The sequence below is a fragment of the Deltaproteobacteria bacterium genome (assembly GCA_029210625.1).
Lineage (GTDB): Bacteria > Myxococcota > Myxococcia > SLRQ01 > SLRQ01 > JARGFU01.
The window spans coordinates 15,548-68,000 of sequence record JARGFU010000020.1; the positions used below are offsets into that span (position 1 = coordinate 15,548).

69 protein-coding genes (1 of these 69 only partly in view) are annotated in these 52,453 nt (G+C 70.3%); 12 read left to right on the forward strand and 57 right to left on the reverse strand.

Going from position 1 to position 52,453, the window contains the following annotated elements:
• Together P1V51_18030 and P1V51_18035 are read right to left on the reverse strand one after the other, a co-directional pair.
• On the reverse strand, positions 1 to 654 hold a 654-nt coding region (locus P1V51_18030), incomplete at its 3' end, for a MaoC/PaaZ C-terminal domain-containing protein (protein ID MDF1564947.1).
• A gap of 64 nt (positions 655 to 718) precedes the next feature.
• On the reverse strand, positions 719 to 1,153 hold the full coding sequence (locus P1V51_18035) for a MaoC family dehydratase N-terminal domain-containing protein (GenBank protein MDF1564948.1): 435 nt from the start codon (positions 1,151 to 1,153) through the stop codon (positions 719 to 721).
• A 251-nt stretch (positions 1,154 to 1,404) separates the two neighbouring features.
• On the opposite strand from P1V51_18035, the gene P1V51_18040 reads away from it, so the two are divergent.
• Both P1V51_18040 and P1V51_18045 read left to right on the forward strand, forming a co-directional pair.
• Positions 1,405 to 1,839: a hypothetical protein gene (locus P1V51_18040; GenBank protein MDF1564949.1), complete on the forward strand. Its 435-nt coding sequence runs from the start codon at positions 1,405 to 1,407 to the stop codon at positions 1,837 to 1,839.
• A 15-nt stretch (positions 1,840 to 1,854) separates the two neighbouring features.
• Complete coding sequence (locus P1V51_18045) at positions 1,855 to 2,973, forward strand: hypothetical protein (GenBank protein MDF1564950.1); 1,119 nt, start codon at positions 1,855 to 1,857, stop codon at positions 2,971 to 2,973.
• Here the strand turns inward: P1V51_18045 and P1V51_18050 are convergent, their stop codons facing one another.
• Complete coding sequence (locus tag P1V51_18050) at positions 2,974 to 3,807, reverse strand: redoxin domain-containing protein (protein MDF1564951.1); 834 nt, start codon at positions 3,805 to 3,807, stop codon at positions 2,974 to 2,976. It lies immediately after the preceding gene.
• Between the two features lie 72 nt (positions 3,808 to 3,879).
• Here P1V51_18050 and P1V51_18055 point away from each other — a divergent pair, with 72 nt between their 5' ends.
• Complete coding sequence (locus P1V51_18055) at positions 3,880 to 5,043, forward strand: DUF4388 domain-containing protein (GenBank protein ID MDF1564952.1); 1,164 nt, start codon at positions 3,880 to 3,882, stop codon at positions 5,041 to 5,043.
• Here P1V51_18055 and aroF read toward each other — a convergent pair.
• From aroF to P1V51_18075, 4 genes are read right to left on the reverse strand one after another with little or no spacing between them, the layout of a single operon-like run.
• Positions 5,040 to 6,053, reverse strand: coding sequence for a 3-deoxy-7-phosphoheptulonate synthase (aroF, locus tag P1V51_18060; protein MDF1564953.1), 1,014 nt, complete (start codon positions 6,051 to 6,053; stop codon positions 5,040 to 5,042). The genes P1V51_18055 and aroF overlap by 4 nt on opposite strands.
• A 43-nt stretch (positions 6,054 to 6,096) precedes the next feature.
• Entirely contained in the window at positions 6,097 to 6,447 is a 351-nt protein-coding gene (locus P1V51_18065) for a hypothetical protein (protein MDF1564954.1), read from the reverse strand.
• On the reverse strand, positions 6,444 to 7,754 hold the full coding sequence (locus P1V51_18070; protein MDF1564955.1) for an EscN/YscN/HrcN family type III secretion system ATPase: 1,311 nt from the start codon (positions 7,752 to 7,754) through the stop codon (positions 6,444 to 6,446). Before P1V51_18070 ends, P1V51_18065 begins: the two co-directional genes overlap by 4 nt.
• Positions 7,751 to 8,341: a FliH/SctL family protein gene (locus P1V51_18075; protein ID MDF1564956.1), complete on the reverse strand. Its 591-nt coding sequence runs from the start codon at positions 8,339 to 8,341 to the stop codon at positions 7,751 to 7,753. Before P1V51_18075 ends, P1V51_18070 begins: the two co-directional genes overlap by 4 nt.
• Positions 8,342 to 8,521: 180 nt before the next feature.
• On the opposite strand from P1V51_18075, the gene P1V51_18080 reads away from it, so the two are divergent.
• From P1V51_18080 to P1V51_18105, 6 genes are all read left to right on the forward strand, one after another.
• The gene (locus P1V51_18080; protein MDF1564957.1) at positions 8,522 to 9,418 is read left to right on the forward strand and encodes an ABC transporter permease; all 897 of its coding nucleotides are present in this window, start codon (positions 8,522 to 8,524) and stop codon (positions 9,416 to 9,418) included.
• A complete protein-coding gene (locus tag P1V51_18085; GenBank protein ID MDF1564958.1) occupies positions 9,418 to 10,341 on the forward strand; it encodes an ABC transporter ATP-binding protein in 924 nt (307 codons plus the stop codon). The genes P1V51_18080 and P1V51_18085 overlap by 1 nt, the downstream gene beginning before the upstream one ends.
• Positions 10,342 to 10,355: 14 nt before the next feature.
• Complete coding sequence (locus P1V51_18090) at positions 10,356 to 11,225, forward strand: 3-keto-5-aminohexanoate cleavage protein (protein ID MDF1564959.1); 870 nt, start codon at positions 10,356 to 10,358, stop codon at positions 11,223 to 11,225.
• Between the two features lie 130 nt (positions 11,226 to 11,355).
• Positions 11,356 to 11,838: a low molecular weight phosphotyrosine protein phosphatase gene (locus tag P1V51_18095; GenBank protein MDF1564960.1), complete on the forward strand. Its 483-nt coding sequence runs from the start codon at positions 11,356 to 11,358 to the stop codon at positions 11,836 to 11,838.
• Positions 11,839 to 11,861: 23 nt separating this feature from the next.
• On the forward strand, positions 11,862 to 12,677 hold the full coding sequence (locus P1V51_18100; GenBank protein MDF1564961.1) for a fructosamine kinase family protein: 816 nt from the start codon (positions 11,862 to 11,864) through the stop codon (positions 12,675 to 12,677).
• Positions 12,674 to 13,396: a protein phosphatase 2C domain-containing protein gene (locus tag P1V51_18105; protein MDF1564962.1), complete on the forward strand. Its 723-nt coding sequence runs from the start codon at positions 12,674 to 12,676 to the stop codon at positions 13,394 to 13,396. Before P1V51_18100 ends, P1V51_18105 begins: the two co-directional genes overlap by 4 nt.
• A 58-nt stretch (positions 13,397 to 13,454) precedes the next feature.
• Here the strand turns inward: P1V51_18105 and P1V51_18110 are convergent, their stop codons facing one another.
• The 15 genes from P1V51_18110 to P1V51_18180 form a co-directional block, all read right to left on the reverse strand.
• Complete coding sequence (locus P1V51_18110; GenBank protein MDF1564963.1) at positions 13,455 to 13,676, reverse strand: hypothetical protein; 222 nt, start codon at positions 13,674 to 13,676, stop codon at positions 13,455 to 13,457.
• A 128-nt stretch (positions 13,677 to 13,804) separates the two neighbouring features.
• On the reverse strand, positions 13,805 to 14,947 hold the full coding sequence (locus tag P1V51_18115; protein MDF1564964.1) for an HRDC domain-containing protein: 1,143 nt from the start codon (positions 14,945 to 14,947) through the stop codon (positions 13,805 to 13,807).
• Positions 14,944 to 15,903 (reverse strand): pseudouridine-5'-phosphate glycosidase, encoded by a 960-nt coding sequence (locus tag P1V51_18120; protein MDF1564965.1) that lies wholly within the window; start codon positions 15,901 to 15,903, stop codon positions 14,944 to 14,946. Before P1V51_18120 ends, P1V51_18115 begins: the two co-directional genes overlap by 4 nt.
• A gap of 50 nt (positions 15,904 to 15,953) precedes the next feature.
• Complete coding sequence (locus tag P1V51_18125) at positions 15,954 to 17,744, reverse strand: FHA domain-containing protein (GenBank protein ID MDF1564966.1); 1,791 nt, start codon at positions 17,742 to 17,744, stop codon at positions 15,954 to 15,956.
• Positions 17,744 to 19,087, reverse strand: coding sequence for an outer membrane protein transport protein (locus P1V51_18130; protein ID MDF1564967.1), 1,344 nt, complete (start codon positions 19,085 to 19,087; stop codon positions 17,744 to 17,746). Before P1V51_18130 ends, P1V51_18125 begins: the two co-directional genes overlap by 1 nt.
• Positions 19,084 to 20,448: a hypothetical protein gene (locus tag P1V51_18135; GenBank protein ID MDF1564968.1), complete on the reverse strand. Its 1,365-nt coding sequence runs from the start codon at positions 20,446 to 20,448 to the stop codon at positions 19,084 to 19,086. Before P1V51_18135 ends, P1V51_18130 begins: the two co-directional genes overlap by 4 nt.
• Positions 20,449 to 20,494: 46 nt before the next feature.
• Positions 20,495 to 21,349 (reverse strand): SDR family oxidoreductase, encoded by an 855-nt coding sequence (locus tag P1V51_18140; GenBank protein ID MDF1564969.1) that lies wholly within the window; start codon positions 21,347 to 21,349, stop codon positions 20,495 to 20,497.
• Positions 21,342 to 22,385 (reverse strand): hypothetical protein, encoded by a 1,044-nt coding sequence (locus tag P1V51_18145; protein ID MDF1564970.1) that lies wholly within the window; start codon positions 22,383 to 22,385, stop codon positions 21,342 to 21,344. The genes P1V51_18140 and P1V51_18145 overlap by 8 nt, the downstream gene beginning before the upstream one ends.
• 4 nt (positions 22,386 to 22,389) lie before the next feature.
• Complete coding sequence (locus tag P1V51_18150; protein ID MDF1564971.1) at positions 22,390 to 23,019, reverse strand: 3-oxoacid CoA-transferase subunit B; 630 nt, start codon at positions 23,017 to 23,019, stop codon at positions 22,390 to 22,392.
• 2 nt (positions 23,020 to 23,021) lie between these two features.
• Positions 23,022 to 23,756 carry a CoA transferase subunit A gene (locus P1V51_18155; GenBank protein MDF1564972.1) on the reverse strand — a complete coding sequence of 245 codons (735 nt, stop codon included), beginning with the start codon at positions 23,754 to 23,756 and terminating at the stop codon, positions 23,022 to 23,024.
• 28 nt (positions 23,757 to 23,784) lie between these two features.
• Positions 23,785 to 24,579 (reverse strand): hydroxymethylpyrimidine/phosphomethylpyrimidine kinase, encoded by a 795-nt coding sequence (locus P1V51_18160; protein MDF1564973.1) that lies wholly within the window; start codon positions 24,577 to 24,579, stop codon positions 23,785 to 23,787.
• A gap of 8 nt (positions 24,580 to 24,587) precedes the next feature.
• Complete coding sequence (locus P1V51_18165; GenBank protein MDF1564974.1) at positions 24,588 to 25,325, reverse strand: NAD(P)H-binding protein; 738 nt, start codon at positions 25,323 to 25,325, stop codon at positions 24,588 to 24,590.
• Positions 25,322 to 26,134 carry a uracil-DNA glycosylase gene (locus tag P1V51_18170; protein ID MDF1564975.1) on the reverse strand — a complete coding sequence of 271 codons (813 nt, stop codon included), beginning with the start codon at positions 26,132 to 26,134 and terminating at the stop codon, positions 25,322 to 25,324. Before P1V51_18170 ends, P1V51_18165 begins: the two co-directional genes overlap by 4 nt.
• Positions 26,131 to 27,285, reverse strand: coding sequence for a phosphopantothenoylcysteine decarboxylase (locus P1V51_18175; protein MDF1564976.1), 1,155 nt, complete (start codon positions 27,283 to 27,285; stop codon positions 26,131 to 26,133). Before P1V51_18175 ends, P1V51_18170 begins: the two co-directional genes overlap by 4 nt.
• Before the next feature lie 2 nt (positions 27,286 to 27,287).
• The gene (locus P1V51_18180) at positions 27,288 to 27,902 is read right to left on the reverse strand and encodes a deoxynucleoside kinase (protein ID MDF1564977.1); all 615 of its coding nucleotides are present in this window, start codon (positions 27,900 to 27,902) and stop codon (positions 27,288 to 27,290) included.
• Between the two features lie 115 nt (positions 27,903 to 28,017).
• On the opposite strand from P1V51_18180, the gene P1V51_18185 reads away from it, so the two are divergent.
• Genes P1V51_18185 through P1V51_18195 form a run of 3 tightly spaced genes read left to right on the forward strand, consistent with a single transcriptional unit; the run spans position 28,018 to position 30,742 of the window.
• A complete protein-coding gene (locus tag P1V51_18185; protein MDF1564978.1) occupies positions 28,018 to 29,385 on the forward strand; it encodes a tetratricopeptide repeat protein in 1,368 nt (455 codons plus the stop codon).
• An 8-nt stretch (positions 29,386 to 29,393) separates the two neighbouring features.
• Positions 29,394 to 30,242: an XdhC/CoxI family protein gene (locus P1V51_18190; GenBank protein ID MDF1564979.1), complete on the forward strand. Its 849-nt coding sequence runs from the start codon at positions 29,394 to 29,396 to the stop codon at positions 30,240 to 30,242.
• 38 nt (positions 30,243 to 30,280) lie between these two features.
• On the forward strand, positions 30,281 to 30,742 hold the full coding sequence (locus P1V51_18195) for a hypothetical protein (protein ID MDF1564980.1): 462 nt from the start codon (positions 30,281 to 30,283) through the stop codon (positions 30,740 to 30,742).
• Between the two features lie 9 nt (positions 30,743 to 30,751).
• On the opposite strand, the gene P1V51_18200 is transcribed toward P1V51_18195, so the two are convergent.
• The 35 genes from P1V51_18200 to rpsG all read right to left on the reverse strand — a co-directional run.
• A complete protein-coding gene (locus P1V51_18200; protein ID MDF1564981.1) occupies positions 30,752 to 31,201 on the reverse strand; it encodes a response regulator in 450 nt (149 codons plus the stop codon).
• 8 nt (positions 31,202 to 31,209) lie between these two features.
• On the reverse strand, positions 31,210 to 31,971 hold the full coding sequence (locus tag P1V51_18205) for an ATP-binding protein (GenBank protein ID MDF1564982.1): 762 nt from the start codon (positions 31,969 to 31,971) through the stop codon (positions 31,210 to 31,212).
• Positions 31,972 to 31,994: 23 nt separating this feature from the next.
• Entirely contained in the window at positions 31,995 to 32,927 is a 933-nt protein-coding gene (locus P1V51_18210) for a FecR domain-containing protein (GenBank protein ID MDF1564983.1), read from the reverse strand.
• A gap of 32 nt (positions 32,928 to 32,959) precedes the next feature.
• Positions 32,960 to 34,789 carry a sensor histidine kinase gene (locus P1V51_18215; protein MDF1564984.1) on the reverse strand — a complete coding sequence of 610 codons (1,830 nt, stop codon included), beginning with the start codon at positions 34,787 to 34,789 and terminating at the stop codon, positions 32,960 to 32,962.
• Positions 34,790 to 34,849: 60 nt separating this feature from the next.
• Positions 34,850 to 35,200 carry a 50S ribosomal protein L17 gene (gene rplQ, locus P1V51_18220; protein MDF1564985.1) on the reverse strand — a complete coding sequence of 117 codons (351 nt, stop codon included), beginning with the start codon at positions 35,198 to 35,200 and terminating at the stop codon, positions 34,850 to 34,852.
• Positions 35,201 to 35,238: 38 nt separating this feature from the next.
• Complete coding sequence (locus tag P1V51_18225) at positions 35,239 to 36,252, reverse strand: DNA-directed RNA polymerase subunit alpha (protein ID MDF1564986.1); 1,014 nt, start codon at positions 36,250 to 36,252, stop codon at positions 35,239 to 35,241.
• Between the two features lie 94 nt (positions 36,253 to 36,346).
• Positions 36,347 to 36,973, reverse strand: a complete 627-nt coding sequence (rpsD, locus tag P1V51_18230) for a 30S ribosomal protein S4 (protein MDF1564987.1) — start codon at positions 36,971 to 36,973, stop codon at positions 36,347 to 36,349.
• 9 nt (positions 36,974 to 36,982) lie between these two features.
• The gene (rpsK, locus tag P1V51_18235) at positions 36,983 to 37,366 is read right to left on the reverse strand and encodes a 30S ribosomal protein S11 (protein ID MDF1564988.1); all 384 of its coding nucleotides are present in this window, start codon (positions 37,364 to 37,366) and stop codon (positions 36,983 to 36,985) included.
• Positions 37,367 to 37,378: 12 nt separating this feature from the next.
• Positions 37,379 to 37,747 carry a 30S ribosomal protein S13 gene (gene rpsM / locus P1V51_18240; GenBank protein MDF1564989.1) on the reverse strand — a complete coding sequence of 123 codons (369 nt, stop codon included), beginning with the start codon at positions 37,745 to 37,747 and terminating at the stop codon, positions 37,379 to 37,381.
• Positions 37,748 to 37,774: 27 nt separating this feature from the next.
• A complete protein-coding gene (rpmJ, locus tag P1V51_18245) occupies positions 37,775 to 37,891 on the reverse strand; it encodes a 50S ribosomal protein L36 (protein ID MDF1564990.1) in 117 nt (38 codons plus the stop codon).
• 66 nt (positions 37,892 to 37,957) lie between these two features.
• The gene (locus tag P1V51_18250) at positions 37,958 to 38,605 is read right to left on the reverse strand and encodes an adenylate kinase (protein ID MDF1564991.1); all 648 of its coding nucleotides are present in this window, start codon (positions 38,603 to 38,605) and stop codon (positions 37,958 to 37,960) included.
• 12 nt (positions 38,606 to 38,617) lie between these two features.
• On the reverse strand, positions 38,618 to 39,937 hold the full coding sequence (secY, locus tag P1V51_18255; GenBank protein MDF1564992.1) for a preprotein translocase subunit SecY: 1,320 nt from the start codon (positions 39,935 to 39,937) through the stop codon (positions 38,618 to 38,620).
• A 38-nt stretch (positions 39,938 to 39,975) separates the two neighbouring features.
• Positions 39,976 to 40,455 carry a 50S ribosomal protein L15 gene (gene rplO / locus P1V51_18260; protein MDF1564993.1) on the reverse strand — a complete coding sequence of 160 codons (480 nt, stop codon included), beginning with the start codon at positions 40,453 to 40,455 and terminating at the stop codon, positions 39,976 to 39,978.
• Positions 40,452 to 40,634, reverse strand: a complete 183-nt coding sequence (rpmD, locus tag P1V51_18265; GenBank protein ID MDF1564994.1) for a 50S ribosomal protein L30 — start codon at positions 40,632 to 40,634, stop codon at positions 40,452 to 40,454. The genes rplO and rpmD overlap by 4 nt, the downstream gene beginning before the upstream one ends.
• A 5-nt stretch (positions 40,635 to 40,639) precedes the next feature.
• A complete protein-coding gene (gene rpsE / locus P1V51_18270) occupies positions 40,640 to 41,227 on the reverse strand; it encodes a 30S ribosomal protein S5 (GenBank protein MDF1564995.1) in 588 nt (195 codons plus the stop codon).
• A complete protein-coding gene (rplR, locus tag P1V51_18275) occupies positions 41,228 to 41,578 on the reverse strand; it encodes a 50S ribosomal protein L18 (GenBank protein MDF1564996.1) in 351 nt (116 codons plus the stop codon).
• Positions 41,579 to 41,610: 32 nt separating this feature from the next.
• Positions 41,611 to 42,147 carry a 50S ribosomal protein L6 gene (gene rplF / locus P1V51_18280; GenBank protein ID MDF1564997.1) on the reverse strand — a complete coding sequence of 179 codons (537 nt, stop codon included), beginning with the start codon at positions 42,145 to 42,147 and terminating at the stop codon, positions 41,611 to 41,613.
• Positions 42,148 to 42,178: 31 nt separating this feature from the next.
• Positions 42,179 to 42,571, reverse strand: coding sequence for a 30S ribosomal protein S8 (gene rpsH / locus P1V51_18285; GenBank protein MDF1564998.1), 393 nt, complete (start codon positions 42,569 to 42,571; stop codon positions 42,179 to 42,181).
• Between the two features lie 66 nt (positions 42,572 to 42,637).
• Positions 42,638 to 42,823 (reverse strand): type Z 30S ribosomal protein S14, encoded by a 186-nt coding sequence (locus P1V51_18290; GenBank protein MDF1564999.1) that lies wholly within the window; start codon positions 42,821 to 42,823, stop codon positions 42,638 to 42,640.
• Positions 42,824 to 42,835: 12 nt separating this feature from the next.
• Positions 42,836 to 43,375, reverse strand: a complete 540-nt coding sequence (gene rplE, locus P1V51_18295; GenBank protein ID MDF1565000.1) for a 50S ribosomal protein L5 — start codon at positions 43,373 to 43,375, stop codon at positions 42,836 to 42,838.
• A 23-nt stretch (positions 43,376 to 43,398) separates the two neighbouring features.
• Positions 43,399 to 43,725 (reverse strand): 50S ribosomal protein L24, encoded by a 327-nt coding sequence (gene rplX / locus P1V51_18300; protein ID MDF1565001.1) that lies wholly within the window; start codon positions 43,723 to 43,725, stop codon positions 43,399 to 43,401.
• On the reverse strand, positions 43,725 to 44,093 hold the full coding sequence (gene rplN / locus P1V51_18305; protein MDF1565002.1) for a 50S ribosomal protein L14: 369 nt from the start codon (positions 44,091 to 44,093) through the stop codon (positions 43,725 to 43,727). The genes rplX and rplN overlap by 1 nt, the downstream gene beginning before the upstream one ends.
• A 36-nt stretch (positions 44,094 to 44,129) precedes the next feature.
• Complete coding sequence (gene rpsQ / locus P1V51_18310; protein ID MDF1565003.1) at positions 44,130 to 44,393, reverse strand: 30S ribosomal protein S17; 264 nt, start codon at positions 44,391 to 44,393, stop codon at positions 44,130 to 44,132.
• On the reverse strand, positions 44,390 to 44,584 hold the full coding sequence (gene rpmC / locus P1V51_18315) for a 50S ribosomal protein L29 (protein ID MDF1565004.1): 195 nt from the start codon (positions 44,582 to 44,584) through the stop codon (positions 44,390 to 44,392). The genes rpsQ and rpmC overlap by 4 nt, the downstream gene beginning before the upstream one ends.
• Positions 44,585 to 45,004: a 50S ribosomal protein L16 gene (gene rplP / locus P1V51_18320; GenBank protein MDF1565005.1), complete on the reverse strand. Its 420-nt coding sequence runs from the start codon at positions 45,002 to 45,004 to the stop codon at positions 44,585 to 44,587.
• Between the two features lie 35 nt (positions 45,005 to 45,039).
• Complete coding sequence (rpsC, locus tag P1V51_18325; protein ID MDF1565006.1) at positions 45,040 to 45,708, reverse strand: 30S ribosomal protein S3; 669 nt, start codon at positions 45,706 to 45,708, stop codon at positions 45,040 to 45,042.
• A gap of 19 nt (positions 45,709 to 45,727) precedes the next feature.
• The gene (rplV, locus tag P1V51_18330; protein ID MDF1565007.1) at positions 45,728 to 46,069 is read right to left on the reverse strand and encodes a 50S ribosomal protein L22; all 342 of its coding nucleotides are present in this window, start codon (positions 46,067 to 46,069) and stop codon (positions 45,728 to 45,730) included.
• An 11-nt stretch (positions 46,070 to 46,080) separates the two neighbouring features.
• Positions 46,081 to 46,356: a 30S ribosomal protein S19 gene (gene rpsS / locus P1V51_18335; GenBank protein MDF1565008.1), complete on the reverse strand. Its 276-nt coding sequence runs from the start codon at positions 46,354 to 46,356 to the stop codon at positions 46,081 to 46,083.
• Positions 46,357 to 46,374: 18 nt separating this feature from the next.
• Positions 46,375 to 47,205 (reverse strand): 50S ribosomal protein L2, encoded by an 831-nt coding sequence (rplB, locus tag P1V51_18340; GenBank protein ID MDF1565009.1) that lies wholly within the window; start codon positions 47,203 to 47,205, stop codon positions 46,375 to 46,377.
• Positions 47,206 to 47,229: 24 nt separating this feature from the next.
• On the reverse strand, positions 47,230 to 47,532 hold the full coding sequence (locus P1V51_18345; protein ID MDF1565010.1) for a 50S ribosomal protein L23: 303 nt from the start codon (positions 47,530 to 47,532) through the stop codon (positions 47,230 to 47,232).
• A complete protein-coding gene (gene rplD / locus P1V51_18350; protein ID MDF1565011.1) occupies positions 47,529 to 48,149 on the reverse strand; it encodes a 50S ribosomal protein L4 in 621 nt (206 codons plus the stop codon). Before rplD ends, P1V51_18345 begins: the two co-directional genes overlap by 4 nt.
• Before the next feature lie 18 nt (positions 48,150 to 48,167).
• A complete protein-coding gene (gene rpsJ / locus P1V51_18355) occupies positions 48,168 to 48,473 on the reverse strand; it encodes a 30S ribosomal protein S10 (GenBank protein MDF1565012.1) in 306 nt (101 codons plus the stop codon).
• 46 nt (positions 48,474 to 48,519) lie between these two features.
• Positions 48,520 to 49,710 (reverse strand): elongation factor Tu, encoded by a 1,191-nt coding sequence (tuf, locus tag P1V51_18360; protein MDF1565013.1) that lies wholly within the window; start codon positions 49,708 to 49,710, stop codon positions 48,520 to 48,522.
• A 40-nt stretch (positions 49,711 to 49,750) separates the two neighbouring features.
• The gene (fusA, locus tag P1V51_18365) at positions 49,751 to 51,832 is read right to left on the reverse strand and encodes an elongation factor G (protein ID MDF1565014.1); all 2,082 of its coding nucleotides are present in this window, start codon (positions 51,830 to 51,832) and stop codon (positions 49,751 to 49,753) included.
• Positions 51,833 to 51,991: 159 nt separating this feature from the next.
• Positions 51,992 to 52,453 carry the 3' portion of a 30S ribosomal protein S7 gene (rpsG, locus tag P1V51_18370; GenBank protein ID MDF1565015.1) on the reverse strand. 9 nt of this gene lie beyond the right edge of the window, so only the last 462 of its 471 coding nucleotides appear in the window; the start codon falls outside the window, past its right edge; it ends in the stop codon at positions 51,992 to 51,994.

Below are 52,453 nucleotides of genomic sequence, written 5' to 3' on the forward strand. Positions count from 1 at the left end.
CTTCGCGGCGGCCTTCTTCGCCGGCTTCTTGGCGGCCTTCGCGGCGGCCTTCTTCGCCGGCTTCTTGGCGGCCTTCGCGGCGGCCTTCTTCACCGGCTTCTTGGCGGCCTTCGCGGCTGCTCCCCCGGCGCCCGCCCGGGGCTGCCGCTTCCGGGACCGGGCCATCGGAGCCCCGATCCGATCCTGGAGGGACTCGCTGCTGGCCCGGCCGAGGACCACCGGCCCCTCGCCCCGGGCCTGCCTCGCCTCGTCCTCGACGCTGTGGAAGAGCCGCACCCGCGCGCTGCCCTTGAAGACCAGCTCACCCTTGCGGTTCTCGCCCCAGAGCTCGAGGCCGGCGCAGTAGCAGCCTTCCTCGTGGGTGAGCTCCGCCACCCGTCCGTGGCACACGATCTGGTCTCCGGGCCAGACGATCTTGATGAAGCGGGCCGAGAGGTGCTCCAGGTGGCTGCCCGCCCCCTGCCAGCGGGTGACCATCCGGCCGGCGTAGCCCATCGCCATCATGCTGTGGGCGTGCACGCTGGGCATCCCCGCCTCCCGGGCGGCGATCTCGTCGATGTGCATGGGGTCGAAGTCCCCGGAGGCCGCCGCGTAGCGGACGATCTGCACTCGATCGATGGGCCTCGAGGTCAGCGTCTCGAGCGTGTCTCCCACGCTCAGCTCCGACCAGTACCTGCGGTGATTGTCCTGCATGTCCGCTCCGACCCTTCCCTTCCTTCTAGACCCTGGCCACCAGCTGGTGGCGGCCCCGGTAGACGACCTCGCCCGAGGTCAGGCGGCCGGTCTCGGAGATCACCACGAGCTCCATGGCGCCGCTGATCCCGTCCCGGCTGGAGATCTCGTCGATCCGGTGGGTGACGAGGATCGTCTCCCCCACCACGATCGGCCGCTCGTACTCGAAGACCTGCTCCGCCAGGAGCACCTCTCCGTTCGCCACCCCGAGCAGCTCGCGCAGATCGGAGCCCGCCTCGAAGGTGACCGGGAAGGTGGGCGGCGCGACGATGCCGGGATAGCCCATCGCCCGGGCCGCGCGCTCGCTGCGGTGGATGGGGTTGTCCTCTCCGAGCGCATCGGCGAAGCGCCTCACCGCGCCCCGCTCCACCAGGTTCCTCCCCGGTGTCGTCGTCCGACCCACCAGCCTGCGATCGAGCATCTGACCCTCCTGGCCACCCAATGGCCGGCCTCGCCCCGGTTGGCGCGGGTGACTCCTGCACTTCCCGCGTTCCCCCGCAGCCCGGGCAGAGGCCCGATCCCGGCGCTGCGCGCCACAGACTACCGGTCTACGCGGGCCGATCAAGCGTCCATGTTGGGGGCCGGGGACCCCCGGGGGCCCCGGAAATGCCAAATTCTGCCCCTATGGGCCCAATTGACGGCCAGCGGACCCCGTGCGACGCTCGACCCACCATGTCCAAGAAGAGCCAGCAGACCGCCCTCAACAATCATTTCGCCATCGAGCAGGCTGATCTGCAGACGAGGGTGCTGCTGCTCGAGGACCTGGTGGCGACCCTGGAGCAGACCCTCTCCGGCCTGCTGGCTCACCTCCAGGCCAGCGGAGACCTCGCCCCCGACGCGAGCTTCGCCCGGAAGTGGGACGAGGCCCTCGCGATCCTGCGAGAGGCGGGCTGGAAGGAGCGCCCGCTGCCAGGCGAGGCGCCCAAGGCGGGCGTCACCTGCCCGGGCTGCAGCTCGGTGCTCCGCAACGTCACCGGCGCGCCCGGTGAGCGCTGCGACTGGTGCGGTCACGTCTTCGTGCTCGTCTGCCCCGGCTGCCAGCGGGAGCTGGAGAACCTCTTCGGTGAACCGGGGGACGTCTGCCTCCACTGTCAGCACCGCTTCTAGGCTACAATACCGCCGATGCAATGCCCGGAGTGTGGAAGCGAGCAGCCCGACGGCACCGCGATCTGCGACGCCTGTGATGCGATCATCGATCCCTCCTTCCTGGGGGAGGATGCGCCGGAATTCGACGACGAGGGCACCGACCCGGGCCTCGCGGCGGCGCCGCGGGGCGAGCCCGGCACCCAGATCTTCGACGCGGGAGACTCCCTGGGGCGGGACGAGGGGACCGAGAACTTCGACTCCGGCGAGGCGGGCACCTACGTCGGCGGCGCGCCGGCCGGGCCCCCGGGCCGCGGCGACGAGGTGGACGAGCCTCCCACCGCCGCCCGGGCCACCGTGCCCGAGGTCCCCGAGGACGACGGGGAGTACGAATACGAGGACGAGTACGAGGAGGAAGAGGAGCCGTGGGTTCCTCCCGCCGCGAAGCCGGCGCGCGAGGAGTTCGACTACCGCAAGTACGTGAGCGAGGAGCCGGCGCCCGCCCCCGAGCCCGCCGCGGCCGCCCCGCAGGCCGGGCGCTCCCGCGGCGGCGCCATCGGACGCGCCCGCGGAGGGTCACCCTCCCCCGCCGTCTCCCCGGGCACCGATCCCGGAGGCTCCGGGGGCGTTCGCGGCGCCCTGGAGTTCGACACCTCCTCCCAGATGATGGACGACTACGAGGCCATGGCCCGCAAGCTCTGGGAGAGCTTCATGGGCCTACCGGCCACCGAGAAGGTCTCCATCATCGGCGCCTCCCTGGCCGCCCTCACCGTCCTCTTTCCCTGGCGGATCGACGTCTCCCCGGCCGGCGTGGCCGACGAGACCATCGGCCTGGTCGGCATGGGCTGGGTGGGCCTCCTCCTGGCCGTCGCCGCCCTGGGCATCAACTGGTACCGGCTCACCCAGCCGGGCGCGGCCGACAAGGCCCGCACCCTGGCCCTGGCCGTGGTCGGGACCTGCGGGGCGGGGCTCCTCTGGAGCGTCATCAGCCTGGGCGCCGCGGCCAGCGGCGGCGAGGTGATGGTGGGAAATCCCCACGGGGTCACGCCGGGGCCGGGCTACGGCCTCTTCATGCACCTCGTCGCCTGGACGGTGGCGGGGATCGGCGCGGTGGTCTCCCTGAAGGACCTCCCCACCAGCCGGCGCCGGCGCCACTGATCAGCCGCCGACGAGGGTGCGGAAGTAGTCCACCGAGGCGGGGGAGGCCCAGTCCCGCGGCCCGATGAACTTCGCGACCACCCGGCCGTCGGGGTCCACGACGTAGGTCTCGGGGAACTTCACCGTGCCCCAGGCCCGCGTCACCTTCTGCCCCTCGTCCATGAGCACCGGGAAGGGCGGCAGGTTGCCCGAGAAGAACTTCCGCACGTCGCCCACCGAGTCGTCCTCGCTGATCGCCAGCACCACGAAGCCGCTCTGCTCGAGGGCCTGATGCAGCCGCAGGATGGAGGGCAGCTCCTCGACGCAGGGCGGGCACCAGGTGGCCCAGAAGTTCACGAAGACGGTCTTGCCCCGGTAGTCCGTCAGGCTCACCGGGGTGCCGGTGAGATCCTTGAGGGTGAACTCGGAGGCGAGCTGATCCATGTGCAGCCCGTTGAGCTCCACCGGGATCGGCTGCACCGGTCCGAGGAGCCAGCGGGCCATGCTCTCGCCCACCGGCGCCAGGGCGAGGACCAGGCCCACCAGGAGGATGACCAGGCGATCCCGGGGGGTGATCAGCGGCTGTAGCTTCACGGTGTCCATCGTTCGCGCTCCCCCAGCGCGCTTCAGACGTGCTCGCAGCGCCGGGGCGTCGAGACGATACTTGAAGGCTCGATGGCCGTCCACGTGGAGGACCGGGATCTCGAGCCGGTAGCGCTCGAAGAGCTCGGGATCGGCGGTGATGTCGTGCTCCACCAGCCGGAGCGGGATCTCGCGGCCCACCTCCTCGATCACGGCCTTCATCTCCTCGCAGAGGCCACAGTCGTCCTTGGTGTAGAGATCGAGGCGGATCATCGGGCGGCAACCTACCACGGGGGTAGCGGGCCTCGCTTGCCGCTGACGGGCCCCCCGGTGGATGATGCGGCGATGGTGGGGCTCCAGGGCGATCTGCGAACGATGTCACTGGCGGAGCTGCTGCGCTTCGTCGTGGGCAAGGGGCTGAAGGGGACCATCCGCTGCGCCCAGGGCCCGAACGAGAAGAGCTTCGTGGTGATCGACGGCCAGGCGGTGCTGGCCTCCTCCAACGACGCCCGGGAGTACCTCGGGCAGTTCCTGATCAACTTCGGTCACGTCACCGAGCAGCAGCTCGACGAGGCCTTCGAGACCCAGCGCCAGACCACGGTCTACCTCGGCAAGATCCTCACGATGATCGATCTGGTCAGCGAGCCCGAGCTCGAGGCCGTCCTGCAGCTGAAGATCCGCGAGACGGTCCTCTCCCTCACCGAGTGGACCTACGGCACCTTCTTCTTCCAGCAGGACGTCGTGCCCGACCTCGGCCCGGGGGTGCAGGTGGCGGTGACGCTGGCCAACATCGAGGAGGAGGCCGACTTCCGCCGGACCGCCTGGGAGTCGATCCGCCAGGTCTTCCCCCGCGGCACCGACCTCCTCCGGGTCGATCGCGCCGCCCTCGCCGCGGACCACAACAACCCGCTGGATCTGCGCATCCTGGAGTACGCCGAGCAGGGCGAGTCCATCGACGGCATCGCGCTGCACCTCCACGCCACGCCCTTCGCCTTCTACCAGCGCCTCTTCTCGCTCTACCGCCTCGGGGTGGTGGCGCCCGTCGAGGCCCCGGAGCTCGACGAGGTGGAGGTGGAGGTGGTGGACCTCGACGCCATCCCGGACGTGATGGGGGCGGCCGCCGACCTCGGCTCCCTCCTCGCCCAGGTGAAGACCTTCCTCGAGGCCGGGCGCTTCGACGAGGCGGAGACGGTCGCCCGCCGGGCCACCGCCCTGGAGCCGACCGACGCCACGGCGCAGACCGCCCTGCGGGAGGCCGAGCTCCTCCTCCTCACCCGGCTGCGGGACGAGCTCCTCGTGCAGCCCCGCTGCCCGCGGCTGGTGAGGGACCCCCGGCAGCTCGATCCCCAGAGCCTCGGCCCGGCCGAGCGCTACCTGATGAAGCGCTTCGACGGGACCCGGACCTTGAGCCAGGTGATCCGGGTCAGCCCGATCCGCGAGCTCGACGCCCTGAAGCTGGTCAAGCGCTTCCTGGCCACCGGCGTGGTGGTGCTCGAGGAGCCGGCCTAGGAGGCCTCGGCGAGCGCGGCGCGCAGCGCCTTCAGCTGCGCGGCCAGGGTCCGGAAGTCGGCCGGGGTGAGGGCCTGGGGGCCGTCCGAGAGGGCGTCGGCCGGGGCCCCGTGGACCTCGACCATCACGCCGTCGGCGCCGGCGGCGAGCGCGGCCCGGGCCATGGGCGCGACGAGCTCCCGCACCCCGGTGGCGTGGCTCGGATCCACGATCACCGGCAGGTGGGACTCGCGCTGCAGCACGCAGACCGCGGAGAGGTCGAGGGTGTTGCGGGTCGCCGTCTCGAAGGTCCGGATCCCGCGCTCGCAGAGGATGATCTGGGTGTTGCCGCGGCTGGCGACGTACTCGGCCGCCATCAGCAGCTCCTGGATCGTCGCCGACATCCCCCGCTTGAGCATCACCGGCAGGCCGGCGTCCCCCACCGCCTCGAGGAGGGAGAAGTTCTGCATGTTCCGGGCGCCGATCTGCAGGATGTCGGCGGTGGCGGCCACCACCTCGAGGGTCTCGGTGTCCTTCACCTCGGTGATGATCGGGAGGCCCGTCTCCTCCCGGGCCTCGGCGAGGATCGCGAGCCCCTCCTCCTTCAGGCCCTGGAAGGCATAGGGGCTGGTCCGCGGCTTGAAGGCGCCGCCCCGCAGCACGTGGGCGCCGGCGGCGGCCACCTCCCGGGCGACCCCGAGGGTCTGCTCGCGGGACTCGACCGAGCAGGGGCCGGCCATGATCGTGAACTCGCCCCCGCCGATGATCGTCCCCCGGCACTCGATCCGCGTGCCCTCGGGCCGCATGTCCCGGCCCACGAGCTTGTAGGGGCGGGAGACGGGGATGCAGTCGGTCACGCCGGGCAGATCCGCGAAGGGGGTCGGATCGATGGCGCCCTTGTTGCCGGTGAGCCCGATGGCGGTGCGCCGCTCGCCGGGGATGGGGTGGGCCTGCAGGCCGAGCTTCTCGGCTCTCCGGCTGACGGCGTCGATCTGTTCGGGGGTGGCCCCGGGGGCCATGACGATGAGCATGCTGTCCTCGCTGTTCGCGCTTCGGTCCGGCCTTCGAGGCGCGCTACCCTACCTCTCCGGCCAGACGGCCGTACACCCGCCGAAGCCGCAACCACCGGCGGCGCGCCCCGGCTGCCTCCCGTTCATGCACCCCGAGCGCCGCCCTCGCAAGCCGCACCTCGCTGCCGGCCGCCTCGAGCTCCTGCCGCAGGACCGAGGCGCGGGCCCGGCTCGAGGCCACCACGCCCCGCCAGCCCGCCGCCGCGATCCGCGCGAGCGCCGCCCGGGCCGCCGCCTCCTCCCGGAGGGAGCGCTCGAGCCCTGCCCGGGCCGAGGCCTGCGCCCCCGCGGCCCGGGCCATCGCCTCGGCGGCCTCGTCCACCCGCCTCCGGGCGAGGGTCCGGCGCGCGCTCACGCCGCCACCCGCAGGAGCGCCTCCCGCAGCGCCCCGGGACCGGCGGGCTCCCCCTCCTGCTGCAGCAGCGCCTCGATCCCGGGCCAGCGCGCCAGAGCCTCGTCGCCCTCCGGATCCCGGCCCGGCTCCCAGGCGCCGAGCACCATCAGCTCCCGGCGCTCCTCCTGGAGGCGGGCCCAGCGCCGCAGCCGGCGCGCGGCCCGGAGGTGCTCCTCGTCGGCCACCTGCTGGGCCAGGCGGCTCAGGGAGGCGACGGGATCGAGGGCCGGGTAGTGGCCGCGCTCGGCGAGCTCCCGCGAGAGGACGAGGTGCCCGTCGAGGAGCCCGCGGAGCTCCTCCTCGAGGCCGGAGCCCTCCTCGAGGACGGTGTAGATCGCGCTCATCCTTCCGTGGGCGTCGTTCCCGGCGCGCTCGAGCAGGCGGGGCAGGCGGGCGAGGGCCGAGGCCGGGTAGCCGGCGGGCCCGAGGGGCTCCCCGGCCGAGAGGGCGATCTCCCGCTCCGCCCGCAGGTGACGGGTGAGGGAGTCGACCAGGAGGACGACCTCCCGGCCCTCCCGGCGGAAGTGCTCGGCCAGCGCCGTGGCCAGGGGGAGCGCCCGCGCCCGCTGGTGCGCCGGGGCCGCGCCGGTGGCGGCGACGATGAGGGTGCGCGCCCGCGCCTCGGCCGGCAGCCCGCGGCGGAGCTCCTCGAGCTCCCGGCCCCGCTCTCCCACCAGCGCGAGCACGACCACCTCGGCCTCCAGCCCGGCGGCGAGCCGCGCGACCAGCCGCGTCTTGCCGGTCCCGGCGGGCGCGAAGAGCCCCACCCGCCCGCCGCGCCCCAGGGTGCACAGGGCGTCGATCGACCGCACCCCCGTCCAGAGGGGCTCGTCCACCGGCCGCCGCGCGTGGGCCACCGGCGGGGGCGCGTCCAATCGCACCGGGGTGAGGCCGCGACGATCGAGGGCCGGCCCACCGTCGAGGGGCCGGCAGAGGGGGTCGATGACCCGGCCCAGGAGCGCCGGCCCCGCCGCCGGGACCGGGGTACCCCGCAGGCGGACCGGCGCCCCGATCTCGAGGCCGGCGGCGGGCCCGCGGAGCAGGAGGGTCGCCTCGTCTCCGCGCAGCGCGACCACCTCCCCCTCCACCTCGCTCCCGGCGCCGGCGGCGGCGCTCGCCCCGAGCTGCGCCCCGGGCAGGTGCACCCGGGCGTGCTGCCCCCGGAGCGCCAGCAGGCTCCCCTCCGGCCGCAGCCGGGGCAGGCCCTCGAGCGCGCCGGCGGCGCCGCGCAGGCGCCCGAGGGTCTCGCGCAGCGGGTCGCGGCTCACGCGGGCTCCTCCCGGATCAAGCCCAGCGCGCCGGCGAGCGCGTCGAGGGCCAGGCCCGCCCGGGTCTCGACCCGGGCGTCGAGGCCCCCGCCGGGGAGGCGGGCCACCAGATCGCCGGGCGCGAGGGAGGCGTCCACGCGCACCTCGCCCTCGCCCTCCAGGGCGGCCCGGTCCGCGGGGTGCACCCGCAGCTGGATCTCGGCCCCCGGCGGCGCCCGCCGGTGGACCTCCCGCGCGAGCGCCCGCAGCAGTGGCCCGCGCTCGGCCGGGATCTCCCGCCACACCTGCTCGGCGACGGCGAGGCAGGCCTCGGCGGCGGCCTGGCAGAGGCGGATCCGCCGGAGATGATCGGCCCGGGCCAGCCGCTCCCGGCGGCGCGCGAGCCAGCGCCCGGCGTCGCGGCGCAGCCGTCGCCGCTCCTCCGCCCGGAGCGCCTCGAGCTCGTCCCGCGCCGTGGCGCGGATCCGGTCGGCCTCTTGCTGCGCCTCCTCGAGCAGCTCGGCCGCCCGGTCCCGGGCCGCCAGCAGGTGCGCGGGGACGATCGGCCCCTCGAGGCGCAGCAGGCAGGAGAAGTCAGGTTCACCCATGGTGCTCCCCTCTTCCAGGATGCGTGCCAGCCCCCTCCAGGCCCCCTCCTGGCCCCCTCCCGGGGCGCCGGAACCCGGACGCGAGACCGCACGCCGGACCTGGGGTCCGCCTGCCGGACCGCACCCGGGCGGCCCGGAGGCCTTGACGTGCCCCCGCACCACCGCCGACAACCCTGGGCCGTGGAGGCCCTTCGCGAGACCCTGATCGTCGCCGAGCAGGACCTACGTCACTCCGTGAGGACGACGAAGGCCCTGGCCTTCCTCCTGATCTACGCGCTGCTCACCCTCGGCGGCGGCGCCCTGATGGTGGAGGCCGCGGCCCGCACCGAGCAGATGGCCATGGAGGCGGCCGAGAAGTTCGGCATGAGCCCCGAGCAGGCCGAGGCCGAGAAGACCGAGGCGAAGCGCAAGGCGACGGTGGGCGCGCTCGAGTGGGTGATGAGCGACGAGAGCGAGGCGGAGGCCCAGGCCGACTACCTCCTGGGCTGCCCCCTGATCGTCCTGATCTTCTTCGTGGTGAACATCCTCCTCTTGCCCTTCCTGATCGTCCTGATGACCTACGATCAGATCTCGGCCGAGCTGCAGTACCGCTCCGCGCGCTACACCCTCCTGCGCGCCAGCCGGACCTCGCTCCTCCTCGGGAAGATCCTCGCCAACGGCGTGCTGATCACCGCCATCACGGTGGTCACCAACCTCCTGCTGGTGACCTACGCCCAGGTGCGGCTGGTGGAGTTCGAGCTCTCCTCGGCGCTGGTCTACGTCCTGCGCTTCTGGGCCCTGACCCTCCCTCTGGCGCTGGCCTGGGTCTCGATCATCGCCTTCCTCTCCTCGCTCTTCCGCTTCTCCTACCAGGCCCTCATGGCCAGCCTGGCCACCTTCTTCGCGACCCTGGTGCTGCTGGCGATGACCCTCTGGGAGAGCTTCGACTTCCTGAAGTACGTGCTGCCCTGGCACTACAACGGCCTGCTCCTCTCCCACCGCCTGGGCGATCAGCTCCTCGGGACCGGGGTCTTCCTCTTCATCGCGCTGCTCTTCGGCGGCGCGGCCTGGCTGGTGCTGAAGCGGAGGGACGTCTGATGTCCGCGCTCGCGCTCCGCCTCGAGGAGGTCGTCAAGCGCTTCGGCAGCCTGCGGGCGGTCGACGGCGTCAGCCTCGAGATCCCCGTCGGCTCGGTGTACGGCCTCATCGGCCCCAACGGCGCGGGTAAGACCACGACCTTCTCCCTGGTGAGCGGGTGGCTGCGGCCCAACAGCGGGCGGGTCGAGGTGCTGGGCACGGACCCGAGGCAGATCCACCGCCTCAAGGGCCGCTTCGCCGCCCTCCCCCAGGATGCGTCGCTGCCGCCGAACACCTCCCTGATCCAGAGCCTGAGCTACTTCGCCCGGCTCCAGGGCCTCTCCCGGCCCGCTTCGAAGGTGGCGGCCGAGGAGGCCCTCGCCCTGGTCGGGCTCAAGGAGTGGAGCAAGGTCCGGGCGCTGACTCTCTCCCACGGCATGGCGAAGCGGGTCGGCCTGGCGCAGGCCTTCCTCGGCAAGCCCGAGCTGGTGCTCCTCGACGAGCCGACCGCGGGCCTCGATCCGAAGAACGCCCACCACCTGCGCAACCTGATCCGCGAGATGCGCGGCGAGTCGACGATCCTCATCTCCTCTCACAACCTCTACGAGCTCGAGGACCTCTGCGATCACGCCGCGATCCTCGATCGCGGGAAGGTGTTGACCTCCGGGAGCATGGCGACCCTCTCCGCCGCCGACCGCGAGGTGGTGATCGTGCTGGCCGACGTGGATGGCGAGCGCTTCGCCGCCGCCGTCGAGAAGCTCCCGCAGGTGAAGAGCGCGAGCTTCGAGGTGAAGGTGCGGGAGCTGACGGTGACCTTCGGCGACGAGCCGGGCGAGACGCACCTCACCACCACCGTGCTCGAGGCGCTGATCGGCGCCGGCGCGCGGATCGAGGCCGTCCGCAAGGGCCGGGGCCTCGAGCGCCGGGTCCTCGAGATCACCTGAAAGAGGAGGCCCTCATGCGCGACGCCGCCGTGATCACCTGTGCTCTCACCGGTGTGCTCACCGACCCCGCCCGGCACTCGGTCCCGGTGACCCCCGTGGAGATGGCCGCCGAGGCGCGCCGGGCCCGGGACGCCGGCGCCTCCATCGTCCACTGCCACTTCCGGATGCAGGAGCCCGGCATGGGCCGCCTGCCCTCCTGGGATCCCGAGGTCGCCGCGGCGGTCTGCGACGCCATCCTCGCCGAGGTCCCGGACCTCATCATCAACATGAGCACCGGGGTGATGGGGCCGGACATCGCCGCTCCCCTGGCCTGCCTCGAGCGGGTGAAGCCGGAGATGGCCGCCCTCAACGCCGGCTCGCTGAACTACCTGAAGCTGCGCGCCAACGACGAGTGGGCCTGGCCGCCCCTGCTCTTCGACAACCCCGTCGACAAGATCGAGGGCTTCGCCGCGGTGATGAAGGAGCACGGGATCGTCCCCGAGTGCGAGTGCTTCGACACCGGCATCCTGCGCAGCGTCGCCCTCTACGCCCGCCGGGGCCTGGTGCCGAGCCCGCCCCACGTCTCCCTGGTGATGGGCGTGGCCTCGGGGATGCCGGCCAAGGCCTCGTGGCTGCCACTGCTCCAGGAGGAGATGGTGGAGGGCACCCACTGGCAGGTCATCGCCATCGGCCGCCAGGAGGTCTGGGACCTCCACCGCCACACCGCGGAGGCCGGCGGCGACCTGCGCACGGGCCTCGAGGACACCTTCTACCTCCCCGACGGCAGCCGCGCCGACTCCAACGGCCCCCTCGTCGAGGTCCTCGCCCGCGTCGCCGAGGAGGCCGGCCGCCGCGTCGCCTCTCCCGACGAGGCGAGAGAGATCCTGGGGCTGCGAGGGCGATGAGCTGCGAGCTGTGAGCTATGAGCTGCGAGCCTGCTACTGCTCGCGCCCAGCTCGAAGCTCGTAGCTCGTAGCTCGTAGCTCGAAGCCGGCAGGATTGGACCCTCGAGTCGACCGTGCTAGCAAGCCACGCATGGCCCCCTTCCGGATCTGCTTCGTCTGCCTGGGCAACATCTGCCGCTCCCCTCTGGCCGAGGCCGTCCTCCAGCAGATGGTGCGAACGCGAGGCCTCGAGGATCAGATCGAGATCGAGTCGCGGGGCACGGGCGACTGGCACCTCGGCCAGCCGGCCGATCCCCGGATGCAGGCCGCCGCGACCCGCCACGGCGTGCCGATGTCCACCCGGGCCGAGCTCTTCGAGGAGGAGGACTTCGCCGACTTCGACCTGATCCTCTCGATGGACCGGGCGCGCTTCGGTGAGCTCGAGCGCCGGATGCCCCGGCGGGTGAAGGCGGCGCTGCGCCTCTTCCGCGACTACGATCCCGAGGCCAGCGGCCCGGCCGACGTGCCGGATCCCTACTACGGCGGCGAGGACGGCTTCGAGGAGGTCTACCGGATCGTCGAGCGCACCTGCGCGGCGATGCTCGACGCCCACCAGCGAGGGGAGCTCCCCTGACCCTCGAGGAGCACCTCGGGGAGCTGCTGGGGTCGCCGGTGCGGGCCTCCCGGGCCGTGGGGGGAGGCTCGATCTGCGAGGCCCGCCGCCTCCAGCTCGCCGACGGCCGCTCGATCTTCGTGAAGGAGGCGCGCGGCGCGCCGCCCGGCCTCTTTCCGGCCGAGGCCGAGGGGCTCGCGGCGCTCGGGGCCGCCGGGGGACCGAGGGTGCCGGCGGTGCTCGCGGTCGAGGAGCGCTTCCTCGCCCTCGAGGATCTGGGCGCGGGCCGGGCCTCGAAGGGAGACTGGGAGCACTTCGGCCACGCGCTGGCCCGGCTGCACCGGCAGAGCGCGGAGGGCTTCGGCTTCGCGGCGGACAACTTCATCGGGCGCACGCCGCAGCCCAACGGCTGGATGGCCGACGGCCCGACCTTCTTCGCCGAGCGCCGCCTCCTCCACCTCGGCCGCGCCTGCCGGGACGAGCGGGGCCTCGATCGGCGAACGCTCCAGGCGCTCGAGTCGATCGCGCGGCGGCTGCCCGAGCTGCTCCCGGACGAGCCCCCGGCGCTCCTGCACGGCGATCTCTGGACCGGCAACGTGCACCCCTGCGCCAGCGGAGAGATCGCGCTGATCGACCCCGCGGCGCACTTCGGCTACCGTGAGGCCGATCTCGCCATGACCTCCCTCTTCGGTTCACTTCCGGCCGCCTTCCACGCGGCCTACGAGAGCGCCTGGCCCCTGGCCCCGGGCGCGCGGGAGCGCGTGAGCCTCTTCAACCTCTACCACCTCCTCAACCACCTGCTCCTCTTCGGCGGGGGCTACCGCGCCTCGGTGGAGCAGACGGCGCGGCGCTGGGCATGACGCGGTCGCCCCTCACCATCCAGGCCGCCGGGCGCTCCGACGTCGGCCGCGAGCGCCAGAACAACGAGGATCGGCTGGTGGTGGTCGAGCCCGACGAGCACGACGCCGGGTGGATCCTCTGCGTCGCCGACGGCATGGGAGGCCACCCCGCCGGCGAGGAGGCCTCCGGGCACGTGGTGGAGCTCATCGCGGCCTTCCCCCGGGAGGAGGACCTCCCCGATCCGGGAGGGGATCGCGGGGTGAAGCTCGCCCGGGCGCTGGCCGCGACCTTCGAGCGCGCACACCGGGAGGTGCTGGCGATCGGCGCCGGCGACCCCGAGAAGACCGGCCTGGGGACGACCGTCGTCGCCGCGCACCTCGTCGAGGGTGAGCTCCACGTCTTCCACTGTGGAGACTCGCGCTGCTACCTCCTGCGCGAGGAGATCCTCGAGCAGCTGACCTCGGACCACGTGGTGGTCGACGGCGGCATCCGCTTCCTCGCGGCTCACGTGGGCATGGCCGAGGGCTTCGTCCTCGAGCACGCCCGCCGGGATCTCGAGCCCGGGGACCGGATCCTCGTCTGCTCCGACGGCCTGACGGACATGGTACCGGCCGAGGTCTTCGGGCTGGCGCTCCACGAGGCGCCCGATCCCGAGCAGGCGGTGCTCACGCTGGTGGAGATGGCCCTCCTCGCGGGTGGCCATGACAACGTGAGCGTTGCCGTGGCCTTCGTCTCCTGATCTCCGGGATCCGGCGACGAAGGCCTGCGGCGAGTGACGCCAGCGGCGTCGAGGGCGGCTACAGCAGGCGCTGAGTCGCGTAACCCGTCATCTGGTTGTCCCAGGTGTTCATCTGCCCGGCGAAGAGGGGGCACTCCTGGCAGCTGAAGGAGGGCCAGCCGCGCTTCACGGCGAGGTTGAGGCAGCCCTCGTACTCGGGGCAGAAGAGGTTCCGCACGGACTCGGAGCCGGTCCGGGACTCGGAGTTGATGACGTTCGTGAGGGGGATCGGGTTGGGCATGGGCTGGTTCATCGTGACTCCGCTTGGTGAAGGCGCCGGCGAGGGCTCGACGCGGTGTGTCTTCCCCGGTGAGTGGCGGCTTTATAGGAGGTTTGAATCAGCCCTGTCAAATTCTTCGACGCGGTGCGTCAAGAAATTGATTTCTCTACAATTTTCAGGACCTCTCCTCCCCACTCCTCGACCCATCTCGGGCCGATCCCGGGAAGATCACGCAGATCGGAGAGGGATCCGGGCCGCTGCTCGGCGATCAGCTCGAGGTCGCGGGCGGTGGCGATCACCTGCACCTGCACCGAGAGCTCCGCTGCCTTGCCCTGCCGCCACGCCAGGAGAGCATCGAGGATCGCCCCGTTGCCGCTCGAGGGCCGCCGCGGCGGCCGCGGTCGGCGGGGCGGTGGCGGCTCACGATCCTGGAGGCCCACGCGCACCGCCTCGAGGATCCCCTTCTCGAAGCGCTGCCGGCTCGCCTTCGGCATCCCGCCCACCTTGCCCAGCGCATCGCTGCTCTCCGGGCGGGCGCGGGCGATCCGGACCATCACGTCGTTGCCCAGCACCATGAAGGGAGGGCGGTTGATCCTCTCGGACCGCGCCTCGCGCGCGAGGTAGAGCGCCCGGACGATCGCGCGCCCCGCAGGATCGAGCCCGCCGTAGCCCTTGATCTTGTAGAAGCCCTGCTCGTCGAAGCGCTTCTCCTGAGGGCGGGTGGCCATGATCCGCTCGAAGAGGCGACGCGCGCCCTCCCAGCGTCCCGCGGCCTCGAGCTGGGCGCCGAGGATCCGGCGCAGCTCGATGAGGTGCTCGACATCGGCGGCGGCGTAGCGGAGCTGCGCGGACTTCAGCGGCCGGCGGCTCCAGTCCGAGCGCTGCTCTCGTTTCGAGAGCTTCACGCCGAAGTGCTCCTCGACCAGCGCGGCCAGGCCCACCTGGTCGCCGCCGAGGATGAGCCGGGCCCCCTGGGTGTCGAAGAGGCCGGTGAGGGCGATGCCCGCGCTCGCCCGCAGCAGGCGGACGTCGTTCTCGCCCGCGTGCATGACGATCTCCACCCCCGGATCCTCGAAGGGGGCCTTCAGCAGCTGCAGATCGACGGCGAGGGGATCGATGAGGTAGATGCCCTGCTCGTCGGCGATCTGCAGGAGGCAGAGCTTCTCCCGGTAGGCGTAGAAGGCGTCGGACTCGGTGTCGACGCCGAGCACCGTGCCCGCCTTCCAGCGAGCCGCCAGGCGCTCCACCTCACGATCGTCGGCGATGAAGCGAGGCTCGTGGCCCTCGCTCACGCTCCCTCCTGCCCCAGCGGCGGCGGTGGAACCTCCCGCGCCACGTGGCAGGCGAGGTTCGCGGCGGCCCGGGCGTTGGCCTCGAGGATCGCCAGGTTCACGGCGACCGCGCCGGGCCCGAGCTGCTCGCGCAGGGACTCCAGGAGGAAGGGCGTGAGGGCCTTTCCGTGCACGCCCTCCTCGCGGGCGCGGGCCGTGGCCGCCTCGACCGCGCCCTGCACCTCGCTCGCCTCGAGCGCGACGGCCCGGGGCACCTCGTTGGCGACCAGCAGGCCACCCTTGCGGCCGATGGCCCGGTGGGCCCGGAAGATCCGCGCCACCTCGGCCTCGTCCTCGGCCACCAGCTCCAGGGGGAGCCCGGTCTCGTTGTAGTAGAAGCCCGGGAACTCCGCGGTCCGCAGCCCCACCACCGGGACCGCGAGCGACTCGAGCCGCTCGAGGGTCGCGGGGAGGTCGAGGACGGCCTTCGCTCCGGCGCTGACGATCGCCACCGGCGCCTGGGAGAGGACGATGAGATCGCTGGAGACGTCTCCGTGCTCGCTCCAGCCCGGGTGCACGCCGCCGATGGCGCCCGTCGCCATGACCCGGATGCCCACCCGCGACGCGATCCAGGCCGTCGCCGAGACCGTGGTGCCACCGGTGAGGCCCTTGACCATGGCCACCGCGAGGTCGCGCACGCCCAGCTTGGCGCAGGGCGCCTCGGGGTCCGCGAGGCGCTTGAGCTCCTCGTCGTGCAGCCCCACCCGGATCTTGCCGTCGATCACCCCGATGGTCGCGGAGACCACGCCGGCCTCGCGGGCCGCGCGGGCCGCTCGCCAGGCCGACTGGGAGTTCTCCGGCGCGGGCAGGCCGTGAGTCAGGACGACCGACTCCAGGCCGATGACGGGGTGGCCCTCGGCGAGGGCCTCCCGGACCTCTGGGCTGACGACGATGGGAGGCGTGGAGGCAATGCTCATGGGAGGCGCACCCTATCAGGCGCCACTGCATCCCCCAAGGTGCGGGATGGCTACAGATCGTAGCGTCGCAGCTTACGATCGAGGGTCGGCCGCGAGATGCCCAGCCGCCGCGCCACCCGGGCCTTGCGCCCTCCCTCGGCCTCCATCGCCGCCCGGATCGCCCGGACCTCCAGGGCCTCGACCCGCTCGGAGAGCTGTCCACCGGACGGGCTCTCACCCTCCTCCGTGCTGGTGGAGGGGAGGACGAGCGGCTCGCCCCGCGGGGTGGCGCGCAGGGCCGCCGCCGCGAAGGCCTGGAGCTCCAGCAGGTTCCCGGGCCAGCGCCGCTCCCGCAGCGCCCGGTGGACCGCCGGGCCGAAGGACGGCACCTCCCGGCCGCGGGAGAGGGCCTCGGCCCGGAGGAAGGCCTCGAAGAGCCCCCCCACGTCGAGGTCGCGCTCGCGCAGGGGGGGCACCCGCGAGGCCGAGACCCCGGCTGCCTTCAGCCTCCGCACGATCGCCCGGGGCGGATCGGGCGCCCCCTCGCCTTGCTCGTCCAGCAGGATCAGCCGGGTCGGCAGATCCACCGGCCGCTGGCCGGCCTCGCGGACCCCGGTGCCCTGCTCGATCACCTCGAGGAGGCGGCGCTGCAGGGGAACCGGCAGGCCGGCGAAGCCCCGCACGACGCAGCTGCCGCCCCGGCAGCGCTCCAGGAGCCCCGGGACGATCGACTCGCCTCCCTCGCTGCCGAAGAGCACGGCCGCCGGATCGCTGCCCGGCCGCGGCGAGAAGAGGCCCAGGGGTCGCGCCGCGCCGGGGTGCCGCTCGTGGGCCAGGCAGGCCAGCAGGGTGCGCCCGGTGCCCGGCTCTCCCTTCAACCAGAGGGCCCCACCCCCGCTCGAGATGCGCAGGACCTCCTGCGCCACCCCGCGCAGGGCGGCGCTGTCTCCGAGGAGCGTCGGGCTCTCGGGATCGATCCCCCGGCGGAGGAAGTCCGCCTGCAGCCGGCAGCGCTCGCGCTCGGCCACCCCCGAGAGGGCCAACCCGCCGAGGGCGGCGAGGGTCGCCAGGGCCGCGCCCGCGCGCGGCGACTCCTCCTCCAGGTTGCACTCGGCGAGGATCAGGCCCTGCGCGCCGCGGGCGTCGACGATGGGAGCCAGGAGGAGGCGGGCCCGGGTCGCGGGCTGGTGCTCCTGATCGCGCACCGCCCTCGAGGGGCCCCGGTCGACGACCTTCTGGACCAGGCGCCGCTCGTCCAGGGTCTCCCGCAAGAGGGTGGCCGGCAGGGCGATGCCGGGCAGGCCGACGATCACCATCGGGGAGACCGCGCCGCTCCCGTCGTCCACCTGCAGCACGGCGACGCCCCGGGCGTGGACCAGGCGCATCGCCTCCTCGGCGAGGACGCCGGCGACGCCCATCTCGCTGCGCATCGCCTGGAGGCGGCTGGAGGCGGCGCGCAGCTCGTCCTCCCAGCGCCGCCCCGGCCGCTCGGCGCCGACCGGCTCGCTCTCCACCACCGCGATCTCGTCGTCGAGGAGGAGGAGGCCCCCGGAGAAGCGCGCCGGGTGGAGGCGGGTGCGAGGCTCGTAGACGAAGAAGGTGCGGCCGATGCGGATCCGGTCCCCGGGACGAAGGGTGTTTCGCCCGGTCGCCCGCTCCCCGTTCAGGAGGGTCCCGTTGCGGGAGCCGAGGTCCTCGAGGATGACCTCGCCCTCGTCGATCAGGACCCGCGCGTGCACCCGGCTGGCCCGGTCGTCGTGGATGCGGATCCCGCAGCCGGCCGAGCGGCCGATCTCCAGGCCGTCCGTGACCTCCACCCTCGTCCCCGCGCGGGGACCCGACGCCACCAGGATCGCCGGCATCAGAACTCGTAGCGGACGGCCAGCCCCAGCTGGTAGAGGGTGCCGCCGAAGGTGTAGTCGATGACCCCGTCGCTCCCCTTGTCCACCTCGCGGGTCGAGAGGAGCATCACCTGCCCGGCGAGGTCGACGGTCACCGGCCGCTGGAAGACCGCCAGGGGATCGTCGAAGGTGATCCCCAGCCCCGCGGAGAGGACGTGGGTCGAGGCGTCGAGGTAGTTGGTGCGGTGCACCTGGTTGGGCACCGGCGTGGGCCGGTAGGCGTAGCCGCCGCGCAGCCAGAGGTTCTCGCTCAAGGGGTGCTCCACCCCGAGGCGGGGCGTGAGGTTGTCCACGAAGCCCGGCGAGATCGGCACGCAGGCGGTGGCGCCCCCGGTGGTCGACTCGAGGAGACGATCCGAGCAGAGATCGAGCACGCTCCCCAGGCCCAGCCCGTCGAGGATGGGGCCGCCGGTGTCCATCACGACGGTGACCTCCGGGCTCGGCGCTCGCTGCCAGACGCCGTAGGTGAGATCGGCGGAGATGCGGGTCTTCGTCGAGGGCACCTCCCAGGAGAGCCCGATCCCGAGCTCGTGCGGCGACCAGAGGGCCGTCCCCTGCAGCCGCAGGTCGAGGTTGCCGATGTCCTCCATCACGATGTTCGCCGGCACCTCGTACTCCAGGCCGATCTCCTGGCGGAAGACCAGCCCCGCGGTGAAGCCCGCGAAGGGGCCGACGGTGATGCCGGCGACGAGCGCCTCGGTCGTGCGCAGGGAGATGACCATCTCGCGCTGCTGGACCTGCCGGGAGAAGAGGTCCACGGCGACAGTGGTGTCCCCGCCGAAGCGGGCGAGCACCTGGAGGCCCACCCCCACCGAGGCGAAGTCACCCAGGCGAACGGCGACGGCCGGGATGATCACCAGCTTCTGAGCGCTGGCCTGGTAGAGGTAGAAGGAGGGCTTGGGGGAGTCGACGGTGTGGATCCGCACGATGTAGCCGTGCGGCAGGGTCAGGGCGACCCCCAGCGAGATCCGGTTCTTCACCTTCCCCCCCAGGGGGAAGAGGATGCCGAGGGTGTACTGGGCGAAGTCCTGGGGGAAGACCGGCGCCTCGTCGTCGTCGAAGTGGTAGTTCAGCTCGTCGACCTTCAGGCTCGGGCGCACGTACTGGAGGCCGAAGCCGAAGGTCACCCGGGTGCGGCTCGTGAGGAGGGCCGGGTTGTAGAAGGCGGCCGAGGCGTCGTCGGCCTCGGAGATCTGGGCCCCGCCCATGGCCACGGCCCGCGGGTTGAAGCCGTAGATGGAGAGGGGACCGGCGGCGGCGGGCATCGCCACGCTCGCCGCGAGGAGGAGCAGGAGCCATCTCATGGATCGTTCACCTGTTGCTGACAGCCGCCGAGCATCGCGTCGAGGATCGCCACCGCCTCGGCGGGCACCGGGCTCTCCAGCACCTCGACCACCAGGGGATTGAGCAGCCGGGCGTTCTCCTCCATCAGGAGGATGTCGATGGTCCGGGCCAGGGCGTCGCGCAGGTCCTGATCCTCGGCGAGGTCACCGAAGATCTCCCGCGTCGCCCCCATCAGGCTGCCGTTCGGATCCAGGTCGAGGAGGGCCTGGAGGGTCTCGACCAGCTCGTCGAGGCCGATCGAGTTCGCCGCCACCGAGAGGTCGTAGAGCATGCCCAGGATCACGTCGTCGGGGTCGGCCACGGCGTGGCACTCCAGGAGGCCCTGCATCGGCTGGACCATCGAGGGGGTGCGGGCCGGATCGAGGATGTCCATCAGCACGCCCATCGCCACGCGCAGGTCCCCCTCGAGGCCGTTGTCCGGGTAGGTCGAGGCCACCGAGGGGTAGACCAGGTCGTTCATCATCTGGTCGAGCTCGGCCGGGTCGAAGCTGCCGCTGCGGATGATGTCGAGGAGCAGGCGCCCCAGCGCCACGAAGCCGTCCCGGCCGACGTCGCTCTGGATGTCGATCGAGTCGAGGAAGCGCTCGGCGTCCGGGTTGCGCAGCAGGCGCAGGATCGCGTCGAGCGCCGCGCCCGCGTTCTGGGGATCGAACCAGGCCAGGAAGGCGTCGACCACCCCGACGAAGTCGTCCCCCCCGCAGCGGCGGACCACCGTGCGCAGCACCGGCAGGTCGGCGTAGCGGTCGCCCGACACCTGGGGGAAGCCGCCGTCGATGTAGCGGAAGATGTCGGCGATCAGCGGGCCGAGATCGAGGAAGGCCTGCTGCATCACCAGGTTGCCGGTCTCGGTGCGCTCGAGGATCAGGCGATCGAGGGCGCGCCGGACGATGCAGAGGCGGTTCACCCGCGCCAGGCCGTCCTCGCTCGGCGCGCAGTAGCCGGGATCGCCCGGACCGGAGTCGGGATCGATCTCCGGGGGATCGGTGGCGAAGTCGATGAGGGTGACGAAGACCTCGGCCAGCAGCACCCCCATGGCCGGGGTCTCGGCCCGGGGGTCGTTGCAGGAGGCCGGCTGCCCGTTCATCGTGCAGGCCGAGAGGGACTCCTCGATCACCGTCCGCAGACCGGCGAAGCGATCGGCGGCGAGCATGCCGTAGAAGGCGGGCGCGAGCTCGTGGGGCGCCAGGCAGCCGAGCTCCTCCACCGGGGGTGGCTCGGGCGCGTCGACGTTCTCGGCCCCGCAGGGCGCCGCGCCGAGGAGAGCGACGACGAGGAGCGTGAGCGCGAGCCCTGGCCAGATGCGAGCGATGGACCTCCCCATGGATCGAGAGGGTATCGTCGCCCCGGCTGCCGTGTCGACCGCTCCCCTACCCCTCGGAGGGCTCCTCCCCCGGATCGGAGGGCAGCCGGACCTCCGGCAGCGGATCGGGGTCGTCGATCTGCCAGTAGTCCCCCCAGAGGGTCTTGCCGCCGTCGAGGGTGATCACCTGCCCCGTCATGTAGGCCCCGGTGGGCCCCGCGAGGAAGATCACCGCCCAGGCGACCTCCTCCATGGTGCCCAGCCGCTTCTGCGGGACGAAGGTCTGCAGCCCGCGGATCCACTCCGTGCCGAAGGGGTAGCGCTTCAGGCCGCTCGAGGCGATGTAGCCCGGCGCCACCGTGTTGATCCGGATGCCCTTGCCGGCCCACTCCACCGCCAGGGTCCGGCTCATCCCCTCCACCCCCGCGCGGGCGGCCACCGAGTGGGCCATGCCCGGGAAGGCGCGGGCGGTGAGCATGGTGATGTTCACGATCGCGCCGCCGTGCTCGAACATCCAGGCGTCAGCCGCCCCCCGGGTCATGTTCCAGGTCCCGGTGAGGTTGGTCTGCACCACCGCGTCCCAGCCGCCCGGGGTGATGGTCTCGGCCGGGGCGAAGAACTGACCTCCGCCGTTGTTCACCAGGCAGTCGATCCGCCCCTCCTCCTCCACCACCGAGGCGCAGAGCCGCGCCACCGAGTCGCGGTCCCGGATGTCCACCGGGAAGCCCCGCACCCGGCCGCCGCTCTCCTCGGCGAGGACCTCGGCGGCCCTCGCCACCTTCTCCTCCTTGCGAGAGGCGATCACCACCTGCGCGCCGAGGGTGGCCATCTCCCGGGCGATCACCGCGCCGATGCCCGTCGCGCCGCCGGTGACGATCACCACCTGGTCGGCGAGGAGATCCTGCCGGAAGGGGCTAGCCATCGTGCCGGGAGACCTGCCAGTCGGCGGACCAGTCGGCGGGGAGGTAGTCGCCGGCGAGGACCTGCTCCGGCCTCACCCACTCCACCCGCCCGCAGCGGCTCTCGAGGGTCCTCCACGCCCCCTGCCCCTTGCGCCGGTAGCGCAGCGTGACCTCGGCCAGGGAGCAGTGGGCGTTGTAGCGCAGGGTCCCGTCCGGATCCCGGTAGCAGACCCGCTGCCAGGCGATCCCCTCGGGGGCCCGCACCTCGGCCTCGACCTCCACGCCCTCCCCCGCTCCGGAGAAGGTCCAGCGGCCCAGCTGATCCTCGGCGCGGTTCGCCCGCGGGCCCACCAGATCGTGGAGGCGGTTCAGGCTGAAGATCTCTCCCTCGGTCCGCAGGCAGAGGGTGGTCAGCGGCCCCATGGTGAGCGCCTCCAGGCAGGTCTCGCCGTCGCCGAAGCCGTTGCACTGCATCCAGGTCCAGCCCCGCGCCGTCCGCCGGCTCGCCGTGTGGCCCTGGTGGCCGGGCGCGCGCTCGAGGGTGTAGCGCCGGTCGCCCACCTGGACGTGGCCGTCGACGCGCAGCGACTCGTTGACGCTGCGGTGCCGGGTCTTGCCGAGCGTCCCCATGATCCCGTTGACGGTCGCGTTGCGGATCAGGGTCCAGCTGAAGGGATCCGGCTCGTAGCGCAGGTCCCAGGAGATCTCGCCCAGGGGAGAGTCGAGCCGGCCCTGGTTGTGGTCGTCGCCGATCTCCCCGAGCCCATCCGGCGCCCGGTAGAGGAAGGGCTCGTTGTCGATGTACACGTGGTCGGCGTTCAGGCGCCGGCTGACGAAGAAGCCCGCGGTGGGATCCTCCCGGTCGGTGATCCCCGCCCAGATCCTCCCCTCGCGCTCCCCCTCCACGGTGCGGTCCAGGGTGAAGCGGAACCAGAAGGCGAAGCTCCCGTCCTCCGGCCCCGCGAGGCCGTACCACTTCTCGGTCGACCCTCGGGGGTCGCCGGAGGGCCAGGGGAAGTCCGCCGCGTTGCCGAGAGGATCGTAGACCGCTGTCATGCCATCACCCGCGCAGCTCGGCTCCGGTCGCGGCTCGCAGGTCCTCCAGGGAGATGTCGGGAGCACATTCCACGACCTGGAGCCCCTCCGGCCCCACGTCCAGAACCCCCAGGTCCGTGATGATCCTGTCCACCACGCCCTCGGCCGTCAATGGGTAGGTGCAGCGCTCGAGGATCTTCGGCTCGCCGCTCTTGGCGGCGTGCTTCATCAGCACCAGCACCCGGCGCGCGCCGGCGGCCAGATCCATCGCCCCGCCGATGCCCATCGTGCGCCCGCCGGGGATCGTCCAGTTCGCCAGGTCGCCGTTCGCCGCCACCTGCATCGCGCCGAGGATCGCCAGATCGACGTGCTTGCCGCGGATCATCGCGAAGGAGAGGGCCGAGTCGAAGGTCGAGCCCCCGTCCACCACCGTGACCGTCTGCTTGCCGGCGTTGATCAGCTGCGGGTCCTCCTCCCCCTCCACGGGGAAGGGGCCCATGCCGAGCAGGCCGTTCTCGCTGTGGAACCAGACGTCGGAGTCGGCGCCGAAGTAGCCGGCCACCAGGGTCGGCAGGCCGATGCCCAGGTTCACGATCATCCCCGGCGCGATCTCGTCGGCGGCCCGGCGGGCCATGTCGTCGTTGCTCCAGGGCATCGTCAGCTCCCCTCTACCTTGCGCACGGTGCGGTACTCGAAGGGATCCTCGTGCTCGGGCACGTGGACCAGGTGGTGGACGAAGATCCCGGGCAGGTGGATGTCGTCGGGATCCAGCTGGCCGAGCTCGACCAGCTCGTCCACCTCCACCAGGGAGGTCTCGGCGGCGGTCGCCATTACCGGCGAGAAGTTCCGCGCGGTCCGCCAGAAGCGCAGGTTCCCGAAGGGGTCGCCCACCCGGGCCCGGATCAGGCTGAAGTCGGCGTGGAGGGCCTCCTCGAGGAGGTGCTTGCGCCCGTCGAAGATGCGGGTCTCCTTCCCCTCCTCGACCACCGTGCCAGCGCCGGTCGGCGTGTAGAAGGCGGGGATCCCGGCCCCCGCCGCGCGCATCCGCTCGACGAAGGTGCCCTGGGGGATCAGCTCGACCTCCAGCTTGCCCTCGGCCATGAGGCGGTGCTGATCCTCGTTGTTGCCCACGTAGGTGCCGATCACCTTCCGCACGATGCCCGCGCGCAACCAGGTGGCCAGGCCCATGCCGAGGTTCCCGGCGTTGTTGGAGATCAGGGTGAGGTCCCCGACCCCCTTGCGCACGACGGCCTCGATCAGGGCCTCGGGGTTTCCACAGAGGCCGAAGCCCCCGACCATGATCCGCGCGCCGCTCTCGATCGGGGCGACGCAGGCGTCGGCGCTCTCCCGGACCTTGTCACGGTGGCGCCCCATCCCGGCGATGCTGTTCATCTCGCTGCAGCTCCTTTCGCCCGGTGTTCTACTTCAGCGCCCAGGGCGGCACCACCTGAACCACCCGCCCCTCCCCGGCCCCCGGCGCGACCGCGGCCCGGGCGCAGGCGGCGAGGTAGCGCTGGGCGAGCCGGGCGGCCTCGGGCAGCGGCGTTCCCCGGGCGAGGAGCGCCGCGAGGGCCGCCGCGTGGGTGCAGCCCCCACCCCGGGTCCCGGGCCCCGGGGCGCGGACGACCCGCATCCGCTCGACGCCCTCGGCCGTGACGAGGAGGTCCTCGGGGTCCCCCTCCCGGTCACCCCCGGTCAGGAGCACGGCGCCGGTGCCCGCCTCCAGCAGGCGCCGGGCGGCGGCCAAGCAGGCGCCCTCGTCGGGCAGGGCCTCACCCGCCAGGGCCTCGAGCTCCCGGCGGTTGGGCGTGGCCACCCGGGCCAGGGGCAGGAGCCGCCCGGCCAGGGCCCGGGAGACCTCCTTCCCGCTCATCTCGGCGCCGGTGCTGGCCGCGACGATGGGATCCACCACCAGCTGCGGCCGGGGCTCCGCGGCCTCCAGCACGCCGGCGAGGACCTCGACGATCTCGACCGTGGGGACCAGGCCCACCACCAGCGCCTCGACCCCGGGATCCTCCAGGATGGTCTCGAGCTGCTCGGCCACCAGCGCCGGCGGCATCGGGAAGACCCGGCGCACCTCGGTCGTGGACTGCACCGTCACCGAGGTGACCACCATGGACCCGTGGCAGCCGAAGGCCGCGAAGGTGCGCAGATCCGCGGCCAGGCCCGCGTAGCCGGCGCTATCCGTCCCGCCGGCGCTGGCGCAGCGAGGCATCGCGCCGCTCATCGCCCCGCTCCGCGCCGGCCGCGCTCGACCAGCGCCTGCAGGACCGAGCCCTCGACGACCCGGCCGCGCAGGGCGGGATCGATCGCGGCCTCGGCCAGGGCCGCGGCGATCTCCCTGCCGGTGCGGGGGGCCCAGCGATCCGCCAGGCGGCGGATGCCCGCCCTCCGGGCGGCGCCGATCAGGCCGCCCGAGACCCGCGCCGCCAGGCGCTCGGCGGGCCGCTCCTCCGGCCGGTCCTCGCCGCTGATCACCGCGGGGCGCAGGACCGTGAAGGGCTGCCCGCTCTCCCGCAGGGCGGCCTCCATCCGGGCCCGGGCGCCGTAGTAGCCCCGGGTCGCCCCGGCCCGCACCCCCACCGCGGAGAGGTAGACGTAGCGCGCGTCGGGCGCCACCCGGCGGCAGGCCTCGAGGAGGAGGAGGGAGCAGCCCAGGTCTACCCGCTCGTAGGTGTCGGCGCCTCCGGAGGCGCGCCTTCGGGCCCGGGTGGTCCCCAGGAGGGCGAAGACCGCGTCGGGGCGGGCCGCCCCCAGGGCCGCGTCCAGGGCCTCCGGGGAGAAGGGAGCGAGGGCCAGGCGCGCGCCCCGCGCGCTCCAGGGGCCCTCCAGCGCCTCGCGGGAGAGCGAGTCGGGGCGCAGGTGGGCGGTGACCTCCCAGCCGCGCTCGAGCCCCTCCTCCACCAGGGAGCGGCCGGTGTAGCCGGAGGCGCCGGCCACGAAGATCCGGGGCGGGCTCATTCCGAGAGGCGCTTCATCACCGCCTGGAGATCCTGCCAGGCCTCCCGCTTGGCCGCCGGGTTGCGCAGGAGGTAGGCCGGGTGGAGGGTCGGCATCAGGGGGACGCCGGCGTAGGTCGCCCAGCGACCCCGCACCCGGGTGATCCGGGCCTGGTAGTCGCCCAGCAGGCTCTGCACCGCGAAGCGGCCGAGGCCGACGATCACCTTCGGCTGGAGGGCCGCGAGCTGCTCCTTCAGGAAGGGCTCGCAGGCGGCGACCTCGGCGGGCTCGGGATCCCGGTTCCCCGGCGGCCGGCACTTCACGACGTTGCAGATGTAGACCTGCTCCCGGGAGTAGCCCATCGCCTCGATCATCTTCGTGAGCAGCTCCCCGGCCCGCCCGACGAAGGGCTCCCCCCGCCGGTCCTCCTCGGCCCCCGGCCCCTCACCGACGAAGACCAGGTCGGCCGCGGGGTTGCCCACCCCGAAGACGAGGTTGCGGCGCCCGGCGTGCAGCCCGCAGCGCTCGCAGTCGCCCAGGCGCTCGCGGATCGCCCGGAGGGCCTCCGAGCCGACGCCGTGCTGGTAGCCCTGCGGGCCGCTGCCCGCGCCGGGGCCCCGCGGGGCCTCCGGGCGCGCCGACCTCGGCTCGGACCCGGGCGTGGGGGCCCTGGCCGCCTGCCGGGGCGCGGGCGCCGGGGTCGGCGCCGGGGCCGGGGCCGGGGCCGCCGCCGCTGGCTCGCCGGACGCGGGGATCCGGCCGAGGCCCGCCCGCAGCCGCCAGAGCAGGTGCGCCTCCAGGCGCTCCTCGATGGTCCGCGAGCCGCTCACGCCCGATCCCTCCACCAGGCCGCCACCCGGTCCAGGATGGCCTCGGCGAGCCGCCCCTTCTCCTGCCGGGGCAGCGCGGTCTCCCCCTGCGCGTCGACCAGGGTCGCGACGGAGTCGTCCGCCGCGAAGGCCCCCTCGGGGCCGTCCACCCGGTTGGCCACGACCAGGTCGAGCCCCTTGCGCTCGAGCTTGCTCCGGGCGTTCTCCACCAGCCGCTCGGTCTCGGCAGCGAAGCCCACCAGGAAGGGTCGATCGCCCCGGCCCGCCACCGCCGCCGAGAGCCGGGCGAGCACGTCGGGGGTGCGCACCATCTCGATGGAGCGGCGCTCGCCGCTCTTCTTCACCTTCTCGGGGGCCCGCTCGGCGGGCCGCCAGTCGGCCACCGCGGCGGCCGCGATCATCACGTCGATCTCCCCGGCCCGGGCCTGCACCAGGGCGTCGAGCTCCTCCGCGGATTCGAAGGGGTGCAGCTCGATCCCGGCCGGGACGGGCAGCGCGGTGGGCCCGAGGCAGAGCTCGACCCGGGCGCCCCGCCGCCGGGCGGCCGCCGCCAGGGCGAGGCCCATCCGGCCGCTCGAGGGGTTCGAGAGGAAGCGGACGGGATCCAGGTACTCCCGGCTGGGCCCGGCGGTGATCAGCACCCGGGCGCCCTCGAGGTCGAGGGCGGCCAGCCCCCCCAGGAGGGCCTCGACCAGGGCCGCCTCGTCCTGCCCGCCGGGGAGGAAGGTGTGACCGGCCCCGGCCAGGGCGCGTCGCGGCCCCGCGAGCCAGGCCGGCTCGGGATCCGGCCCGCCCGCCTCCACCAGGACCAGCGGCGCCTGCCTGCCCGCGCCGCTGGCGATCGGCCCCAGCCAGCCCCCGCCCGAGGCCAGCGCGGCCAGGGTCGCGGCGTCGGCGCCGAGGACCATCCGCCCGGCGAGCACCGCCGGCCAGCGCTCGGGGGGCGTCAGCCGGGCCCCGGGGCAGGCGATGTGAAAGCTGCGGCGGGGCACCCAACGCTCGAGCTCGGGGTCGAGGGCCAGGTGGAGCGCGTGCCCCCCCTCGAGGAGGCGGCGCGAGAGGCCGAGCGCCCTCCAGGCCTCCGGGCCCGCCACCACGGCCAGGCCCAGCTCGGCGGGCCGGGTGGCCCGCGCTGTCCTCTCGGCGCCCATGATCAGAGGTGCCGCTCGATCCGCTCGAAGAGCTCGAGGCGGTCCTCCATGTCCTGCAGGTAGTCCATCCGGTCCGACTCGATGGTGACGACCTCGGAGAGATCGTAGCGCTCGAACCAGTCCTCGTAGAGGCGGTTGAGGCGGCGCAGGTAGGCGATGGGGATCTGCTGCTCCTCGGGCCGGCCGCGCTGGCCGATCCGCTTGCGGATCGTCCGGACCGGCGCCCGCAGGTAGATCATGATGTCGGGCGGCTGCAGGGAGTCGCTCACGACCTGGTAGAGCTCCTGGTAGGTCTTCCAGTCCCGGCCGGTGATCTTGCGGGTGAGGTGGAGGTTCCGGGCGAAGATCTCCGCGTCCTCGTAGATCGTCCGGTCCTGCACCACGGTCCCGTCCTCCGCCTCCAGCTGGCGGTGAAGGCGGAACTTGTGGGTGAGGAAGTAGACCTGGGAGTGAAAAGCCCAGGCCTTCATGTCCTCGTAGAAGTCCTTGAGGTAGGGGTTGCCCTCGTTGGGCTCGAAGAAGGGCTTGAGCCCGTAGCGCCGGCAGAGGAAGTTCACGAGCTCGGTCTTGCCCGCGCCCATGTTCCCGGCGACCGCGATGAACTTCTTTCTGGCCACGATGCTCCCTGCTATCACCCCTTCCGGGCCCTCGAAAGGTGTGGTACCGCGACCCCTTGCAGAGGCCCGTTTTTTCGGGCCTTCCCGGCGTCCCCGGGCGCCGCCCCGACTCCAGATGAAGCACCTCCTGCGAACCACTCCGATCCTGCTGGCCCTGACGCTGGCCGCCGGCTGCGCCCACGGCCGGGCCGGCAAGGGCAGCCCGGCCGAGCAGCAGGCCGCCCGCCTCGAGGCCGGGCAAGAGGCGCTGCGGAAGGGGGAGCCCGAGAAGGCCATCGAGCGCTTCGAGAAGGCCCTCGCGGTCGACGACGCCTCGGCCCTCGCCCACCGCAAGCGGGTCGAGGCCTACATCCGCCTGGGCCGCACCGCGGAGATCGTCGCGATCTACCGGGCCCGCGCGGCTCGCGAGGGCGACGCCTACGGCCGCTACGCCCTGGCCCTCGCCCTCTATGCCAGCGCGACCACCCACGCCGACGAGGCGCTCGCCCTCCTCGAGGCGGCCGGCGCCCTGAAGCCCCAGGAGGCCGAGTTCCCTTACCGGCGGGGGGTGATCCTCCTCGACCGCGAGACCTACCCCGCCGCCATCGAGGCCTTCGAGCAGGCCGTCGCCCTGGACCCGGTGCGCACCGCCTACCGGGTGCCCCTGGCCCTGGCCCTCCACCACGCCGGCCGGCAGGCCGAGGGGATGAAGGTGCTCTCCGACCTGCTCACCCTGCACCCCACGGCCGAGGAGGTGGAGAAGGCCCGCAAGGTCGCCGAGGACCTCTCCGGCCGCTTCACCGGCGTCCCCGAGGCCGCCCGCCAGCGGATGGATCTCGCCATCGGCTGGCTGGAGCAGGCCGACGTCCCGCAGAACGCCATCGACCTGCTGCGCGACGTCCTCCAGGAGTTCCCCGACCTGGCGATGGCGCACGCCCTCCTGGGGCTCGCCTACCAGCGGATCGACAGCGCCGGCGAGGCCCTCGTGCACTTCCGGCGGGCGATCGAGATCGACCCCGAGGCGGCGCTGCCGCACCTCTACCTGGGCAACTTCTACCTGGGCAAGGACCGCCACGCCGAGGCGGTGGAGGAGTACGAGACGGCCCTGGTCCACAACCCCCTGCTCCTCGCGCCCCACCAGATGCTGGCCGAGATGGCCGTGCAGCGAGGGGATCAGGAGCGCGCCGAGCGGCACCTGCGGGCCTGGAGCCTCCTCGCGCCCGGCACCACCCGGCCGATGCTGGCGCTGGCCCGGATCTTCACCCGGGCCGGCCGGGTCGCCGAGGCCGAGGCCGAGCTGCAGCGGGTGCTCGAGCTGGAGCCGTCCAACATCGAGGCCCACCTGGGCATGGCCGCGGTCTCGGTCCACCGCTTCTCGAACGCCAAGACCAAGGGCGAGCGCAAGCAGTGGAAGGAGACCGCCGAGACCCACCTCGACGCGGTCTCCGACGTGCAGCCGGAGAACGCCGCGGTGAAGACGCTGCGCAAGCGCCTGGGCAGCTGACCTTCGCGATGTGGCAGCTCCTCCCCGCCCTGCGTGAGCTCGTCGAGGGGCGCCAGACCGGCGCCCTGGCCACCGTCGTGCGCGCCTCGGGCTCGGCCCCCCAGAAGCCCGGGGCCCGGCTCCTCCTGCGGGAGGACGGCTCCACGGTGGGAACCGTCGGCGGGGGCACGGTCGAGGCCCGCGTGCTGGAGCACCTCGAGGCCTGCCTGCGGACCGGCAAGGCCGGGACGATCAGCTTCGACCTGGTCCGCGATCTGGGCATGTGCTGCGGAGGCAGCATGGAGGTCTTCATGGAGCGCATCGAGGCGCCCGATCGGCTCGTCCTCTTCGGCGCCGGCCACGTCGCCCAGCCCACGGCGAGCCTCGCCCGCTCGGTGGGCTTCGCCCCGGTGATCGTGGACGAGCGCGAGGACTGGAACACCCCCGAGCGCTTCCCCGGCGCCGAGCACCTGCTCCTGCCCCCGGCCGAGGCCGTGGAGCGGCTCGCCCTGCGGGACGACGACTGGATCCTGATCATGACCCACGAGCACCGCCAGGACGAGGAGGTGCTCGAGCTCTGCCTGCCCCGCCCGCACCGCTACCTCGGGATGATCGGCAGCAAGCGCAAGGTCTTCCAGACCCTCCAGCGGATCGCCGCCCGCGGGCCCCTGCCCGAGCTCGGCCGCCTCCACGCCCCCATCGGCGCCCCCCTGGGCGCGGTGGGGCCGGAGGAGATCGCCGTCAGCATCGTCTCGGAGCTCATCGCCCTGCGCCGGGGCGCCGCGCTGCCCGGGATGAGCGTCACCCACAGCCCCCGGCTCCAGCAGGTCCTGGAGGGCGCCCTGAGCCCCACCGACGCCGCCCGGGAAGAGGGTTGAGCGTCCCGCACGGGTGGCTCTATCCTTCTAGGTCCGACGTGATCCCCTCCTCCCCGAGCCAGTCCGGCAGCTACCCTGCCGTCCACGCCAGCTCCGACATCCCCGGACGCTGGATCGACCGGACCAGCCCCTACTTCGTGCACCGGATGGTGATCCTGGGGAGCTGGCTCGCCCTCTCCCTCGTCTGCGTCCTCTGGGCCACCAGCGGTGGGGAGGAGAACGATCTCTCCGCCCGGGTGATGGTCGTCGACACCGGCTTCGGGATCGCGGTCAGCGTGCAGAACGAGAGCGACGAGGTCTGGACCAACGTCCAGCTGCAGCTCGAGCCAGGGGGCTGGATCTACCGCAAGCCGGCCTTCCGCCCCAACGAGCGCTTCTCGGTGCAGGTGCAGAAGTTCGAGGCCGTTGGACCGCAGGGGCCCCGGCACCCCGAGCAGAACTTCAAGCCGAAGCTCGTCCGGGTGGTCACGGAAGAGGCGACCTACCAGAAGCCCTTCTAGGCCTCTCGCCTACTTGTTGCGCTCGCCCGCGGCCTCGTTGCTCTGACGGAGCTGCTCGATGAGGTTCTTCATCTTCCGGCGCTCATCGGCGGCGGCGAGGATCTTCTCGACCTTCGAGAGGACCTCCTTGATGTCATCGAAGGGCTTGAGGATGTAGCCCCGGGCCCCGAGGTCCATGGCCTCGATGGCCGTCTCCAGGGAGGCGTAGGCGGTGATCATGACCGCCTCCGGGCCGGACTCCATCGCCCGCGCCTTGCGGACGATCTCCATGCCCGAGTCGTCGGGGAGGTTCTTGTCGGTGATCACCAGATCGAAGCCCCCCGTCTCCATCTGGGAGATCCCCTCCGAGCAGGTCATGGCGATCGAGACGTCGTAGCCCGCATCGCGCAGCAGCTCGCCGAGCACGATGTTGACCGCGTCCTCGTCATCCACCACGAGAATGCGCTTGGGATCCGCCATTGCTCCTCCTAGGCCTCCGGCTCCGCCAGAGGGATGTCCATTACCATAGCCGTGCCCATCCCTTCGAAGCCCTCGAGGGGAACCTCGCTCGCGGACAGGATCTCGAGCCCGCCGCCGCAGGCGTCGAGGATCTCCTTGACGATGGGCAGGCCGAGCCCGGTGCCCCGCTCCGGGCCCTTGGTGGTGAAGAAGGGCTCCAGGATCTTCGCCCGGACCTCCTCGGGGATGCCGGGACCGGAGTCCACGACGTAGACCTTCACCCGCCCCGGCTCCACCTTGCCCACCACGAGGACCCGCCGATCGTCCTGCCCCTCCACCGCGTCGGCGGCGTTGGTCAGCAGGTTCACCAGCAGCTGCTGGCCGCGGACGGGGTCGAGGGCCACCAGCGGCACCTCGTCGGGGAAGCTCACCTGCACGTCCACCCGGGCCTTGGCCAGCCGGTGATCGACCAGCATCAGCACGCTCTCGACCACCGCGGGCAGATCGGCCCGGGCGTCGGCCTCACCGATCGACTGCCGGGCGTAGTTGCGCAGGCGCACCACCAGCTGCTCCAGCACGATCGCCTGCTCCTCGATGAAGGCGGCGCGCCGCTGGGCGCCCTCGTCCGCCTCGAGCTGGGCCTTGAGCATCTGGGCGAAGGCCTTGATCGCCAGCAGGGGCTGGGCCACCTCGTGGGCGAGGGAGGCCACCTCCTGCCCCAGGTCGGCGAGCTTGGCCGACTGGATCAGCATGGAGCGGCAGCGCTCGAGCTCCTCCCGAAGCTGCTCCACCTCACGGGGTGTCGGGTCGGTCGTCACTCCCAGATGTTCCCTTCGGTCGACACTTTCAGCTTCAGGGCCTTCTGCGGCTCATCCTTGCGGACGACGGTCGGCGAGTCAACGCGCTCGATTCGCCCGCTGAGGTCCTCGGCGATCACCGAGAAGTGGTTCTCCCCCTTCTTCAGCGGCAGCGTCCGCTCGAAGGAGCCGTCGGGGCCGACCTCCACCGTCTGTCCGCCGATGCGCAGGGTGGAGCCCTGGCCGGTCATCCCGGTGAGGACGACGGCGTCCTCGGTGGTCTCCCCCTCCGGCCACTTCACCCGGAGGAAGACCTGCGCCGGGATCGCGACCGGGTTGCTCGGCGCCGCGTCGGGCAGCGCCACGGCCTGCTTGCCGGCCGCCACGGTCACCCGCTCGCCCTTCGCGACCAGGTCGACCTTGCCCGACTCGGTGGCGACGCCCAGGAGGCCCTCCCGGCTGGCGACCACCTGGAAGCGGCCACCCTGGGTCTCGGCGCGCGCGTCACCCGTCGCCGCGGAGAACTCGTAGGCCTTGCTCTCCTGGCGGGGGATGTCGGCGGCCACGCGACCCTCGGCGATGACGAAGCGGCTCTTGCTCTCGTCATCCGCGGCGACGGTCACCGTCGAGTTCGGCTTCACGGCTAGCTTCGAGCCGTCCTTCGCACGGAACATGCCCCGGCTGAAGGCGCCGGTGCGCAAGACCGCCCCCTCGCCCAGCACGTCTCCGGTCTCGAGCTTCTTCCAGCTGCCGTCCTTCTGGCGCACCTCGACCTGCCCGATCAGGGACTCGACCTGCAGTCCACCGGTGAGGGCGCCCTCGCCGCCCTCGCCGCCCGCCCGATCCCGGGTGGTCGCCATCGAGGGCCAGGCCAGCAGGGTCGCCGCCAGGGCCACCACGGTGACGACCACGCAGGTCCCGGTCCAGATCTTGGTACCGCGCGCGCTCATCCCGACATTCTAGCCCAGGAAGGGTCCGTGGGTCAGGATTCGCCCCTGCCGGCGGCCCGCAGGGGGAGGCGCAGGCGAACCTCGGTCCCCTCCCCCTCCGTGCTCTCGATGGTGATCCGCCCCCCGTGGGACTGCAGGGTCTGGTGGGTCACCGAGAGGCCGAGGCCCGGGCTGCGCCAGTCCGACTTCGTGGAGAAGAAGGGCTCGAAGACCCGGGAGAGGTTCGCCTCGGGGATGCCCACGCCGTCGTCGATCACGGCGATCACCCCGAAGTCGCCCTCTCGATGGGCCGTGACCGAGATCCGCCCCGCCTCCCCCACCGCCTGCCGGGCGTTGGAGAGCAGCGCGAGGACCGCCTCCTGGATCTGGCCCAGGTTCCCCTCGGCCAGCAGGGGCTGGTCTCCGGCGTCCACCTCGAGGGTGATCCCGGCCTCCTCCATCGTCGAGCGGCGGAGGCTGACCGCGGACTCCACGGCCTCGCGCAGGTCGAACTCGACCCGGCTCTCGCGCTCGCCCTGCTCGGAGAAGCGCAGGAGGTTCATGGTGACGTCCCGGCAGCGCTTGGCGTCCTTCTCGATCCGCTCCAGGAACTTCCGCTCCGGATCCTCGGCGCCGCGCTTGGCGAGCATCAGCTGGGCCATGCCCAGGATGCCGGTGAGGGGGTTGTTCAGCTCGTGGGCCACCCCGGCGCCGAGCTCGCCCACGGCCGCGAGCTTGCGGCTCTGGAGCAGCTGGGCCTGGGCCACCTTCAGCTCCTCGGTGCGCTCGTCGACCCGGTCCTGCAGCTCGCGGTTGAAGGCCTCGATCTCCTCCTGGGAGACCTCCAGGGCGCTGGCCATGGCGTTGAAGGCCGTGGCCAGATCCTGGATCTCGCCCGGCCCTCGCGCCTCGGCGCGGGTGGAGAGATCCCCCGAGGCCAGGGAGGCCGCGCTCTCGGAGATCTGCACCACCGGCCGGCCGATCTTCCGGCCGAGCCCCAGGCCCATGGCCACCGCCACCAGGAGGGCGAAGGCCAGGATGCCGGCGATCCGCAGCAGCAGGCGGTTCGCCTCGGCCAGCGCCACCCCCCGGGGCCGCTCGACCACGGCGACCCAGTCGATCCCTCGCAGCCGGGCCGTGGTCCCGACCCACTCGGTGCCGTCGTCGGCCACCACCGGCGTGTCGCTCTCCAGGTAGGCGTCGATCCTCGGCCGGTCGGTGCCGAAGAGGGCGCCGTCCGCGTGGGCCAGCACCCGGCGCTCACGGTCGACGATGAAGGCCACGCCCACCTCGGCGTGGGGCACGTTGGCGACGATCTCCTGCAGGGGAGTGAGGATCAGCTCCACCCCGATCACCGCGTCGAGCTGACCCGGCAGGTGGGCGGCCATCGCCACGCACATGGTGTGCTTGCGCTCCACCAGGTAGGGCCTCCCGATGGCCAGGCCGGTCTTGCGGGCCTCGGCCAGGGGCAGCTTGCTGCGGAAGCGCAGGAGGTCCTCGGAGTCGGCGGGCAGGCGCTGCCCCTGAGCCTCCGCCTCGCTCAGGTAGACCTCGGGGAGGATCGAGCTGCCCTCGGCGTCGTAGAGGCCGACGATGTCGACCTCCTCCAGCTGCCGGTAGATCAGCCGCAGCGCCCCCAGCCGCGCGCGGTCATCGAGGGAGTCGAAGTCGATGACCTCACCGGTGAGGCGGAGCCGCTCAGTGACCTCGTTGAGCCAGAGATCGGCGGCGCCGGCGACGCCGCCGACCGTGCTGCGCTGCACGGCGATCGCCTGCTCCTCCAGGGAGCTGCGCGAGAGCAGGGCAATGCTGCCTCCCACGAGAAGGAGAGGCACCGTCGCCGCCAGACCCAGCGCCAGCGCAAGCCACTGCCAGAGCCGCACGCCAGGGATCCTAGCTCGATTCCCGCCTCGAAGGGTGACGGGAGTTCGGGAAGGGCCGTACTAGACGAGCTCGATGATGGACATCGGCGCGTTGTCGCCCTGGCGCCGCCCGACCTTCATGATCCGGGTGTAGCCACCAGTGCGCTCGGCGTAGCGAGGGCCGATCTCCTCGAAGAGCTTCTTGAGGACGTCGCTGTTCTGCACGTCCCGGAACGCCCGACGGCGGGCGGCCAGGTCACCCTTCTTGGCGAGGGTGATGAGCTTCTCCGCCACCCGCCGCAGGTCCTTGGCCTTGGCATCGGTGGTCTGGATCCGCTCGTGCTCCAGCAGCGAGGTCGCCATGTTGCGGAACATCGCCTTGCGATGGGAGGCCGTACGGCTGAACTTACGGCCAAGCTTCTTGTGACGCATCGTCTCTACCTCTGAAAACGACTTGGGGGGGAGAGATCCTAGTCGCCAGACTTCGGCGGCGGGAGGCTCTCGGGCTTCATGCCCAGCGAGAGGCCCATCTCCGCGAGGATCTCCTTGATTTCCTTGAGCGACTTGCGACCGAAGTTCTTGGTCTTGAGCATGTCGGCCTCGGTCTTCTGCACGAGGTCGGCGATGGTCTTGATGTTGGCGTTCTGCAGGCAGTTCGCCGACCGCACCGAGAGCTCGAGCTCGTCCACCGAGCGGTACAGGTTCTCGTTGACCTCGGTCTCGCCCGTGTCGGCCTCGGGCTCGGGATAGGTCGCGGCCTCCTCGGTCTCATCGAAGTTGATGAAGATCGCCAGCTGCTCCTTGACGATCTTGGCGGCGTAGGCCACCGCGTCCTGAGGCACCACGGAGCTGTCGCTCCAGATCTCGAGGACGAGCCGGTCGTAGTCGGTCCGCTGACCCACGCGCGCGCTGGTCACGTTGAAGTTGACCTTCTTGATCGGCGAGAAGAGCGAGTCGATGGGGATGGTCCCGATCGGCTGCCCTTCCTTCTTGTTCTGGTCCGCGGGCTGATAGCCGCGGCCCCGGCGGCAGGTCATCTCGATGACGGCCTTGCCACCCTCGGCGATGGAGAAGAGGTGGTGACCCGGGTTGAGGACCTCGACGGTGGAGTCATGGATGATGTCACCGGCGGTGACGTCCTTGGGCCCCTGAGCCTCGATCCGGATGGTCCGCTCCTCGAGGGTGTCCATCCGCAGGAGGACCTCCTTGAGGTTCAGGATGATGTCGGTGACGTCCTCGACCACGTCGGGGATCGTCGCGAACTCGTGGTCCACGCCCTCGATGCGCACGGAGGTGATCGCCGCCCCCTGCAGGGAGGAGAGCAGCACCCGCCGCAGGGCGTTGCCGAGGGTGAGGCCGAAGCCCCGCTCGAGCGGAGCAGCGACGAACTTCCCGTAGGTGCCAGAGAGGTTGTCCTGGTCGACCACCAGCCCGCGGGGCCGGAAGAGATCGCGCCAGTTCTTTGCGGTAACGACATCAACCATGATGCTTGCCTTTCGCGACCCTCCCCTGCACTGACCTCGTGCAGGACCATTCGGCCGCCGTAAGAGCAGGAATTTCTACTGCGACTGCTTTCGACTACTTCGAGTAGAGCTCGACGATCAGGCTCTCCTGGATGGGCATCGTGATGTCCTCACGCGCCGCCGGAGAGATCACGGTGCCGGTGTAGGCCGCCGCGTCCAGCTCGATCCAACCAGGGACGCCCCGACGCTCGACCGCCTCGAGGGCGGCGTTGATCCGAGCGACCTTCTGGCTCTTCTCCCGGACGGTGATCTTCATGCCGGGCTTGGTCTGGAAGGAGGGGATGTTCACCTTCCTGCCGTTCACCCGGAAGTGCCCGTGGCGCACGAACTGACGCGCCTCGGTGCGGGTGTCGGCGAAGCCCATCCGGAACACCACGTTGTCGAGGCGATGCTCGAGGAGGCGCAGGAGGTTCTCGCCGGTCTTGCCCTTCTTGCGAGCGGCCATGGCGTAGTAGTTGCGGAACTGCTTCTCGAGCAGCCCGTACATCCGCTTGACCTTCTGCTTCTCGCGAAGCTGGACGCCGTACTCGGAGAACTTGGTCCGCGCCTGGCCGTGCTGGCCCGGCGGATAGGGGCGACGCTCGATGGCGCACTTGTCGCTGTAGCAGCGGTCACCCTTCAGGTACATCTTCAGATTCTCGCGCCGGCAGAGCCGACACACCGATTCCACGTAGCGTGCCATGACGACCTTCTAGACGCGGCGCCGCTTCGGGGGGCGGCAGCCATTGTGGGGGATGGGGGTGACGTCCTTGATGAGGGTCACCTTCAGACCAGCGGCACCGACGGCGCGCATTGCCGACTCGCGGCCAGCACCCGGTCCGTTCACCATGATCGCGACCTGCCGGACGCCGTGCTCCATGGCCTTGGAGCAGGCATCGCCGGCGGCCACCTGGGCGGCGAAGGGCGTGCTCTTTCGAGAACCCTTGAAGCCCTTGGAGCCGGCCGAGGACCAGGACAGGACGTTGCCCTGCTGATCGGTGACCGAGATGATCGTGTTGTTGAACGTCGCCTTCACGTGGACCACGCCCACGGGCACGTTCTTCTTGACGCGCTTGCGCCCTTTCTTCTCCGCCATGGATTCGACCCTTTACTTCTTCTTGCGCGCGACGCTGCGGCGAGGGCCCTTGCGCGTGCGTGCGTTGGTGTGAGTGCGCTGACCACGAACGGGCAAGCCCTTCCGGTGGCGCAGGCCGCGGTAGCAGCCCAGGTCCATCAGACGCTTGATGTTCATGTTGATCTCGCGGCGAAGATCGCCCTCGACCTTGATCCCAGCCTCGATGGCGTCACGGATCTTACGGACATCGTCGTCACCGAGGTCCTTGGTCCGGGTGGCCGGATCGACTCCGGCGCGCTCGCAGATCAGACCGGCGGTGTGGTCGCCGATGCCGTAGATGTAGGTGAGGGCGGTGCTGACTCGCTTCTCGCGAGGCAGGTCGACCCCTGCAATACGTGCCACGGTAAAACCTCCAGAAAAACCGGGAAACTAGCCCTGACGCTGCTTGTGGCGGGGATTCGCCGAACAGATCACGCGCACCACGCCTTTGCGGCGGATGATCTTGCAGCGGTTGCACATCTTCTTGACGGACGCTCGAACCTTCATCTCGTCCAACTCCAAATCCGTGGGAAGCGCGCCTAATTAGCAGGTGGGAACGTCCGACGCAAGCCGTCAGACAGCACCCAGTGCCTCGGCGATACGCTCCGCAATCTCCTCGATCCCGCCCACGCCAGGGACGCGGGCGAGCACTCCTCGCTTCTCGTAATAGGCCTCAAGAGGGGCCGTCTGCTGGTGGAAGGTCACCAGCCGCTGCTGGATCGCCTCCGCCTTATCGTCTTCGCGCTGGCTCAGCGCGCCCCCGCATTTATCGCAAGTATCCGGATTCATTGGCGGATCAAAGGCCACGTGGTAGCCCGCGCCACAGGCGGCGCAGGTCCGCCTCCCCGAGAGGCGCTCGATGATCGCGTCATCCGGCACCTCGAGGCAGAGCACCCGATCCAGGGCCTCTCCCCGCTCGGCGAGCAGGGCGTCGAGGGCCTCGGCCTGGGGGAGGGTCCGGGGGAATCCGTCCAGGATGTAGCCGGCGGCGGCGTCCTCCTGGGCGATCCGCTCCTCGACGATCCCCACCACGACCTCGTCCGGCACCAGCTGGCCGCCGTCCATGTACTCGGCCGCCTTCAGCCCCATCGGGGTCCCCTCCGCCTTGGCGGCCCGGAGGATCACTCCGGTGGAGACCTGGGGGATGCCCAGGCGCTCGCAGATCCTCACGGCCTGCGTGCCCTTGCCGGCCCCCGGGGGCCCAAAGAAGACGAGTCGCACGGTCGAAGACCCCTAGGCGGCCCGCCGGGTCCGACCCCGGATGCGCGGACCGCTCGGGCCGGTGAAGCCCTCATAGTGCCGCGTGATGAGGTGGGACTCGATCTGCTGCACGGTGTCCAGCCCGACGCCGACGATGATCAGCAGGCTGGTGCCGCCGAAGTAGAAGGGCACACCGTAGCGGTTGATGAGCAGGGTCGGCAGGACGCAGACCGCGGCCAGGTAGAGGGAGCCACCGAAGGTGATCCGGGAGAGGACCCGATCGATGTACTCGGCCGTCTTCTTGCCCGGGCGGATGCCGGGGATGTAGCCGCCGTACTTCTTCAGGTTGTCCGCCACGTCCACCGGATTGAAGGTGACCGCGGTGTAGAAGAACGCGAAGAAGACGATCATCAGGACGTAGAGGCCGTTCCCGGTGAAGGTGTTGAGGTTGAAGACCTCACCCACGTAGCTCATCCAGGGGAAGATCCCCTCGAGGGTCTGCGGGAACATCAGCAGGGACGACGCGAAGATCGGGGGGATGACGCCGGCGGTGTTCACCTTCAGGGGAAGGTGGGTGCTCTGGCCGCCGTACATCTTCTGGCCGACCGCCCGCTTGGCGTACTGCACCGGGATCCGGCGCTGCGCCCGCTCCATGTAGACGATGAAGCCGGTCACCACCACCATGAAGCCGACGAGCAGCACCAGGGTGAAGGGATCGAGCTGCTGGGTCGAGGTCGTCATCCGCCAGGTGCTGAGGATGGCGTCGGGCAGGCCCGCCACGATACCCGCGAAGATCAGCAGGGAGATGCCGTTGCCGATGCCGCGGTCGGTGATCTGCTCGCCCAGCCACATCAGGAAGCAGGTGCCGCCCGTGAGCGTGAGCACCGTCATGGCGCGGAAGCCCCAGCCGGGGTTCGGCACCACGAGCTCTCCCGCGTCGATCTGGATGCCCTCGAGCATCGTGGCGATCGCCACACCCTGGATGATCGCCAGGAGGATCGTCCCGTAGCGGGTGTACTGGGTGATCTTCTTCTGACCGGCCTCGCCCTCCTTCTTCAGCTTCTCGATGGCCGGCACGACCACCGCGAGCAGCTGCAGAATGATGGAGGAGGAGATGTAGGGCATGATGCCCAGGGCCATGATGGAGAGCTGCTCCAGCGCTCCACCGGAGAAGAGGTTGAACATCCCCAGCAGGCCACCGGTCGAGCCGACGTACTTCTGCATCACGACCCGGTCCACGCCGGGCACACTGATGAAGATGCCGACCCGATAGACAGCGAGCATCGCCAGAGTGAAGGCGATCCGATTACGCAGCTCGGTGATGCGGAAGATGTTCAGCAGGGCGTTCATCATGCGAGCAAACCTCTCGGTTGGAGGGCTTCGCCTTGTCGCTACTCGGCAGCTGCGCTCTTGGGAGCCTTACGGGGCAGGTCCACGAGCTCCACGGTCCCGCCCGCGGCCTCGATCTTGGACTTGGCCGCGGCGCTGATCTTCTGGACACGGACGGTGAGCTTCTTGGAGATCTCACCGTTGCCCAGGATCTTCACCCCGTCCTCGATCTTCCGGACCATGCGGGCCGCCTTCAGGCTGTCGAGATCGACGGTGTCGCCATCGTTGAAGCGACTGTCGAGGACCGCGACGTTGAAGACGTTGTAGACCTTGCCGTCGTGGTGGAAACCGAACTTCGGCAGGCGACGCTGGAGGGGCATCTGCCCGCCCTCGAAGCCCGAGTTGTTCATGTTGCCCACGCGGCTCTTCTGGCCCTTGTAGCCACGGCCGGCGGTCTTGCCGAGCCCGGAGCCGGGGCCCCGGCCGACGCGCTTGCGACGCTTGTTGGAGCCCTTGGGGGCCTTGAGGCTGTGCAAGTTCACTTCGAAACCTCCTCCACCGCGATGAGATGCCGAACCTTGTCGATCATCCCGCGGGTGGGGCCATCATCCTTGAGGACCCGGCTCTTGCCGATCTTGCCGAGCCCGAGCCCCTTGAGGGTCTCGAGCTGGCGCACGGTGGAGCCCGAGCCAGACTTGATCTGAGTCACCTTGAGAGCCATCGAACTCAAGCCTCCGCTTCCTGGGCATCGGCCTCGGGGGCGGCCTCGTGCTGAACGCGAACGTTCATCTGGGGATGCTCGATACCGGAGAGGACCTCGGCGACGTCCTTGCCGCGGATCCGGGCGATCTCGGCCGGCGAGCGAAGGCGCATCAGGCCCTGCATCGTGGCCTTGACCACGTTGTGGGGGTTCCGCGAGCCCTGGCTCTTGGTCAGGATGTCGCGGATGCCCACGGCCTCGACCACCGCGCGCACCGGGCCACCGGCGATGACGCCGGTACCGGGGGAGGCGGGACGGAGGAGGACGCGGCCGGCACCGAAGATGCCGAGCACCTCGTGCGGGATCGTGTTGCCCACCAGCGGCACGGAGACGAGGCTCTTCTTGGCCCGCTCACCGGCCTTCCGGATCGCCTCGGGGACCTCGTTGGCCTTGCCGGTGCCGACGCCCACGTGACCATCCGCATCCCCCACGACGACGAGCGCGGTGAAGGAGAAGCGGCGGCCGCCCTTGACGACCTTGGCGACGCGGTTGATGTGGACGACGCGATCCGAGAGATCGAGGTCGTTCGGATTGATTCTTTCGTTGATAGCCATCTAGAACTCCAGACCCGCCTCACGCGCGGCCTCGGCAACAGCCTTGACCCGCCCGTGGTAGAGATAACCGCCCCGGTCGAAGACCACCGCCTTGACGCCCTTCTCGGAGCAGCGCTTGGCGACGGCATCACCGACGGCCTTGGCGCGAGCGGTCTTGTCGCCCTCGGCCAGCGCCTTCTCCCGAGAGGAGGCGAAGGCCAGCGTCACACCGGCGTCGTCGTCGATGACCTGGGCATAGATGTGCTTCAGGCTCCGGAACACCGCCAGGCGCGGACGCTCGCTCGAACCCCGAATCTTCTTGCGAACCCGACTCTTCCGATGCAGCCGAGCGTTTTCCTTCTTGGTCGCCATGACCCTACTCCTCGTGTGCTAGCCGACCGCCCTTAGGCGCCGGTCTTGCCAACCTTGCGCCGGATGTGCTCCTCGGCGTACTTGATTCCCTTGCCCTTGTAGGGCTCCGGCGGACGCAGCGCGCGCACCTGCGCGGCCGCCATTCCCACCGCCTGCTTGTCGATACCCTCGAGCACGATCTGGGTCGGCGCGGGGGTCTGGGCGGAGACACCCTCCGGGAGGGGGTAGACCACCGGGTGGCTGTAGCCGAGGGCGAGATGGAGCTCCCGGCCCTTGGCCTCGGCACGATAGCCGACGCCGTTGATCTCGAGCTTGCGGACGAAGCCCTCGGTCACGCCGTGGACGGCGTTCGCGATGAGGGAGCGCACCATCCCGTGAACCGCGCGGGAGGTCCGGCTGTCGCTCGGGCGCTCGACGATGATCTGCTTGCCGTCGATGCGAACGCTGGCGCGCTGATCGAGGGCGAACTCCATCTTACCCTTGGGACCCTGGACCGTGATGGTCCCCTCTCCGAGCTGGGCGCTGGCCGCGCCGGGGAGGTCGATGGGCAGCTTTCCAATACGAGACATGACTTGCTCCTGAACCGTCTGACTGCCGGTCCTAGTAGACCGAGCAGAGGACCTCACCACCGACGCCGAGCTCGCGGGCCTTGCGGCCGACCATCACGCCCCTGGAGGTGGAGAGAATGGAAATACCCATGCCGGCGAGGACGCGAGGGATCTCGTCCTTGCCGACGTACTGACGGCGGCCCGGGCGGCTGACGCGCTGGGCCTTCTCGATCGCGGGGAGCCCGCGGCCGTCGTACTTGATCGTCACGGTGATGGAGCCCTGGGGCCCCTCGCTGTGCTCGGTCACGTCCTCGACGTAGCCCTCATCCTTCAGGATGTTGGCGATCGCCAGCTTCAGCTTGGACTTCGGCACCACGCAGGTGTCGTGATGCGCCAGCTGGGCGTTCCGGATGCGGGTGAGCAGATCTGCGACTGGATCGGTCATTGTTCCTTCTTTCGGTGATGGTTTCGCGAGCCACCAGCGGCCCGGACCTTTCACCCTCGAGTGTTGCTACCAGCTGGCCTTGACGACGCCGGGCACTTCGCCGTGCAGGGCACGGTTCCGGAAGCAGATACGGCAGAGCTCGAACTTCCGGATGAAGGCGCGCGAGCGGCCGCACACCATGCAGCGATTGTACGCCCGGACCTTGAACTTCGGCGCGCGGCGGGACTGGGCCATCTTGGACTTCTTAGCCATCGAACTGATCTCCTAGTTGCGGAAGGGAATTCCGAGCGCGCGAAGCAGCGCTCGCCCCTCCTCGTCGTTCCGCGCGGTGGTCACGACGGTGACGTTGAGGCCACTGATCTTCTGGACCTTGTCGTAGTCGACCTCGGGGAAGATGATCTGCTCCCGCACACCGAGGGAGTAGTTGCCGTTCCCGTCGAAGGCCTTGGAGGGGACACCCCGGAAGTCGCGCACCCGCGGCAGGGCCACGGAGATCAGGCGATCGAGGAACTCCCACATCCGGTCCGCCCGCAGCGTGACGGTGCAGCCGATCTGCTGTCCCTCGCGCAGCTTGAAGTTCGCGATGGACTTCCGAGCGCGGGTGCGCACCGGCTTCTGCCCGGTGATCGCCGCCAGCTCCTGCTCGGCCGAGTCGAGGAGCTTCGGGTTGGCCAGAGCCTCGCCCATGCCCATGTTCACGACGACCTTCTGAACCCGGGGAACCTCCATCGGGTTGGTCCAGCCGAACTCGGTCATCAGGTTGGAAACGACTTCCTCGCGGTACTTCTTCTGCAGCCGAGGCATCTGCTTCTTTTCGGTCGCCATGATCAATCCACCTGCTCTTTGCACTTCTTGCAGATCCGGACCTTCTTGCCGTCCTTGTTCTCACCGCGGCCGAGGCGGGTAGCCTCGTTGCACTTGGGGCAGACGACGGACAGGTTCGAGATCGCGATCGGACCCCAGGACTCGATGATTCCGCCTTCGGGGGCGGAGGCCGAGCGGCCCTTCTTCATGTGACGCTTCACGAGGCGGACGCCCTCGACCCGCGCCCGGCCCTTGTCCCGAAGGATCTCCAGGACCTTGCCGGTCTTGTTCTTGTCCGACCCGCTGAGCACCTTCACGGTGTCGCCGGTCTTGATGTGAACGGACAGCATCACAGCACCTCCGGAGCCAGCGAGATGATCCGCATGAAGCGCTTGGCGCGCAGCTCGCGGGCCACCGGCCCAAAAATACGAGTACCCAGGGGCTCACTGTCCTTGTTGATGAGCACCGCCGAGTTGTCGTCGAACTTGATGTAGGAACCGTCGGCGCGCCCGATCTCCTTGGCCGTACGCACGATGACGGCTCGCGCCACATCGCCCTTCTTGACCTTCGAGTTCGGCGCGGCCTCACGGACGGAGACGACGATGATGTCGCCCACCGACGCGTACTTGCGCTTGCTGCCGCCGAGAACCTTGATGCACACGAGCTTCTTGGCACCCGAGTTATCAGCGACATCCAAAATGGTTTCTGCCTGGATCATCGTCCACTCCTGCTCTTCAAACTGGACGCTGGTGCGTCAGACCTGCTGAGCCTTCTCGAGAGTCTCCACCACGCGCCAACGCTTCGTCTTCGAGAGCGGGCGGGACTCCACGATCCGGACCTTGTCGCCGACCTGGCAGCTGTTCTCGGGATCATGCGCATGGAAACGGTTCCGCCGCTGGAGGTACTTCCCGTAGATCGGGTGCTTCACCCGGCGGGTCACCTCGACGGTCACCGTCTTGTCCATGGCGTTGCTGACCACGACGCCCAGGCGAGACTTCTTCTGTCCACGCTTCTTCATGACTCACTTCCCTTTTCACGACGCACGGTCTTCACCCGGGCGATGTCGCGCCGGAGCGACCGGAGCTCGGCCGTCGAGTCCAGCACGGCGGTGCTGTGACGGACCTTGAGATCGAAGAGCTTGCGGCGCAGCTCGGACTCGCGCGTGGCGAGCTCTTCGACGCTGAGATCTCTGAGTTCGACGGTCTTCATCTAGAACACCTCATCCTTCCGCTTCACGATCTTGCAGCGCAGGGGCAGCTTGTGCTTCGCGAGGAGGAGCGCCTCGACGACGAGCTCCTCGGAGGGGTGCTCGACCTCGTACAGGATCTTCCCGGGCTTCACGACGGCCACATAGCCTTCGACGGCACCCTTGCCCTTACCCATCCGGACCTCGGCGGGCTTCTTGGTGATCGGCTTGTCGGGGAAGAGCCGGATCCAGACCTTGCCGCCCCGCTTGATGTGACGGGTGACGGCGACACGGGCCGCCTCGATCTGGCGGGCGGTGATCCAACCCGGCTCGAGGGCCTGCAGACCGTAGTCACCGAAGGACAGATCGGAGCCCCGGTAGGCCTTGCCCCGCATCTTGCCCTTCTGGATTCGACGCCACTTGGTTCTTGCTGGCTGAAGCATTGTTCTCTCCTGCTACTGACGCGAGGCCGAACGGCCTAGGCGCGCGCGCGGGGCTGCGGCGCGGGCGCGATCGCACCCTTGGGCAGCACCTCGCCCTTGAAGATCCAGACCTTCACCCCGATGCGACCCTGCTTGGTCTTCGCCTCGGTGAAGCCATACTCGATGTCCGCCCGCAGGGTGTGCAGGGGCACCCGCCCCTCGCGGTACCACTCGTAGCGGCCCATGTCGGAGCCACCCAGGCGACCCGAGCACGCGATCCGGACGCCCTTGGCGCCGAACTTGGTGCAGGTGCCGAGGGCCTTCTTCATGGCCCGGCGGAACGCGATGCGCCGCTCGAGCTGCGTCGCGATGTTCTCGGCCACCAGCTGCGCATCGACCTCGGCCTTACGGACCTCGATGATGTTCAGGTAGACCTCGCTCTCGGTCAGGCCCTGCAGCTCCTTCTTGACCTGCTCGACGCCCGCGCCCCGCTTGCCGATGACGATGCCCGGCCGAGCGGTGTGCACGTTGACCTTCACCTTGTTGGCGGCCCGCTCGATGTCGACCCGGGAGATACCCGCGTGACCGAGAGACTTCCGCACGTGATCCCGGATCTTCAGATCCTCGTGGAGCCACTTGGCGTAGTTCTTCTCCTCGTACCAGCGAGACGACCAGGTGCGGATCACGCCGAGGCGGAACCCCATCGGATGTACTTTCTGACCCATTCGAAAATCCTCTTTTGGGCTAGCGAGCCTGGTCGTCGACGACGACGGTCACGTGGCTGCTGCGCTTCGAAATCCAGTAAGCCCGGCCCATGGCCCGAGGCATGATCTTCCAGGCGATGGGACCACCGTCGACGGCGATCTTGCTGATCACCAGGCGATCCACGTCGACGTTCGGGTCGGCCTGAGTCGCGTTGGCCACGGCGCTCTGGATGAGCTTCGCGACCGGCTTGGCGGCCCGCTTCTGGCTGAACTGAAGCTCGGAGAGCGCGGCGCCGACCGGCTTGCCCCGGACCATGTCGGCCAGGAGACGCACCTTCCGGGGGGCCATGCGCAGGTTCCGCAGTTTCGCTGTGGCTTGCATCGGCGATTCTCCTACTTCTTCGCCTTTCGGTCGGCCGCGTGGCCACCGAAGGTACGGGTGGGGGCGAACTCGCCGAGCTTGTGGCCGACCATGTTCTCCGTGACGAACACGGGGATGAACTTGCGGCCGTTGTGGACCGCGAAGGTGTGACCCACGAACTCGGGCAAGACGGTCGAACGACGAGACCAGGTCTTCACGACCTTCTTCTCGTTCGACTTGTTGAGCGTCTCGACCTTCTTCACCAGATGGTCGTCGACGAAGGGGCCCTTCTTGATTGAACGCGCCATAATAATTCCTCCCGCGACCTACTTCTTGCCGCGGCGCTTGACGATGTACTTGCCGGTCCGCTTGTTCCGACGAGTCTTGTAACCCTTGGTCGGCATACCCCAGGGGGACACGGGATGGGGGTTGCCCTGCCCGGCCCGACCCTCACCACCACCGTGGGGGTGATCGACGGGGTTCATCACGCAACCGCGGACGTGGGGACGACGGCCGCTCCAGCGAGTCCGGCCGGCCTTACCGATCCGCACCAGGTTGTGGAGCGGATTGGAGAGCTGACCGATGCTGGCCCGGCAGGTGAGGAGCACCCGGCGAACCTCGTGAGAGGGCAGGCGCACCATGGCGTAGCTGCCCTCCTTGGCGAGGAGCTGGGCGACGCCGCCGGCGGTCCGGACGATCTGACCGCCCTTGCCCGGCTTGAGCTCGATGTTGTGGATCTGGGTGCCCAGGGGGATGTTCCGCAGGGGCAGGCAGTTCCCGGGCTTCACGTCCGCGCGATCGGCCGAGAGGACGGCCTGACCGACCTCGAGGCCCACCGGAGCGAGCATGTAGCGCTTCTCGCCGTCGGCGTAGACGACGAGGGCGATCCGGGTCGAGCGGTTCGGATCGTACTCGATCGTCGCGACCCGCCCGGGGACATCGAGCTTGTTCCGCTTGAAGTCGATGATCCGGTAGCGCTGCTTGTGGCCGCCACCGCGGTGACGGGTGGTGATCCGGCCCCGCTGGTTGCGGCCGGCCTTGCGCTTCTTGGCAACGGTGAGGCTCTTCTCCGGCTTGTCCCCCGAGAGGGTGGAGAAGTCCTGACTGGTCATCAGGCGACGCCCCGGCGTCCTCGGCTTGTACTTTTTCAGTGCCATGACTAGCTCCTTGAAACCCCTGGCCTAGGCCGGGGTGCCGCCCTCGATGAGATCGATCTCGTCGCCCTCACGCAGCGTGACGATGGCCTTCTTCCAGGTGGCCCGCTGACCGAAGTGGAAACCCATCCGCTTCGGCTTGCCGCGCACCACCAGAGTACGAACGCCGGTCACCTTCACATCGAAGAGCTTCTCGATGGCGTCCTTGATCTGGATCTTGTTGGCCCGGCGGTCGACCTCGAACGCGTAGGCGTTCTCGGTCTCGCGCTGGAGGTCGTGCTTCTCGGTGAGAAGCGGACGCTTCACGATCTGGTAGGTGTCGAGCCTCACTGGAGTGCCTCCTCGATCGCCTTCGCCGAAGCGGTGGTCAGGACCAGGGCCTCGTGCCGCAGGATGTCGCGGACGTTCATGCCCTCGGGGGGCAGGACCTGGAAGGAGGAGAGGTTCCGCACCGACTTCTGCAGGTTGTCGTTCTCTCGCCCCTCGACGATGAGCGCCTTGCGAAGGCCCAGGCCGCCGAGCATCTGCGCCGCGCTCTTGGTCTTGATCGCCTCGAGCTCGAGGTTGTCGATGATGAAGAGCATCCCCTCCTTGGCGCGGAGAGAGACCGCGGAGCGGAGGGCGCCCTTACGCACCTTCTTCGGCAGGGCATAGCCGTAGCCGTGAGGCTTCGGCCGCATGGCCCGGCCGCCACCGACCCACTGGGAGGCGCGGGTCGAACCCTGACGGGCGCGGCCGGTCCCCTTCTGGCGGTAGGGCTTGGCGCCGCCGCCGCTCACCTTGGAGCGGTTCTTCACGGAATGCGTCCCCTGCCGGGCCTTGGCGTGCTGCCACTTGATCACCTCGTAGAAGAGGTTCTCGTTCACCCGGGCGGCGAAGACGGCGTCATCCAGCTCGATGGTGGACACCTTCTTACCGGACTGGTCTTTCACGTCGAACGTTGCCATCGCTGTGTACCTCGCTCGCTACTTGATCTCGACGTCGACGCCCGCGGCCAGGTCCAGCTTCATCAACGCGTCGAGCGTCTGCTGGGTAGGCTCATGGATGTCGAGGAGCCGCTTGTGAGTCCGGATCTCGAACTGTTCACGACTCTTCTTGTCGATGTGAGGAGACCGAAGAACGGTCCAGCGGTTGATCTTGGTCGGCAGGGGGATGGGACCAGCCACCCTCGCTCCCGTCTTCTTGGCCGTCTCTGCGATCTCGCCGGCCGACTGGTCGAGCAGCTTGTGATCGTAGGCCTTGAGCCGAATTCGAATCTTCTGTGCCATCAGCTAAACCCCGACTTCAGGGATGATTGAGTGAAGCGAAACCTTCGCCCTACTCGAGGATCTCGGTCACCACACCGGCGCCGACCGTCCGACCGCCCTCGCGAATCGCGAAGCGGAGTTCCTTCTCCATCGCGATCGGCGTGATCAGCTGGACGTCCATCTGGACGTTGTCGCCCGGCATGACCATCTCGGTGCCCTCGGGGAGGGTCACCATGCCGGTCACGTCCGTGGTGCGGAAGTAGAACTGCGGACGATAGCCGTTGAAGAAGGGAGTGTGACGACCACCCTCCTCCTTCGCCAGCACGTAGACCTTGGCCTTGAACTTCGTGTGCGGGGTGATGGAGCCGGGCTTGGCCAGCACCTGGCCACGCTCGACCTCGTCCCGCTTCACGCCACGCAGCAGCGCGCCGATGTTGTCGCCCGCCTGGCCCTCGTCGAGGAGCTTGCGGAACATCTCGACGCCGGTGCAGGTCGTCTTGCTGGTCTCCTTGATGCCGACGATCTCGATCTCGTCGCCGACGTGGATCGCGCCACGCTCGATACGGCCGGTCACGACCGTGCCGCGGCCCGAGATGGAGAAGACGTCCTCGATGGGCATCAGGAAGGGCTTGTCGACGTCGCGCTCGGGGGTCGGCACGTAGGTGTCGACGGCCTCCATCAGCGCGTCGATCGAGCCGGAGGCGATCTCGCTGTCCTCGCCGTCGAGGGCCTTGAGGGCCGAGCCGCGCACGATCGGGATGTCGTCGCCCGGGAACTCGTAGTTGGAGAGCAGCTCGCGGACCTCGAGCTCGACGAGGTCGAGGAGCTCGGGATCGTCGACCATGTCGACCTTGTTCATGTAGACCACGATCCGAGGCACGCCGACCTGACGGGCCAGCAGGATGTGCTCACGGGTCTGGGGCATCGGGCCGTCGGCCGCGGACACGACCAGGATCGCGCCGTCCATCTGCGCGGCGCCGGTGATCATGTTCTTCACGTAGTCGGCGTGCCCCGGGCAGTCGACGTGCGCGTAGTGCCGCGACTCGGTCTGGTACTCGACGTGGGCGGTGGCGATGGTGATGCCGCGCGCCTTCTCCTCGGGAGCCTTGTCGATCTGATCGAAGGCGGTGAACTCGGCGCCGCCCTTGGTCGCCAGCACCTTGGTGATCGCGGCGGTCAGGGTGGTCTTGCCGTGATCCACGTGACCGATCGTTCCGATGTTCACGTGCGGCTTGTTGCGCTCGAACTTCTGCTTGGCCATCTCTCTCTCCTGAATGGGAACCGCGCGAAAGGGCGGACCTTTAGCCTGTCCCGCGGACTCGCGCAATGATCTCGTCACTCACGCTCTTGGGGACTTCTTCGTAGTGGTCGAACTGCATGGTGTAGGTGGCCCGCCCCTGGGTGGTGGACCGCAGGTCGGTGGCGTACCCGAACATGGCCGCCAGGGGCACCATGGCCCGGATCACCTGGACGGAACCCCGGGGATCCATGCCCTGGATCCGGCCCCGCCGGGAGTTGATGTCGCCGATGACGTCGCCCATGAACTCCTCGGGGGTGACGACCTCGGTGGCCATCACGGGCTCGAGGAGCACCGGGCGGGCCTTCTGGGTGCCGGCCTTGAAACCCATGGATCCCGCGACCTTGAAGGCCATCTCGGAGGAGTCCACGTCGTGGTAGCTGCCGTCGTAGAGCTCGACCTCGACGTCGACCATGGGGTAGCCCGCGAGGGGGCCGGCCTGCAGGGCCTCTTCGACGCCCTTCTTGACCGCCGGGATGTACTCCTTGGGGACCACGCCGCCGACGATGCCGTTGACGAACTCGAAGCCCTCGCCGGGCTGGCGGGGCCGGAGGCGGAGCCGGACGTGCCCGTACTGGCCCCGGCCGCCGGACTGGCGGACGAAGCGGCCCTCGGACTCGACCTCGCGGGTGATCGTCTCGCGGTAGGCCACCTGGGGCTTACCCACGTTGGCGCCGACCTTGAACTCGCGCTGGAGGCGGTCGACGATGATCTCGAGGTGGAGCTCGCCCATGCCGGCGATCAGGGTCTGGCCGGTCTCCTCGTCCGTGCGGACGCGGAAGGAGGGATCCTCGACGGCCAGCTTCTGCAGGGCGACGCCGAGCTTCTCCTGGTCGGCCTTGGTCTTCGGCTCGATCGCGATGTCGATGACCGGATCCGGGAACTCCATCTTCTCGAGGACGACCGGGTCGTTGGCCAGCGAGAGGGTGTCGCCAGTGGTGGTGCCCCGGAGGCCCACGGCGGCGACGATGTCGCCGGCGTAGCACTGATCGAGGTCTTCCCGCTTGTTGGCGTGCATGCGCAGGAGGCGCCCGAGGCGCTCCTTGCGGCCCTTCACGGAGTTGTACACGTGGCTGCCGGCCTCGAGCGTGCCCGAGTAGACCCGCAGGAAGGTCAGCTGACCGACGTAGGGGTCGGTCATGATCTTGAACGCCAGCGCCGCGAAGGGGGCGTCGTCGTCGGCGGGCCGCTCGACCTCCTCGCCCTTCTCGTTCAGGCCCCGGATGGCGGGGACCTCGACCGGCGAGGGGAGGTACTCCACGACGGCGTCGAGGAGGGGCTGCACGCCCTTGTTCTTGAAGGCGGTGCCGCAGAGGACCGGCACGATCTTGATGGCCACGGTGGCCTTGTGGAGCGCCTTCTTGATCTGCGCCGTGTCGAGCTCCTTGCCCTCGAGGTAGTCCTCGAGGAGGTGATCGTCGAACTCGGCGACCGACTCGAGGAGCCGCTCACGGCCCATGTCGGCCTCGTCCTGGAGGTCCGCCGGGATGTCCTCGACGTGGTACTTCGCCCCGAGGGACTCGTCGTCGAAGAGGACGGCCTTCATCTCCACGAGGTCGATGTGGCCCCGGTACTTGTCCTCGGACCCGATCGGCAGCTGGATCGGCACCGGGTGAGCGTCGAGGCGCTTCTCGATCTCGGAGACGACCCGATCGAACTCGGCGCCGATGCGGTCCATCTTGTTGACGAAGGCGATCCGCGGAACCTTGTACCGGTCGGCCTGGCGCCAGACGGTCTCGGACTGGGGCTCCACGCCGCCGACGGCGCAGAAGACGGCCACGGCACCATCGAGGATCTTCAGGGAGCGCTCCACCTCGATGGTGAAGTCGACGTGCCCCGGGGTGTCGATGATGTTGATCCGGTGGTCTTTCCAGAAGCAGGTGGTCGCAGCGGAGGTGATCGTGATGCCACGCTCCTGCTCCTGCTCCATCCAGTCCATGGTGGCCGTGCCCTCATGGACCTCACCGATCTTATGCGAGACGCCGGTGTAGTACAGGATACGCTCAGTCGTCGTCGTCTTCCCGGCATCGATGTGGGCCATGATGCCGATGTTGCGAACTCTCTGGAGTGGGTACAGGCGGGGCACGACGGATTTCCTCGGAAGAGACGGTGGGCTGCTCGCCTTCGACCCCGCACGCGGGGCCTCGGCTGCAGGCCGAGAGCGACATCCTGTTGTTAGAGAACGGCGTCTCCGGAAGGAGACGTTGGGCCAGCAGGGGCCCTTGATACGACTTCGACTCCTTGGTTACCAGCGATAATGCGAGAAGGCCTTGTTGGCCTCCGCCATGCGATGCGTGTCCTCACGCTTCTTCACGGCGGCACCGCGGTTGGCGGCGGCGTCGAGGAGCTCGGCCGCCAGGCGGTCAGCCATGGTCCGCTCACCGCGGGCCTTGGCGTAGCTGTTGATCCAGCGCATGGCCAGGGCCACGCGGCGATCGGGGCGAACCTCGACCGGGACCTGGTAGGTGGCGCCACCGACGCGGCGGGACTTCACCTCGACGACGGGCTTCACGTTGTCGAGCGCCTTCTTGAAGGTGCGCAGGGGCTCCTCGCCGCTCTTGCGCACCATGATGTCGAAGGCGTCGTAGCAGATGCGCTCCGCCACGGACTTCTTGCCGTCCAGCATGAGCGAACGGATGAACTTGGCCACCAGGCGATCGCCGAACTTGGGATCGGGATCGACCGGGCGCTTGGGAACTTCGCGACG

What these genes read in the sequence shown, in the direction of transcription:
- P1V51_18035 (MDF1564948.1), bottom strand. Translation starts at nt 1,153, where the DNA reads ATGCTCGATCGCAGGCTGGTGGGTCGGACGACGACACCGGGGAGGAAC.
- P1V51_18040 (MDF1564949.1), top strand. Translation starts at nt 1,405, where the DNA reads ATGTCCAAGAAGAGCCAGCAGACCGCCCTCAACAATCATTTCGCCATC.
- P1V51_18045 (MDF1564950.1), top strand. Translation starts at nt 1,855, where the DNA reads ATGCAATGCCCGGAGTGTGGAAGCGAGCAGCCCGACGGCACCGCGATC.
- P1V51_18050 (MDF1564951.1), bottom strand. Translation starts at nt 3,807, where the DNA reads ATGATCCGCCTCGATCTCTACACCAAGGACGACTGTGGCCTCTGCGAG.
- P1V51_18055 (MDF1564952.1), top strand. Translation starts at nt 3,880, where the DNA reads ATGGTGGGGCTCCAGGGCGATCTGCGAACGATGTCACTGGCGGAGCTG.
- aroF (MDF1564953.1), bottom strand. Translation starts at nt 6,053, where the DNA reads ATGCTCATCGTCATGGCCCCCGGGGCCACCCCCGAACAGATCGACGCC.
- P1V51_18075 (MDF1564956.1), bottom strand. Translation starts at nt 8,341, where the DNA reads ATGGGTGAACCTGACTTCTCCTGCCTGCTGCGCCTCGAGGGGCCGATC.
- P1V51_18085 (MDF1564958.1), top strand. Translation starts at nt 9,418, where the DNA reads ATGTCCGCGCTCGCGCTCCGCCTCGAGGAGGTCGTCAAGCGCTTCGGC.
- P1V51_18090 (MDF1564959.1), top strand. Translation starts at nt 10,356, where the DNA reads ATGCGCGACGCCGCCGTGATCACCTGTGCTCTCACCGGTGTGCTCACC.
- P1V51_18095 (MDF1564960.1), top strand. Translation starts at nt 11,356, where the DNA reads ATGGCCCCCTTCCGGATCTGCTTCGTCTGCCTGGGCAACATCTGCCGC.
- P1V51_18105 (MDF1564962.1), top strand. Translation starts at nt 12,674, where the DNA reads ATGACGCGGTCGCCCCTCACCATCCAGGCCGCCGGGCGCTCCGACGTC.
- P1V51_18110 (MDF1564963.1), bottom strand. Translation starts at nt 13,676, where the DNA reads ATGCCCAACCCGATCCCCCTCACGAACGTCATCAACTCCGAGTCCCGG.
- P1V51_18120 (MDF1564965.1), bottom strand. Translation starts at nt 15,903, where the DNA reads ATGAGCATTGCCTCCACGCCTCCCATCGTCGTCAGCCCAGAGGTCCGG.
- P1V51_18125 (MDF1564966.1), bottom strand. Translation starts at nt 17,744, where the DNA reads ATGCCGGCGATCCTGGTGGCGTCGGGTCCCCGCGCGGGGACGAGGGTG.
- P1V51_18130 (MDF1564967.1), bottom strand. Translation starts at nt 19,087, where the DNA reads ATGAGATGGCTCCTGCTCCTCCTCGCGGCGAGCGTGGCGATGCCCGCC.
- P1V51_18135 (MDF1564968.1), bottom strand. Translation starts at nt 20,448, where the DNA reads ATGGGGAGGTCCATCGCTCGCATCTGGCCAGGGCTCGCGCTCACGCTC.
- P1V51_18140 (MDF1564969.1), bottom strand. Translation starts at nt 21,349, where the DNA reads ATGGCTAGCCCCTTCCGGCAGGATCTCCTCGCCGACCAGGTGGTGATC.
- P1V51_18145 (MDF1564970.1), bottom strand. Translation starts at nt 22,385, where the DNA reads ATGACAGCGGTCTACGATCCTCTCGGCAACGCGGCGGACTTCCCCTGG.
- P1V51_18150 (MDF1564971.1), bottom strand. Translation starts at nt 23,019, where the DNA reads ATGCCCTGGAGCAACGACGACATGGCCCGCCGGGCCGCCGACGAGATC.
- P1V51_18155 (MDF1564972.1), bottom strand. Translation starts at nt 23,756, where the DNA reads ATGAACAGCATCGCCGGGATGGGGCGCCACCGTGACAAGGTCCGGGAG.
- P1V51_18160 (MDF1564973.1), bottom strand. Translation starts at nt 24,579, where the DNA reads ATGCCTCGCTGCGCCAGCGCCGGCGGGACGGATAGCGCCGGCTACGCG.
- P1V51_18165 (MDF1564974.1), bottom strand. Translation starts at nt 25,325, where the DNA reads ATGAGCCCGCCCCGGATCTTCGTGGCCGGCGCCTCCGGCTACACCGGC.
- P1V51_18175 (MDF1564976.1), bottom strand. Translation starts at nt 27,285, where the DNA reads ATGGGCGCCGAGAGGACAGCGCGGGCCACCCGGCCCGCCGAGCTGGGC.
- P1V51_18185 (MDF1564978.1), top strand. Translation starts at nt 28,018, where the DNA reads ATGAAGCACCTCCTGCGAACCACTCCGATCCTGCTGGCCCTGACGCTG.
- P1V51_18190 (MDF1564979.1), top strand. Translation starts at nt 29,394, where the DNA reads ATGTGGCAGCTCCTCCCCGCCCTGCGTGAGCTCGTCGAGGGGCGCCAG.
- P1V51_18200 (MDF1564981.1), bottom strand. Translation starts at nt 31,201, where the DNA reads ATGGCGGATCCCAAGCGCATTCTCGTGGTGGATGACGAGGACGCGGTC.
- P1V51_18210 (MDF1564983.1), bottom strand. Translation starts at nt 32,927, where the DNA reads ATGAGCGCGCGCGGTACCAAGATCTGGACCGGGACCTGCGTGGTCGTC.
- rplQ (MDF1564985.1), bottom strand. Translation starts at nt 35,200, where the DNA reads ATGCGTCACAAGAAGCTTGGCCGTAAGTTCAGCCGTACGGCCTCCCAT.
- P1V51_18225 (MDF1564986.1), bottom strand. Translation starts at nt 36,252, where the DNA reads ATGGTTGATGTCGTTACCGCAAAGAACTGGCGCGATCTCTTCCGGCCC.
- rpsD (MDF1564987.1), bottom strand. Translation starts at nt 36,973, where the DNA reads ATGGCACGCTACGTGGAATCGGTGTGTCGGCTCTGCCGGCGCGAGAAT.
- rpsK (MDF1564988.1), bottom strand. Translation starts at nt 37,366, where the DNA reads ATGGCGGAGAAGAAAGGGCGCAAGCGCGTCAAGAAGAACGTGCCCGTG.
- rpmJ (MDF1564990.1), bottom strand. Translation starts at nt 37,891, where the DNA reads ATGAAGGTTCGAGCGTCCGTCAAGAAGATGTGCAACCGCTGCAAGATC.
- secY (MDF1564992.1), bottom strand. Translation starts at nt 39,937, where the DNA reads ATGATGAACGCCCTGCTGAACATCTTCCGCATCACCGAGCTGCGTAAT.
- rpmD (MDF1564994.1), bottom strand. Translation starts at nt 40,634, where the DNA reads ATGGCTCTCAAGGTGACTCAGATCAAGTCTGGCTCGGGCTCCACCGTG.
- rpsE (MDF1564995.1), bottom strand. Translation starts at nt 41,227, where the DNA reads ATGGCTATCAACGAAAGAATCAATCCGAACGACCTCGATCTCTCGGAT.
- rplR (MDF1564996.1), bottom strand. Translation starts at nt 41,578, where the DNA reads ATGGCGACCAAGAAGGAAAACGCTCGGCTGCATCGGAAGAGTCGGGTT.
- rplF (MDF1564997.1), bottom strand. Translation starts at nt 42,147, where the DNA reads ATGTCTCGTATTGGAAAGCTGCCCATCGACCTCCCCGGCGCGGCCAGC.
- rpsH (MDF1564998.1), bottom strand. Translation starts at nt 42,571, where the DNA reads ATGACCGATCCAGTCGCAGATCTGCTCACCCGCATCCGGAACGCCCAG.
- P1V51_18290 (MDF1564999.1), bottom strand. Translation starts at nt 42,823, where the DNA reads ATGGCTAAGAAGTCCAAGATGGCCCAGTCCCGCCGCGCGCCGAAGTTC.
- rplE (MDF1565000.1), bottom strand. Translation starts at nt 43,375, where the DNA reads ATGCCTCGGCTGCAGAAGAAGTACCGCGAGGAAGTCGTTTCCAACCTG.
- rplX (MDF1565001.1), bottom strand. Translation starts at nt 43,725, where the DNA reads ATGCTGTCCGTTCACATCAAGACCGGCGACACCGTGAAGGTGCTCAGC.
- rplN (MDF1565002.1), bottom strand. Translation starts at nt 44,093, where the DNA reads ATGATCCAGGCAGAAACCATTTTGGATGTCGCTGATAACTCGGGTGCC.
- rpsQ (MDF1565003.1), bottom strand. Translation starts at nt 44,393, where the DNA reads ATGAAGAAGCGTGGACAGAAGAAGTCTCGCCTGGGCGTCGTGGTCAGC.
- rpmC (MDF1565004.1), bottom strand. Translation starts at nt 44,584, where the DNA reads ATGAAGACCGTCGAACTCAGAGATCTCAGCGTCGAAGAGCTCGCCACG.
- rplP (MDF1565005.1), bottom strand. Translation starts at nt 45,004, where the DNA reads ATGCTTCAGCCAGCAAGAACCAAGTGGCGTCGAATCCAGAAGGGCAAG.
- rpsC (MDF1565006.1), bottom strand. Translation starts at nt 45,708, where the DNA reads ATGGGTCAGAAAGTACATCCGATGGGGTTCCGCCTCGGCGTGATCCGC.
- rplV (MDF1565007.1), bottom strand. Translation starts at nt 46,069, where the DNA reads ATGCAAGCCACAGCGAAACTGCGGAACCTGCGCATGGCCCCCCGGAAG.
- rpsS (MDF1565008.1), bottom strand. Translation starts at nt 46,356, where the DNA reads ATGGCGCGTTCAATCAAGAAGGGCCCCTTCGTCGACGACCATCTGGTG.
- rplB (MDF1565009.1), bottom strand. Translation starts at nt 47,205, where the DNA reads ATGGCACTGAAAAAGTACAAGCCGAGGACGCCGGGGCGTCGCCTGATG.
- rplD (MDF1565011.1), bottom strand. Translation starts at nt 48,149, where the DNA reads ATGGCAACGTTCGACGTGAAAGACCAGTCCGGTAAGAAGGTGTCCACC.
- tuf (MDF1565013.1), bottom strand. Translation starts at nt 49,710, where the DNA reads ATGGCCAAGCAGAAGTTCGAGCGCAACAAGCCGCACGTGAACATCGGA.